Consider the following 56,050-nt stretch of genomic DNA (forward strand, 5'->3'; position numbering starts at 1 on the left):
GACGCCATCCAGCGTGCGGCCCGCGAGGGCGGGGAGGGCGCGCGGGTCAGGCCGCGCTGGCCGATGCTGGTGCTGCGTACGCCCAAGGGCTGGTCGGGGCCGCGGGAGCTGGACGGGGTCCCGGTGGAGGACACCTGGCGTGCGCACCAGGTACCACTGCCCGGGGTGCGGGACGACCCGGAACGGCTGCGGCAGCTGGAGCGGTGGCTCCGCTCCTACCGGCCCGAAGAGCTGTTCGACGAAGCGGGCAGGCCGCGCCCGCGGGTACTGGAGTGGGTGCCCGAGGGCGACCTGCGCCTGGGCGCAGTGCCCGAGGCCAACGGCGGGCGGCTGCTGCGCGAGCTGCCGCTGCCCGGTCTGGAGTCCTGCGCGGTGGCCGTCGAGCGGCCCGGCGCCTCCTCCCACGAGCCGACGCGCGAGCTGGGCTCCTACCTGCGGGAGCTGCTGCGCGACACCGAGGAGCGGCGCGACTTCCGCCTGTTCGGGCCCGACGAGACGGACTCCAACCACCTGAGCGCCGTCTTCGACGCCACCGACCGCGGCTGGCAGGCGGAGCTGCTCCCCACCGACCAGCACCTGGGCCGCCACGGGCGCGTACTGGAGGTCCTGTCCGAACACCTGTGCCAGGGCTGGCTGGAGGGGTACGTCCTCACCGGCAGGAGTGGCATGTTCGCCTCCTACGAGGCGTTCACCAACCTCGTCTCCAGCATGGCCTCGCAGCACGTGAAGTGGGTGCACAGCGCCCGCGAGGTTCCCTGGCGCCGCCCCGTCGCCGCCCTCAACTACCTGCTCACCTCGCACGCCTGGCGCCAGGATCACAACGGCTTCTCCCACCAGGACCCGGGCTTCATCGACCACGTGCTCAACAAGAGCCCCGACGTGGTGCGCGTCTACCTGCCGCCGGACACCAACACCCTGCTGTGCGTCACCGACCACGCGCTGCGCACCCGCGACACCGTCAACGTCATCGTGGCGGGCAAGCACCCCTGCTTCGACTGGCTCGACCTGGACGCGGCCCGCGACCACTGCGCGCGCGGCGTCGGCGTGTGGGAGTGGGCGGGAACCGAGCACGGCGGCAACGGGCCGGACGTCGTGCTCGCGTGCGCCGGTGACATCCCCACGCAGGAGACGCTGGCGGCCGCCTCACTGCTGCGCGAGTGGCTGCCCGAGGTGGCCGTGCGGGTCGTGAACGTGGTGGACATGGCGCGGCTCATGCGCCACCGCGACCATCCGCACGGTATGGCCGACACCGAGTTCGACGCCCTCTTCACACGCGACAGGCCGGTCATCTTCGCCTACCACGGCTACCCCTGGCTGGTGCACCGCCTGGTCTACGGGCGCACCGTCCACCCGAAGCTCGCGGTGCGCGGCTACCGCGAATCGGGGTCGACGACGACGCCGTTCGACATGGTGGTACGCAACGAGATGGACCGCTACCACCTGGTCATGGACGTGATCGACCGGACGGAGGGGCTGGGCGCGCGGGCCGCGACCGTACGGCAGCGCGCGGCCGACCTGCGCGAGCGCCACCACCGCTACATCCTCGAGCACGGCGAGGACATGCCCGAGGTCACCACATGGCGCTGGCCTGGCAGGTGACCCGACACCCCGGCCCCGGGGGCGGCCCACCACGGCGGGCCGCCCCCGGGGCCGGCGTTCGGACCTCGACGTCCTCTCAGACCTCGACGTCCTCCAGGATGCCGAGCGCGTCGGGAACCAGCACGGCGGCGGAGAAGTAGGCGCTGACGAGGTAGGAGATCAGGGCCCGCTCGTCGACGCCCATGAAGCGGACGTTGAGCGAGGGCTGGATCTCGTCAGGCAGCCCCGTCTGATGCAGGCCGATGACCCCCTGGTCCTCCAGCCCCGTGCGCATGGCCAGCACCGAGGTGGTGCCGTCCTCGCGCACCGGGATCTTGTCACAGGGCAGGATCGGGATGCCGCGCCAGGCGCGCGTCTTGACGCCCTCCACCTCGACCTGGTCGGGATAGAGCCCGTGCCTGCTGCACTCGCGGCCGATCGCGGCGATCGCCTTCGGGTGCGCCAGGATGTACCGGGTCTTGCGGCGGCGGGAGATCAGCTCGTCCATGTCGGCGGGCGTCGGCGGACCGCTGCGGGTGTGGATGCGCTGGGTCAGGTCGGCGTTGTGCAGCAGGCCGAACTCCCGGCTGTTGACCAGCTCGTGCTCCTGGCGCTCCCGCAGCGCCTCCACGGTCAGCCGCAGCTGCTCTTGGACCTGGTTCATCGGGTCGTTGTAGACGTCGGCGACCCTGCTGTGCACCCTCAGCACCGTCTGCGCGACCGACAGCTCGTACTCGCGGGGGTTCAGCTCGTAGTCGACGAAGGTGCCGGGAAGCAGCGCCTCGCCCGCGTGGCCCGAGGAGAGGGCGATGTCCGCCTCGCCGCGCCGGTTCTGTGCGGGCACGGCGCGGGAGAGCACGGCGTCGAGGTGGCTGCGCAGCGGCGGTGAGTTGTCCGCGGTCTGCTGGAAGGTGTCGCGGGGCAGCGCGAGCACGATGCAGCGCGTCCTGGCCCGCAGCGTGTGCTCCCAGGTGCCCGGGTCCGAGGTGAGGATCTGGTCGCCCGCGTGGTCACCGTCGGCGAGCACGCCCAGGTCGACCTCGTCGTCGTAGCGCCCCGCCGCGTGCTTGCCGACCCGGCCGTGTGCGATCAGCAGCAGTTCGTCGGCCGGCTCGCCATGGGTGGTGAGCGCGTCGCCCGCCGCGTACTCGCGCTGGGTGAAGCCGTCGGCGAGGGCCCGCAGGGTCGCCTCGTCATCGAGCCCGCGCAGCAGCGGGATCTCCCGCAGCTCCGAGGGGATGACCTGGACGTCGGCGCCGGTGGTCACGAACTCGATCCGGCCGTCGCCCAGGGTGTGGGTGAGGCGCCGGTTGACGCGGTAGCTGCCGCCCGTGGTCTCGGTCCAGGGCAGGACGCGCAACAGCCAGCGCGGGGAGATCCCCTGCATCTGCGGGGGCGTCTTGGTGGTGCTGGCGAGATTGCGCGCCGCCGCCGTGGCGAGGCTGGAGGGGGTCTGCTGCTGGGTCTCTTCGGGGTGCGTGGTCATCTGTCCCCAGTTTCTGGTGCTTCCTGGTGCCTGTTTCCGGATTTCCTGGCGGCTGCGTCAGCCGCCCGCCTCAGTGCCCGATTTCCACGTCCTCCAGCATTCCGAGCGCGTCGGGAACCAGCACGGCGGCGGAGTAGTAGGCGCTCACCAGATAGGACATGACGGCCTTCTCGTTGATACCCATGAAGCGAACCGAAAGGCTCGGGCTGTATTCGTCGGGGATTCCTGTCTGGTGGAGTCCCACGACGCCCTGGGCCTTTTCTCCGGTGCGCATGGCCAGGACGGAAGTGGTGCCCTGCGGGCTGACCGGGATCTTGTTGCAGGGCAGGATCGGCACGCCGCGCCAGGCGGGCACGGAGTGGCCCTCGTAGTCGACGGACCGCGGGTAGACGCCGCGGGCGCTGGCCTCGCGGCCGAAGGCGGCGATCGCCTTCGGGTGCGCCAGGATGACGCTGGGGTCCTTCCAGACGGTGGCCAGCAGCTCGTCGAGGTCGTCGGGGGTGGGCGGGCCCGAGCGGGTGTGGACGCGCTGCTTCATGTCCACGTTGTGCAGGAGCCCGACCCCGCTGTTGTTGATCAGCTCGTGCTCCTGGCGCTCGCGCAGCGCCTCCACGGTCAGCCGCAGCTGCTCCTCGAGCTGGTTCATCGGGTGGTTGTAGAGGTCGGCGACGCGGGTGTGGACCCGCAGCACGGTCTGGGCGACCTCCAGGTCGTACTCGCGGGGCTTGAGCTCGTAGTCGACGAAGGTGCCGGGCAGGGCGTGCTCGCCGACGTGCCCGGAGGCCAGCTCGATGGCGGACTCGCCGTTCTCCGTGCGCTGGGAGGGGATCAGCGACCTGGAGGCGGTCAGGTGGGCGCGGAGCGAGTCGGAGTCGGCGAGGACGGAGTCGAAGGCGCCGCGCTCCAGGGTGAGGACCGTGCCGCTGGTCAGCGACGTCAGGGTGTGGTCCCAGGTGCCCGCCTCGCCGGTCAGCCGGTCGTCGCCGTCGAACTCGCCGTCCGCCAGGACACCCTGGGTGCTCTCCCCGTCGTACCGCCCGCGGGTGGACTTGCGCAGCTTGCCGTGGGCGATCAGCACCAGCCGGTCGGCGGGCTCGCCCTCGCGCACGAGCACTTCGCCCGGGCCGAAGTCGCGCTGCTCGCAGCGGGCGGCGAGGGCTTCGAGGGTCGGCAGGTCGTCGTAGCCGCGCAGCATGGGCAGCTCGGACAGCTCCAGGGGGATCACCCGCACGTCGGACCCGGTGGAGACGAACTCCACGCGCCCGTCACCGAGGGTGTGGCTGAGCCGCCGGTTGACCCGGAAGGTGCCGCCGGTGACCTGGACCCAGGGCAGGACCCGCAGCAGCCACCGGGAGCTGATGCCCTGCATCTGCGGGGGTGTCTTCGTGGTGGTCGCGAGATTCCGTGCCGCCGCCGTGGCAAGGCTCTGCTGCGCCGCTTCCGCGCTCTCGCTTCCGGAATTACGCTCCGCCGCAGTCGTCATCCGACACCGCCTATCTCAGTGATCATCTGGTAATTCACGCGCTGCGGCCATGAAGCTAGGTGAGCCGCGCGAGATGCGGCAATCACTCAAAAGATGCGCGAGCACGTCGAATGTCGCGACAACGACCGGGGTATGGCGGGCCGCCGGCGCGTATCCTCATCCACCGAGCGTGATGAAAGTGCCACTGCGATCACTCTGCGCAACACGCGTGTCGGCGCCCGCCGCCCGCCCCGCCCCGCAAACTCACCAGGACGTGCGGGGGCGCGTGGGGGCGCGCGGACGGCGGATCCGCGCCCGCCCTCCGCCCGCGGCGGATCGCTCAGTAAACTCGGCGGATCACGAGGGGATCCGAGGAGCTCACGGACCCCGGGCGAAGCGCGCCCCGAGCCGTCCCCGTACGGCCGTCTCGACCAGGCGGCTGCGCGGACACGCGGCGCCCCGGGCTACGCGGCCGCCCGGCCGCCGCACCCCGGCGAGCGGGCGCGGACCGGCCGCGCGGAGCGCCGGCGGTTCCTCTCGTGCGGGTACCGCGCCGGTCGAGAGAGCTGACGGACGGCGAGAAGGGGGTGTGCGGCGGTGCTGACGATCGTCGGTCTGTGGCGCTGGCGTGGGAACGCGCTGGCCCGCCGCAGCGACCGCCGCGAAGCCTGGCTGTCCCTGTGGGCGGCGGTGCTGATGGTGGTGGGGGTCCCGCTGGTGGGCTGGGCCGCGCAGGAGGCCACCCACGACGCGATGCTGCGCACGGCGCACGAGCAGCAGCACGACCGCCGGCGCACGTGGGCGACGGCCCAGCACGTCGTCGTCCGCCCCCCGCTGGACTCGGAGACGGAGACGGCGGCGGGCCGGCAGCCGAACCGCAACCAGGTCACCGCCCGCTGGGCGGGGCCCGACGGTTCCTCCCACACGGGCACCCTGGTGCTGCGCAGCCCGGTCAGACCCGGCAGCCGCTTCCTGGTGTGGACGGACCGGCACGGCCGGCTCACCTCCCGCCCGATGAGCCCGCGCGGCGCCGCCTCGCACGCGCTCCTCGCGGGGCTGGGCGCCGCCGCGCTCACCGCTGCCGTACTGGAGGCCGGGCGGCGGGCCGCGATCCGGCTGGCGCTGCGACGCCGGTACGCGCGCTGGGACGAGGAGTGGGGCCGCATCGGCCCCGACTGGGGACGTACCGGCAACAGCAGTTGAGTTCTGTACGGGTCACTCGCCCGTACCCGTCAACCCGGAGCACCGGCGCACGCTACGGTGGTGCGACCAGCACGGACGGCGCACTCCGCGATCCGTGCCAGGGACAACGCATCTTGCATCGCACGAGGTTGGGGCACAGCACTCCATGGCACAGGGCTCGGTCCAGGTGACGCACGGCGGCACGTCGCGTTGGCGGCGGCGCACGGGCGAGTACGCGTCGTTGTCGGCGGCGCTGGAGGCCGCGAGTGACGGTGACGTCCTCACCGTGGCGCCCGGCACCTACCGGGAGAACCTCGTCATCGAGCGCACGGTGACCCTGCGCGGGCCCGAGAGGCCGGGCGGCGGCCCGGTCCGCATCGCGCCCGCCGACGGGGTGGCGCTGACCCTGCGCTCCGCCGCCCTCGTCCAGGACCTCCAGATCGAGGGCCAGGACTCCGCCGTTCCCGCCGTGCTGGTCGAGGACGCGGCGCCCGAGTTGGCCGGGCTGCGGGTGATGACCCGTTCGGCGGCCGGTATCGAGGTGCGCGGCGGTGCCCGTCCCACCGTGCGGCGCTGCACGGTGGACAACCCGGCGGGGCTCGGGCTCAGCATCATGGGCGCGGCGAGCGGCAGTTACGAGGAGTGCGAGGTGGTGGCGGCCGGGCAGTCCGGCGTGCTCGTGCGCGACGGCGCGCGGCCGCGGCTGGCGCACTGCCGGGTGCACCTGGCCTCGGGCGCCGGCATCACGCTCCAGGGCGAGGGCAGCACGCTGGAGGCGGTCGGCTGCGAGGTGTACGAGATCAAGGGCAGTGGTGTGCGGGTGGCGTCGCGCGCCAGTGGCCACTTCACCGACTGCCGGGTGCACCGCACCTCGGCGGACGGCGTCACCCTGGACACCGATGCCGTGGTCACCCTCGCCGACTGCGACATCCACGACATCCCCGAGAACGCCGTCGATCTGCGCTCCCGTTCGGTGCTGACGCTGACGCGTTCCACCGTGCGGCGCTTCGGCCGCAACGGTCTGTCGGTGTGGGATCCGGGCACCCGCGTGGACGCCAACGGCTGCGAGATACACGAGAGCACCGGCGACTATCCGGCGGTGTGGGTCAGCGACGGCGCCACCGCCGTGCTGGACACCTGCCGGGTGCACACGGTGCCCGACGCGCTGTTCGTCCTCGACCGCGGCTCGCGCGCCGACGTGCTCGACAGCGATCTGTCCCAGGTGCGCGGCACCGCCGTCTCGGTCAGCGACGGTGCCGTCGTCCAGCTGGACGACTCGCGCATCAGCAAGGCGGGCACCGGCGCCTGGTTCCGCGACCACGGCAGCGGCGGGGTGCTCAGCGGCTGCACGGTCGACGAGACCGCGACCGGCGTCATCGTCACCAAGGGCGCCGATCCGACGGTGGAGCGCTGCACGGTGAGCGGCGCCGCGGAAGCCGGTTTCTACGTCTCGGCCGAGGGGCGGGGCACCTTCCACAACTGCCGGGTGACCGGCTCGCGCGGCTACGGCTTCCACGTCATCGACGGCTGCCGTACCACGCTGCGGCGCTGCCGCACGGAGCGGTGCGCGCGCGGCGGTTACGAGTTCGCGGAGGAGGGCCCGACCGTCGAGGACTGCACCAGCGACGAGAGCGCGGCGCCCGTGGCACCGCTCGCCGCGCCCGCCCTCGGCACCGCCCCCTCGCCCGCACAGGGCACGCCGGGGTTGCTGACCGCCACGGTCACCGTGCCGCGGCAGCGCACGGCGAGCCCGGGCACCGAAGCCGCACCGGCCGGTGACGAGAGCGCCGCGACTGAGGGAGTCGAACAGGAGGCGCGGGCTCCCAAGGAGGTGCTGGGCGAACTCGACGCGCTGGTCGGCCTGGAGGGCGTCAAGCGCGAGGTCCGCGCGCTGACCGACATGATCGAGGTCGGCCGCAGGCGGCAGGCGGCGGGTCTCAAGGCGGCCTCCGCACGGCGGCATCTGGTCTTCACCGGCTCTCCCGGCACCGGAAAGACGACGGTGGCCCGGCTCTACGGCGAGATCCTGCGCTCCCTCGGGGTGCTGCGGCGCGGCCACCTGAAGGAGGTCTCGCGTGTCGATCTGGTGGGCGAGCACATCGGTTCCACGGCGATCCGCACGCAGGAGGCGTTCGAGAAGGCCAAGGGCGGTGTGCTGTTCATCGACGAGGCGTACGCGCTGGCGCCCCAGGACGCGGGCCGCGACTTCGGCAGGGAGGCCATCGACACGCTCGTGAAGCTGATGGAGGACCACCGGGACGACGTGGTGGTGATCGTCGCGGGCTACACCACCGAGATGGAGCACTTCCTGGCCTCCAACCCGGGTGTGGCCTCCCGCTTCTCGCGCACGATCTCCTTCGGCGACTACGCGCCCGAGGAGCTGCTGCTGATCGTCGAACAGCAGGCGGACGAGCACGAGTACGACCTGAGCGAGGGTGCCCGCCAGGCGCTGCTGCGCTACTTCGCGCGGCTGCCCAAGGGCCCCTCGTTCGGCAACGGGCGCACCGCGCGGCAGACGTTCGAGGCGATGGTCGAGCGGCACGCGGGCCGGGTCGCGCAGCTGCCTGACCCGACCACCGAGGACCTGACCCTGCTCTATCCGGAGGACCTGCCCCGCTCCGCCTGAGCGTGCGCCCGTTCCGGTTCCGGGTCCGCCACGGGGTCGGGCTGGCGCGGTATGCCCGCACCGGGTGCGTGATCGGCACCGTGGCTCGGCGTGCTCTTCGGCTCCTCGGCGGTGTGCGCGGAGCGCTCCTTGAGGCGGGCGAGCAGCCCGGCGCGCTCCTGTTCGAAGGCCGGGTCGGCCTGGTAGTCGCTGTGGGCCAGGATCGGCTCGGGCAGCGGCAGCGCGGGGGTGCGGCCGTAGGCGAGGGGGTCCAGCAGCGGGCCGCGGTCGACGCCCCGGCACGTGGCGGGCGGTCCGGGCTCGGAGGTCTCGGCCCGCTCGGGCCGTACCGGACCGCCGATCGGGTCGGTGAGCCGCCACAGGTTGCGCCAGCACTCCAGGTCGCCGTGGAGCGCGCCGAGCCGCGCGGGCCCGAAGTAGGCGGGGAACCAGCGCCCGTAGAGGCGTTCGAGGGGTGAGCCGTAGGTGAGCAGGGCGATCTGGCGGCGCGTGCCCGGATCGAGTTGCCAGACGGCGGCTGCCGCCAGCACGCTGCCCTGCGAGTGTCCTGAGATCACCAGGCGCCGGGTGGGCTGCCGGTCCGTCCACAGCGCCATCCGCCAGGCGAGGTCGGGCACCGCGCGCTCCGCGTAGCACGGCGGTGCGAACGGGTGGGCGCAGCGCGGCCAGAAGGTGCCCACGTCCCACAGGATGCCGACGGTGCGGCGCGCCGAGGGGTCCTTGTAGGCGCGGCGCCCCCAGGTGAGCAGGAGGACGAAGCCGAAGCCGATCAGCCAGGAGCCGAGGGCCTGCACGGTGTCGGCGAAACCGGCCACGACGGCGGGTGCGCCCTCGGTCGCCTCGCCCGGTACCTGGCCGGTCGTCAGCGTGCCGAGCACGGCGACACCGCCGAGGACGAGCGTGGCCACGGCGACGGTCGCGGCGAGCCAGGCCGCCTCGTCGGTGAGGCCGGCCCGCGCGATGGCAGCGGCAATCCTGCGGGAGCGCGTCGGGTCGGGCACGCAGCCGGGGTAGCCGGCCGTGACGTCGTCGGTGAACCGCCGCGCGTCGCGCCAGACGCGGTAGGCGAACCAGCAGACCAGCAGCAGCACGAGCGTGAGCAGCACGGGGATGACGGAGGCCTGCCAGGTGAGGATCGTGGGCGGGCCGCCGATGTGGCCGTCGCCCTCACCGGGGGTGCCGGGCCCGTCCAGCCAGTCGCCGACCCGCTGGGAGACTCCGCCGGACAGCAGTCCGCCGAGTGCGCAGGCCAGCATGGCGACGGCCGCCGAGGCCAGTCCGGCGAGCGCGGTGCGCGGCAGGCGGGTGGTGCGGTGCAGCCGCAGGCTCAGCGCGCCGAGCGCGATCACGAGCGTGCCCTGGAGCACCGCGAGGACGCTGAAGGTCTCGTCGCCCGGGAGGGAGCCGCCCGAGGTCCAGCCCGGGCGGCTCCAGCCGCTGTGCACGACGGCGAGCACCAGCACGCCGGCGGAGGCGCCGGGCAGTACCCGCACGGTGAGGCTGTCGATACGGTCGTCCGGCTCGCTCTCCTTGCGCCCCCTGCGGCCCACGACGAAGAGCACGCACAGGCCGCCCGCCACCACCAGGCTCTCCAACGCCCAGCCCACCGCGTCCAGTGCCGCGCTGCCCCCCGGCCTGCGGTCCTGCCGGGTGGCGGCGGCGGTCAGCGCGGCGGCGACGGTGAGGAAACCGGCCGCGGTGTGCGCGGCACGCAGCCGGGCGACGAGCCGCTTGCCGTACCAGAATCCGGGCAGGGACAGCGGCGGGCGCCCTTCGGCGGCGGGGTCGTCCTCGGGGACGGGGCGCTCCAGCGGGGGCTGGGACTCGTACGCGCTCCACGTGCGGTGCGAGAGCCACCACAGCAGCACGGTGAGTCCCGCGGGCAGTACCGCGGCGAGAGCGAGCCTGCGTCCCGGCTGGCTCCACCAGCCGCCGTGGCCCGCGGACGCGTCGGGAGCCATGAAGGCGAGCCAGGAGCGGTCGCGGGCGCACGCGCTGCTCCCCGCGCACTGCCAGGCGATCAGATCGAGCGCGACCTCGCAGGCGGCGGCGACCAGCAGCACGGTCAGCGAGAGCGCGGTCAGCCGCACGAGGAGTCCGTGGGCGCGCTCGGTGGTGCGGCGGCCGCGGGAGGCGGGCCTGGTCCAGTGTGCGAGGTTGACGACCATGAAGGGCAGCAGCATCAGCCACAGGGCACGGGCTCCGTTGCCCGAGGTGAGGTTGGACCAGCAGTACGCCTCGCGCACCGGTTCGTCCGCGTAGTCCTCGGGGTGCGCTTCGGCGTCCTCGTCCTCGGTGCGGCGGTACACGGCCGCCGTGCGGTCCCCGGTGACGCGGACGGTGCGTGGGTCGCCGAGCATCTCGGACGGCGTCGTTCCCCCGACACCGTGGACGAGCAGTTCCAGCGAGAGGCCGCCCGCCTGGTCCGCGGGCGGGTCTGTGTGGTGTGACGGCACTGTGCTTCTTCCCCCGGATCCCCCGAACGGTGTGTCAGCTGTGCGGACGTCCGCGCACAGGACAGCATCACCGCCGAGCGGCCCCCGTGCTACCCCCTCAGGGGTGAAGGTGGCGTGCGGAGTGCCGGTTCCCGGCCTGAGCGTGCCTGTTGCGCGCGTGGGAGGATGGCCCCCACCAGGGGCCTCCCCACAGCCTCGACGGTGCCGGTCACACCAGGCGGGAACGGAACGGAGAAGGGCAGTGAGCGACAACCAGAACCTCCTCGCCGAGCAGCGGCGTGCGCTGATCCTGGAGGAGGTACGGCGCAGGGGTGGGGCGCGGGTCAACGAGTTGACCAGGAAGCTGTCGGTCTCCGACATGACGGTGCGGCGGGATCTGGACGCGCTGGCACGGCAGGGCGCTCTGGAGAAGGTGCACGGGGGCGCGGTGCCGGTCGCCGAGGCGAGCACGCACGAGCCGGGGTTCGAGGCCAAGTCCTCGCTGGAGTTGAGCGCGAAGGAGGACATCGCCCGCGCGGCGGCCACCATGGCGCAGCCCGGCAGCGCGATCGCCCTGTCCGGGGGGACGACGACGTTCGCGCTGGCGCGGCATCTGGTGGACGTGCCGAATCTGACGGTCGTGACGAACTCGGTGCGGGTCGCCGATGTCTTCCACGCCGCGCAGCGCTCCGGCGGCGGCCAGGGTTCCGGGAGTCGCCCCGGCGCCGCCACCGTGGTACTGACGGGCGGGGTGCGCACACCGTCCGACTCGCTGGTGGGGTCCGTGGCGGACGCGGCGATCCGCTCGCTCCACTTCGACGCGCTGTTCCTGGGCGTGCACGGGATATCGGCGGAGGCGGGGCTCTCGACGCCGAACCTGGCGGAGGCCGAGACCAACCGGCACTTCGTGGGCTCGGCGCGCCGGGTGATCGTCGTCGCCGACCACACCAAGTGGGGCACGGTGGGCCTGAGTTCGTTCGCCTCGCTGGACCAGGTGGACACACTGGTGACGGACGGCGGGCTGCCGTCCGAGGCGCGCGCTGAGATGCAGGAGAGGCTGCCTGAGCTGGTGGTGGCCGGCGAGCAGGAGGCAGGATCCGAGGAGCCGGACGAGCTCTAGGTGTACTGCCCTGAGAGTGGGGGACGCGGCTCCCGGCTGGTCTCCACGCCCCTGAGTGGCCGCGTCCCGGTGGGCGGGCGGGGGCACGTCGGGGGTGCCGGGGCCGCGGCTACGCTGGGGGCTTTCCTGCACTCGTCCGCTCTCTGGGGGTCGCCCGTATGGCTCGTCAACTGCGCTCGGTCGGACTCGACTTCGCCGACACCGCGCCGCTGCGGCTCTCCTTCGTCGCCGACGTGGCGGCGCCGGCCGAGACGGTGTACGCGGCGCTGGCCGACGACGTGACGGCGTGGCCGTGCTGGTTCACGGCGGTCACCGAGGTGCGGCCGACGCGGGGCGGCTCGGGGCGCGCCGTCCGGTTGAAGGGCGGCGGCTTCTTCGACGAGACGATCGTGGCGGCCCACCCCTCCCAGCGCTACGCCTACCGCATCGACCGCACCAGCGCACCCGGTGTCCGGGCGATGATGGAGGACTGGGAGCTGCGGCTCTCCCCCGCGGGCAGCACGCGGGTGCGCTGGACGATGGCCGTGGACGGTACGCCGGTGCTGCACGCGGCGCTGCGCCTGGGCAGGCCGGGCATCAGGGCCTCGTTCAGGGACGCGATGCGGAAGCTGGAGGGCCGGCTGCGCGCCTGAGGAAGGGATGCGGTGCGGATCGGCCCGGGTGCAGGAGGGACATCGCGGTTCACCTAGAGTGGTGATCATGTCTCGGTCAAAGTTCTTCCCGCACCTCGCTCCCCACCGGCAGTCGGCCCCGATCCCCTCCCCCCGCAGGAAGAGGACCCTGCTCGCGGCCTTCGGCATCGGCACGGTCCTCGCACTGAGCGGGTGCGACGACGACGGCAAGACCGCGGACAAGGACACCGGCGCCGCCGGCTCGAAGGCCCCCTCGGGTGACGCCTCCTCCTCCGCCCCGTCGAGCCCGTCGGCCGACGAGCCGCTGCACTCGGGGTGGCAGACGCAGTCCATGCCCAAGCACCACTTCCGCTACGACGTGCCGGGCAAGGCCGCGAAGTGGAAGGTGCTCGACAAGGGCACGGCCCTCTCCTACACGGGGCAGGACGGCAAGCCGATCGTCGTCATGACCGGAACCGCGAACTACCGCGAGGGCGGCTGCGCGTCGAGCCCCAACCCGGACGCGATCGGTGCGGCGGGCAAGGGACAGCTCGCCACCGTCGGCACCACGGGCGGCGGCAAGGACGGCACCTTGGCGGAGAACGCGCGCAACTGGGCGGGCAACTGGGGCTTCGCCGCGTACGGCGGCGAGGACCACAAGCCGAAGATCAAGGTGAGCAAGGCCGAGCCCTACAAGCACGGCGGCATCGAGGGCTACACCGCGACCGCCGAGGTCACCGTCACCCACCGGCCGAGTTCGTGTGTGCCGCCGAAGGCCGTCGTGCACAGCATCGCCCAGAAGCTCCCCGACGGCACCATGCACGGGTGGGTGATGTACGCGGACCAGGGGGTGCCGCACGCGCTGAAGGACGCCGACATCGAGAAGATCATGGACACCGTCCGGCCCACGAGCGGCTGACGCGCGTTCGGCCGGGCGGGCGCGGCTCACCCCGCTGCCGCACCCCGCTCCCCCACCCTTCCGGGCCGCTCTCCGTCATCAGACCCACTCCCCCGTGGTCAAGAAGCGCTCCAGGGTGCGGGTGTAGGGGGAGATGTCCAGTCCCTGCCCGGCCAGCCAGGCGTCGGAGTAGTACTTGTCGAGGTAGCGCTCGCCCGGATCGCACAACAGGGTGACCACGCTGCCACTTTCGCCGTGGGCCAGCATCTCGGCCACGATGAGCAGGGCGCTCCACAGCCCGGTTCCGGTCGAGCCGCCCGCCTTGCGGCCCAGCGCCCGCTCCAGCATCCGCACGGCGGCCACACTGGCGGCGTCGGGAACCTTCATCATGCGGTCGATGGCGCCGGGCACGAAGCTCGGCTCCATCCGGGGGCGGCCGATGCCCTCGATGCGGGAGCCCGCCTCGGTGGTGACGTCGGGGTCGCGCCGGGTCCAGCCGTCGAAGAAGCAGGAGTTCTCGGGGTCCGGGACGCACACCCGGGTGTCGTACTGCATGTAGCGGATGTAGCGCGCGAAGGTGGCGGAGGTGCCCCCGGTGCCCGCCGTGGTCACGATCCAGGCCGGTTCCGGGTGCCGCTCCGTGCACAGCTGCTGGTAGACGGACATGGCGATGTTGTTGTTGCCGCGCCAGTCGGTGGCCCGTTCGGCGTAGGTGAACTGGTCCATGAAGTGGCCGCCGCTGTCGGCTGCGAGCCGGGCGGAGACCTCGTACACCGTCCGCGGGTCGTCCACCAGATGGCACGTGCCGCCCTGGAACTCGATCAGCCGGGTCTTCTCGCGGCTGGTCGTGCGGGGCATCACCGCGATGAACGGCACCCCGATCAGCTTGGCGAAGTAGGCCTCGCTCACCGCCGTGGAGCCGCTTGAGGCCTCGATGACGGGCCGTCCGGGGCGGATCCAGCCGTTGCAGAGCGCGTAGAGGAACAGCGAGCGTGCCAGCCGGTGTTTGAGGCTGCCCGTGGGGTGGGTCGACTCGTCCTTGAGGTAGAGGTCGATGTCCCACTCCTCGGGGAGCGGGAAGGAGAGCAGGTGCGTGTCGGCGCTGCGGCCGCTCTCGGCCCGCAGCTTGCGCACCGCTTCCTTGAGCCATGCGCGGCGGTCGGCGTCGCTGCGGTCCACGTCCTGGGTGGGGAGGCCGGGGACGGGAGGGGCGGGTTCGGTGGCGCTCACGGAGTCGATCATAGGGGCGGGCTGATAGACGGAGGCGGACCTGGGCATGCTCCTGGCAAGGGGTGGGCCTTCCGGGGGTGTGTGCGCACTGTTCGGGGGTACCTTCGCGGGATGACCCGGTGGGAGGCGGTGTGTCGTGGTGGATCCGGAGTTCGACGCGACCGGCGTGGGGATACGGCGGATGCTTCGCTCACTCACCCGGGCCGGCCACGTGCTGGTGCGGGACGGCGAGCTGGTGCTGATGACCAGCTATGGGAGTGAGATCGACAGCGCGCCGGTGGACGAGGTACGCATCAGCGGCTACGGGCTGCGCGATCAGGCGCTGGCGACACTGCGCGGCAGAAGCTACGTGCTCCGGCTGGGCCTCAGACACCGCGAGGGCCTGCTGTCGGCGGTGCGGACGGCCCGGGCGAAGTCCGCAGCCGAGCGTGGCGTACTCGGCACCTGACGCGGACGGTAGTCACACCGTCGCTCCGCGTTGCGGGCCTGCTCTCCGGGTCGCATGCTGACCGTGTAACGCACGTGCACACACGTCACATGTGGTGGTCCGGCCCCGCCCTCTTGCGGGGCGGTTCCGAAGCAGGCAGGGAGTCGCGTCGTGATCAGTCCATTGAGCAGCACGACCGAGCACACCACCCCGGCCCCGGGGCGGCACTGCGCCGTGGAGTTCCAGGCGTTGCCCTCACGCATCGGCGAGGTGCGCGGCATCGTCTCCGCACAGCTGTGCCACTGGGGCCTGGAGACCCTCGTCGACACCGCGAGCCTCGGCCTGACCGAGTTGCTGACCAACGTCCTCAAGCATGCGGCGGGCGACGAGGCGGTGGGCGAGAACCCCGCCCCGGCCGGCAAACACTGCACGGTCGAGCTCTCGTTCGTCTGGAACCGCCTGACGGTCTCGGTCCGCGACCACGACCCGCGGCTGCCGCACGCCGCCCGCGGTGCCGGGGCGCGGCGGGAAGAGCTGTCCACGCACGGGCGGGGGCTCGCGCTGGTCGCGGCGATCAGCGAGAGCTGGGGCGTGCGTACCCAGCACGACGGCTCGGGCAAGACCGTCTGGTTCGCGCTGCCCGCGCCCCCGCGGAAGGCGGCTCCCCGCCGCCGCTCCAGTACGGGGACGGAGGGGTCGGGCACGTCTTCGGAGTCAGGGCCTCACGCGGCGCGGGCCGCCACCCGGGTGGGGCGGCGGCCGCACACCTCCCCCGCCGCGGCCGTACCGACCCCCGTGGAGGCGGAGACGGCCCCCACGGGGTGAGCCCCCACAGGACCGCGGCCCCGGCCGGCGGCAGCGGCACGCTCATCGCCTGCCGCCTTGTGCTTCACCGTCCCCCTCGCTGAGGCTCGCCCTGAGCACGGAGGTGCGGCGCCAGTACTCGTCCTCGTCGATCTCTCCGCGGGCGAAGCGGCGACCGAGCAGGTCGAGCGGCGTCTCCGTGCCGCGCGGAGTCCGGTGGCCGTGCGCCGTCCGCGGCTGCCAGGGCGCGCGGCGACCGCGCCCCGCGGTGCGGCGCAGCAGGGTGACACCGCCGGCGACGACGACCGCCCAGACCAGCGGGAAGAACAGGATCCAGGGGCCGGGGCCCCCGCCGTCGTGCCAGTGCGCCAGCAGGTCCATCTCTCTCAGCTCCTCGGTAGCGGGCCGTGGTGTGTGCTCGCTATCGAGGGTGCGCGCCGGAGGGCGGCTTGGTCGTCGTACGGCCGGCGGCAACGGAGGTACCTCGCGGGGAGTACGGGCTCCGGGCCGGCGCGGGGCCCACCGGGCGGCTCGTCTCGCGGCGCATGCACAGGCGGGGCCAGCGGTCGAGGCCCGCGGCGGCCTCGTCGGCACGGATCTGCCGCAGCCCGGGGGTGAGGTCGCCCGCGGCGAGGGCCCGGAAGCCCAGGCGCGCGTAGTAGGGCGCGTTCCAGGGCACGTCGGCGAACGTGGTGAGGGTGAGGGCGGGTATCCCGTCGGCGGCCGCCCTGGCCGCCAGCTCGTCGAGGAGGGCGCGGCCGATACCGCGGCGCGCACTGTCGGGGTGCACGGAGATCTGCTCGACGTGCAGGCAGCCGTCGACGGGTTCGGTCAGCGCGTAGGCGACGGGCCGGCTCCCGGGCTCGGGGGTGACGACCCACAGGCCGCCGGAGCGCGCGTAGCTGCCCAGCGACTCCAGCGTGGGCGGCTCGTCGTCGGCGATCTCGTCCATGCCGATGTCGCGGAACCAGCGCCCCGCCGCCCGTTCGATCTCCTGGAGTACGTCGAGTTCGCGGGCGCGTCCCGCTTCGATCCGCATGGGTTCATCCTCCCAGCGCACCGATCGGATCGTCGAGAACGGGCTGCCAGGCCAGTTCGGCGGCGCCGACCAGCGAACTGTGCTCCAGCGCGCTGGGCAGTACCGGCACGCTGCCGCTGCGGCCCCACAGGCTCCGGTCGGCGACGACGCCGCGCAGCCGCTCCCCGTCGGCCTCGACGAGGGCGCGGTGCAGTCCGGCCAGCACGATGCGGTCGGGGTTGAGGATGTTGACCAGCCCCGCGAGTCCGAGGCCGAGCCGGTCGACGAGCCGCCCCGCCGCCGCGCGCACCCGGGCGTCGGTGGCGTACTCGGTGCGGATCAGTTCACCTGCCTGGGCCAGCAGCGAGTCGCGGTCGGACGGGGTGCGTCCGGCTGCGGCGAAGAGGGCGGCCGGGTCGGTCTCCACGTCAAGACAGCCGCGGCTGCCGCAGTGGCACGGGCGGCCGCCCGGGTCCACGGTCAGGTGGCCGACCTCCAGGGCGAGGCCCGAACTGCCGGTGTGCAGACGGCCGTCGAGTACCAGGGCGCCGCCCACGCCCTGGTGTCCTGTGCCGACGACGAGCAGGTGTCCGGCTCCGCGTCCCGCGCCGTGCCGGTACTCGGCGAGGGCCGCCACGTTGAGGTCGTTGGCGGCGAAGCCGGTGACCGGTGGGCCGCCCGCCGCGTGGGTGATGCCGGACTCGGCGAGGCAGGCGCGGAAGGTGTCGCGCACGGGGGCGCCCGCCTGCCAGGCCAGGTGCAGGGGGTTGAGCGCGGTTCCCTCGGGTTCGGCGACGGCGGAGGGCACCGCGAGTCCGGCGCCGACGCACCGCCGCCCGGTGTCGCTCAGCAACTGGGCGCCCGTTCGGACGACTTCGCTGATGACCTGTGCCGGGTCGGCGTCCACGGTGCCGCAGCCGGGCGCGGTGGCCACCAGGTGCCCGCCGAGGCCGACGAGGGCGGCGCGGTAGCCGTCCGCGTGGATCTGGGCGGCCAGCGCCACCGGGCCGCGCGGGTTGACGGCCAGCCGGTGGGAGGGGCGGCCCTGGGTGCCGACCGGTGCCGTGGGGTGGGGGTCGACGGTGATGAGCCCGAGGGTTTCGAGTTCACTCGCGACGGCTCCCGCTGTCGCCCGGGTCACGCCGAGTTCGGCGGTGAGCACCGCGCGGGTGGGCGCCTGCCCGGTGTGGACCAGCTCCAGCGCGGGTCCGAGTGCCGAACGCCCTCGCTCCAGCCTTGTTGTACGCGTCTGGGTCACGCCTCTATTCTCTCTTTGTGCCGACACTGAACAAAATACGGTCGGCGCTCGCCGGTGCAACGGGGCACCGCGGTCGTCCACCCGCCGCCTCCCCTCGCCCGGACCTGCGCCGCTTCCGCATCACCCTGACAGTCTTCTTCGCTCTCGACGGCTTCCTCTTCGCCGGTTGGGTCGTCCGCATCCCCGCCGTCAAGGCGCAGACCGGCGCGTCGTCCAGCGCGCTCGGCCTCGCCCTGCTCGGCGTCTCAGCGGGCGCCGTGGCCACCATGATGCTCACAGGAAGACTCTGCTCGCGCCTGGGCAGCCAACCCGTCGTGCTCGTCTGCGGGCTGCTGCTGCCGCTGAGCGTCGCCCTCCCGCCCCTCACCCGCTCGGCGCTCGCCCTCGGCCTGGTGCTGCTCGTCTTCGGCGCCGCGTACGGAGGCATGAGCGTCGCCCTCAACAGCGCGGCCGTCGACCTGATCGCCGCGCTGCGCCGCCCCGTGATGCCCGGCTTCCACGCCGCGTTCAGCCTCGGCGGGATGCTCGGCGCGGGCCTGGGCGGCCTGGTCGCGGGGCGGCTGAGCCCGACCCGGCACCTGCTGCTGCTCGCCGCCGCTGGGCTGCTGCTCGCGCTCCTGTTCGCCCGGCCGCTGCTGCGCTTCCCGCTCGAGCCCGCGCGGCGCGAGGGGGACGGTGCCGAGGCGACGGGCAACGCCGCACGGGCGCCCGGGCGCGCGCGGTGGCTGGTCGCCGTACTGGGTCTGATCGCCCTGTGCACGGCGTACGGTGAGGGCGCTCTGGCCGACTGGAGCGCCCTGCACCTGGCCGACGACCTGTCAGCGGGCGCCGGGTTGGCCGCCGCCGGGTACTCGGTGTTCGCCGGGGCGATGACGCTGGGGCGGCTGTCGGGGACGACCCTGGTCGAACGGCTGGGCCCCGACCGGGTGTTGATCGCGGGCGGCGCGCTGGGCTGCTGCGGCATGCTGCTGGGCTCCCTGGCGCCCTCGGTGTGGCTCGCCCTGGCCGGGTTCGTGCTCACAGGGCTGGGTCTCGCGAACGTCTTCCCCATCGCCATCGGGCGCGCCGGGGACCTCGCGGGTCCCGGCGGTGTCGCCGCCGCCTCCACCTTCGGCTACGGCGGCATCCTCGTCGGCCCGGTGGCCATCGGCTTCCTGGCGGACTGGTTCTCGCTCCCGACCGCGCTGCTGACGGTGGCCGTGCTCGCCGCGTTCGCCTCCCTCACGGCGTGGGCGACGCGGCGGGCGGTGCTCCCGCACGGCTGACCGGCCACCGCGCCCCCCACAGCCGGCGTGGCCAGATCCTTGCACTTGTCGGCCCTCCGGCCAATGGTGTGCGGGCCCACCGGCCAGCACAGTGGTCCCCATGAACGAGACCTGGACGCTGGATCGCACCTACGACAGCCCCGCGGGCACCGTGCGCTGGACCGCGCTGGGCGACCCCGCCCTGCCGCCCGTCGTCCTGCTGCACGGCACCCCGTGGTCCTCCTTCGTGTGGCGCGACACCGCCCGCGCACTGGCCGAAGACCACCACGTGTTCGTGTGGGACATGCCCGGTTACGGCACCTCGGCCAAGTACGAGGGCCAGGACGTCTCACTGGACGCGCAGGGCCGGCTGTTCGCCGCACTGCTGGAGCACTGGGGGCTGGAGCGGCCCGCCGTGGTGGGGCACGACTTCGGAGGCGCCGTCGCCCTGCGGGCCCACCTGCTGCACGGTGCGCGTTTCGCGCGGCTCGCGCTGGTGGACGTGGTCGCGCTGGCCCCCTGGGGTTCGGGCGCCTACCGGCTGCTGGGCGAGCACGCCGAGGTGTTCGCCCAACTGCCGCCCGCCCTGCACGGCGCGCTGGTACGGGAGTACGTGGCCTCCGTCGGCGGGCCCGGGCTGCGCCGGGAGGTGATCGAGCGGCTGGCCGAGCCCTGGACGGGCGAGGAGGGGCAACCTGCGCTCTACCGGCAGATGGCGCAGAACGGGCAGCGCTGGACCGACGAGATCGAGAAGCGCTACGGCGACCTCGCGCTCCCCGTCCTCGTCTGCTGGGGCACCGAGGACGCCTGGATCCCCGTCGCACGCGGACGGGCGCTGGCGGCGGCGATCCCCGGCGCCACGCTGCACCTGCTGGAGGGCGCCGGGCACCTCGTCCAGGAGGACGCGCCCGCCGAACTGGCGGCGGCGCTGGGCGCCTTCCTGCGGGCGGAGCGCCCGGGGGCAGCCGACGCCGAGAGCGCCATTACTCATGGGTAACGCGCGTGGTAACTTCGCCGCCATGGCAAACGTGCTCCGCACACCCAGCGGCCTGCGGCGGGCCCTGAACTGGTACCCGCCCTACCGGTGCACCGGCGTGCGCGTGCTGGAGGTCGCCGAGGACTGGAGCAGGGCCCGGGTGCGGCTGCGCCTGACCCGGTTCAACCGCAACTACTTCGGCACCCAGTTCGGCGGCTCCCTCTACTCGATGAGCGACCCCTTCTTCTGCCTGCTGGCGGTCAACAGGCTGGGGCGGGACTACGTGGTGTGGGACAAGGCGGCCGAGATCGAGTTCGTCTCCCCCGGGCGGGGCGACGTCTACGCCGACTTCCAGCTGCCCGAGGAGCGCGTGGAGGAGATCCGCGCGGCCACCGCGGACGGCTCCAAGGCGCTGCCGTGGTTTCAGTCCACCGTCACGGCCGCGGACGGCACCGTCGTCGCACGCGTCCGCAAACAGCTCTACGTGCGCCGCAAACGGAACACGTGACCGCTCGCGGGAGACGTGACCGCACGCGGGACGCGTGACCGCCCGTCCGCCGGGTGGGGCTCAGCCCAGCCAGCCCGGGCGCACCAGGCCGGACTCGTAGGCGAGGACGACCAGTTGGGCGCGGTCGCGAGCGCCCAGCTTGACCATCGTGCGGCTCACGTGGGTCTTGGCCGTCAGCGGGGAGACGACCAGCCGGCGGGCGATCTCCTCGTTGGAGAGACCCAGGCCCACCAGCGCCATCACCTCCCGCTCCCGCTCGGTCAGCCGGGCCAGCTCCTCGGCCGCCGCGGGCTGCTTGGAGCGGGCGGCGAACTCCTCGATCAGGCGGCGGGTCACGCCGGGCGAGAGCAGCGCGTCCCCGCCGACGACCGCGCGCACCGCCCGTACCAGCTCCTCGGGTTCGGTGTCCTTGACCAGGAACCCGGAGGCCCCCGAGCGCAGCGCCTCGAAGACGTACTCGTCCAGTTCGAACGTGGTCAGCATGACGACCTTCACCGCCGCGAGCCGCGGGTCGCCGGTCAGGCGGCGGGTCGCAGCCAGGCCGTCGAGCACGGGCATCCGGATGTCCATCAGCACCAGGTCGGGGGAGGTCTCCCGGACCAGCGCGACCGCCTCCTGGCCGTCGGCCGCCTCGCCCGCGACCTCGATGTCGGGCTGCGCGTCCAACAGCGCCCGGAATCCGGCGCGGACGAGGACCTGATCGTCGGCGAGAAGGACGCGGATCACGGTGTCTCCCTGTGGTTCTGCGGTGCGGCAGGGCGGTCACTGTAGCGGCGCGCCGCCCTGCGGGGGCGGCAGCGGGATCGTCGCCAGGACGCGGAAGCCACCACCTGGGCGCGGGCCCGCCTCGAGCGTGCCCCCGAACGCCGCGGCCCGCTCACGCATGCCCACCAGCCCCATGCCGCCGCCGGTCGGTCCACTGCCGGTCGCCGGCCCCTCGTCGTCGACGAGCAGATCCATGGCGGTGCCGCCGTAGTGGAGGCGCACGCGCGCGGTGCGGGAGCCCGAGTGGCGCACGATGTTGGTGAGGGCCTCCTGGACGATGCGGAACGCCGCCAGGTCGGCGCCCGGCGGCAGCGGAACGGGCGCCCCCTCCGTCTCGGTGGCGACCTGGAGCCCGGCGCGCGCGGCCTGCTCTGTCAGCTCGGCCAGCCGGTCGAGCCCGGGCGCGGGGGCGCGGGGCGCCTCCCCCGGCGCACGGAGCGTGTCCAGCACCTGGCGCACCTCGCCCAGCGCCTCCTTGCTCGCGGCCTTGATGGTGGTGAGCGCGGTCCGCGCCTGTTCCGGTTCCGCGTCGAGAAGGGCGAGGCCGACCCCTGCCTGGACGTTGATGACGGAGATGCTGTGGGCCAGCACGTCGTGCAACTCGCGGGCGATGCGCAGCCGCTCCTCGCCGGCCCGCCGCTGCTCGGCCTCCTCCGCCTCGCGCTGCCTGCGCTCCCGCTCGGCACGGCGCACCCGGGCCAGCTCACCCGCCGTGCACAGCGCCACCATCCACACCAGCATGAACAGGTCCGTGCCCCAGGACCTGGGCGCATCTCCACCGGGCGGCAGCAGGTGGTGGAAGGTATGGGCCACCAGCAGGTTGCCCACCCACAGGACCCCCAGGGCGGACCAGGTCACGTACCGGTGCCCCGTCACGAGCGCGGCGAAGCCCGCGACGACGACGCTGATCAGGATCGGACCGTAGGGGTAGCCGGCCGCCAGATACGCCAGCGTCACCGCCGCCGTCCCGCAGACCGCACAGCGCGGGTAGCGGTACCTGACCAGCAGCAGCAGCGGCCCCAGCGTCAGCAGGAGGCGGGCGGCCCCGTCGGGACCGACCACGTCGCCGGCCCGCTGGTTGTGCGCGGCGAAACCCGTGCCGGCCTGCTGGAGGACGAAGACGGCGACCGACGTCGCCCACGGAACGCGCCGCCGCGCCCAGGGCGGCGGAGCCGGAAGCTCTCCCGGCCGGCGCCGCCACCGCGACCGCCGCGCCGGTGACGGGCCCGCCGCCGCGGCGTCGCCGTCACCGGGAACAGGGGCGGTGCCGTGACCGAGGGCAGGGGCGTCGCCGTCACCGGAAGCGGCGGCGGAGGAAGGGGTGCTGACCACGCCTCTCACGCTAGCCGCGCCTCGTACGGTGCGTCGTCAGCCGGGCGCGGTGCTCGCGGCTACTCCCCGGGGAGTACGGGCCCGCGGGCGGCCGCGTGGGGCCGCCACCTCGGTACGACGAGCGGGCCGGGTCAGGCCGAGGGGCGTCGCGCCGACTCGCCACCCGGCTCGTCACGGCCCTGCGAAGGCCGCTCACCGGCGCCGTCCGCGCGGTCGTCCTGCTCGGCGCCCTGCTGAGCGGCGGCGACGGCGCCCTCCCTCACGTCCTCGGCCGCCTCGGAGCCGTCGCGTGCGGCCTCCCTGCGGTCGAACGTGTCCAGAACGCGGCGGGCAACGGGGTGCACCCGGACGACCTCGGCCAGCGAGGTGGCGCCGCGGGTGAAGCGCGCGAAGACGTTCCAGGCGGGCCTGAAGCCGGTGAGAGCAGCGTGGAAGAGGCCGGGCCGACGGGCGAAGATCCGCAGCAGCCGCCGCCCGACGCCCATCTCGACGCCGAGTCCCGCCTTGACGGCGAACGCGTAGTTGAGGGCCTGCCGGCGCGCGTCCACCGCGTCGTGCGCCTCGGCGATGCGTACCGCCCACTCCCCCGCCAGCCGTCCGGAGCGCAGCGCGAAGGAGATGCCCTCGCGGGTCCAGGGCTCCAGAAGACCGGCCGCGTCCCCGGCGACGAGGACCCGGCCGCGGGAGAGCGGTGAGTCGTCGGCGCGGCAGCGGGTCAGGTGTCCCGAGGAGATGCGGGGCTCGAACCCGGCCAGGCCCAGCCGGCCGATGAAGTCGTCCAGGTAGCGCTTGGTGGCCGCGCCGTCGCCACGCGCGGAGATGACGCCGACGGTGAGGGTGTCGCCCTTGGGGAAGACCCAGCCGTAACTGCCGGGGAGCGGGCCCCAGTCCACCAGCGCCCGCCCGGCCCAGTCCTCGGCGACACTGTCGGGGACGGGGATCTCCGCTTCCAGACCGAGGTCGACCTGCTCCATCTTGACGCCGACGTGGGCACCTATCCGGCTCGCGCTGCCGTCCGCGCCGATCACCGCCCTGGCCAGGACCGGCTCGTCCTCGCCCGCCGGCACGACGGCGACCGTGCGGCGGTCGGGCACGGCGGGCCCGTGCTGCTCGACGCGGGAGACGGCGACGCCGGTGCGCACCTCCGCTCCGGCCTTGACGGCCGCCTCCACCAGGGCGTTGTCGAACTCCGGCCGGTTGACCAGGCCGAAGAGCATGCTGCGGGCGCGCCGGGTGCGGGCGAGCTTGCCGTTCAAAGTGAAGGTCACCGCGTGCACGCGGTCGCGCAGCGGGAGGTCGAAGCCGGGCGGGAGCGAGTCCCTGGAGGGGCCGATGATGCCGCCGCCGCACGTCTTGTAGCGCGGCAGCTCGGCTTTCTCCACGAGCAGCACCTTGCGGCCGGCGACGGCCGCCGCGTACGCGGCCGAGGCGCCTGCGGGCCCGGCGCCGACCACGACGACGTCCCAGACGGGGCGGTCCTCCCACCGGTCCCCCGCGGGCTCGACGTCCTCGTTCCCGGCTGCGTTCTCGCTGCTCACGATGTGCTGTGCTCCCGGTTGACCTCTGTTGACTGTATGGCCCACCGCATCCTACGGGGCGGGTCACGTGCGATACACATGTGTCCGTACACGTGTGCCAACGTCGCGCCCACAAGGAGCGTTCCCATGCCGCAGCCCCCGTCAGAACCGACGGCCACGCCCGCAGCAGCCCCCACGTCCACCGCGGCGGGACCGGCCGCCTTGACCGCGGACGTCGCGGCCACCGTCGCCTCGCTGATGCCCCGCGCCAAGTCCGAGCTGAGCGAGCTGGTGGCGTTCCGCTCGGTCGCGGACCCGGAGCAGTTCCCGGTCAGCGAGTGCGAGGGGGCCGCCAGGTGGATCGCCGACGCGCTGCGCGCGGAGGGCTTCCAGGACGTCGCGGCGCTGGACACGCCGGACGGCACCCAGTCGGTCTACGGCTACCTGCCCGGCCCCGCGGGCGCGCCGACGGTGCTGCTGTACGCGCACTACGACGTCCAGCCGCCGCTGGACGAGGCGGCCTGGCGTACCCCGCCGTTCGAGCTGACGGACGGCGCTGACGGCAGGTGGTACGGCAGGGGCGCGGCCGACTGCAAGGGCGGCTTCGTCATGCACCTGCTCGCGCTGCGGGCCGTGCGGGAGAACGGCGGGCTGCCCGTCTCGGTCAAGGTGATCGCGGAGGGCTCCGAGGAGCAGGGCACCGGCGGTCTGGAGCAGTACGCGCGTGCGCACCCCGAGCTGCTGGCCGCTGACGCCGTCGTCATCGGGGACACGGGCAACTTCCGCTGCGGCGTGCCCACCGTCACCGCGACGCTGCGCGGCATGACGCTGCTGCGGGTCCAGGTCGACACGCTCGAAGGAAACCTGCACTCGGGCTTGTTCGGCGGCGCGGCACCGGACGCGCTGGCCGCGCTGCTGCGCACGCTCGACTCCCTGCGGGACGCCGAGGGCAACACCGTCGTCGACGGCCTCGACGCGGACGCGCGATGGGAGGGCATGCCGTATCCGGAGGAGGACTTCCGGCGGGACGCCAAGGTGCTGGACGGGGTCGGTCTGCTCGGCGGCGGCGCGGTCGCCGACCGGCTGTGGGCACGTCCGGCCGTGACCGTACTGGGCATCGACTGCCCACCGGTCGTGGGCGCCACCCCCTCGGTGCACGCCTCGGCGCGCGCCCTGGTCTCGCTGCGGATCCCGCCGGGCACCGACGTCGAGAAGGCCATCGAACTGCTGGTCGCGCACGTCGAGTCGCACGTGCCGTGGCAGGCGCGCGTGACGACCGAGGTGATCGGTCAGGGACAGCCGTTCAGCGCCGACACCTCCAGCCCCGCGTACACCGCGATGGCCACCGCGCTGCGCGAGGCGTACGACGGGCTGGAGATGCAGGTCTCCGGGATGGGCGGCTCGATCCCGCTGTGCAACGCGCTGGACGCCCTCTACCCGGACGCCGAGATCCTCCTCATCGGTCTGAGCGAACCGGAGGCGCAGATCCACGCGGTGAACGAGAGCGTGGACCCGCGCGAACTGGAGCGGATGGCGGTGGCCGAGGCGCTCTTCCTGCACGGATACGCGCAGCAGAAGAACGCCTGACCCCAGCGCCCCCGGGCACCAGGCCCGGGAACGTCAGCGCAGCAGGTGGCCGCAGCCGGTCGGGACACCGCCCTCGAGGTAGAGGGGGTGTCCCGCCCTGCGGGCCCGCAGGGCGCAGCGCAGCCGCTCCAGGCGGTTGGCAGGAAGCAGCCGCGCGGCCTCCTCCTCGGTGACGAAGCGCCAGTCGCGGAGTTCGGCGCCCGGCAGCAGGAGCGCGGCCTCGTCCTCGGCCGCGAGCCGCCCCCCGTCGAAGAGCAGCCGCATCCCGCCGAACGCCGGCGGCTGCGGCGGCTCCCAGTCGACGACCAGCAGCGCCGGCTGCGCCGGCAACCGCAGTCCCAACTCCTCGTAGACCTCGCGGACGCCCGCGGTGCTGGGCGCCTCACCGCGCTCGACCACGCCGCCGGGGAACTCCCAGCCCGGCTTGTAGGTGGGGTCGACGAGGAGCACCCGGTCGCGGTCGTCGAACAGCAGCACCCCCGCGGCGACCGTCTCGGCCGTCGGCTCCGGGGTCTGCACGATGCCGGCGGTGCCCGCCCCCTCACCGATCGCCTCGGCGAGGCGCTCGGCCGTGCGCCGGGGGGTGAGGTGGCTGGTGTCGAGCGTGTGCGCCTCGGCGGTGATCCACGGCAGAGCCGCCCGGTACGAGGACAGGTGTGCCAGGCACCAGGCGCGGGTGGAGCCGCCGTCATCGGCGGCGCGGGTGTCGATGCGCTCGCGCAGTACGGGTTCGTCTGCGTGCAGCAGCAGGTGCTGTACGGGGATGCGGCGGGCGGCGAGCGCGCCGAAGATCTCGTCGCGGTACTCGCGCCGCAGCAGCGTCATCGGGGTGATCAGCGGTCCTTCGACCTCTGTCAGCAAAGCGGCGGCCGTGTCCACCACGAGCCGCCGCCATGAGTGCAGGTCCTGGAAGTCGGCTATCTGTCCGAGGCGTTCCTTGGGCAGCATGCGGCGCAGTGCGGCGCCGATGACTTCGGGGTCGTAGAGCGTGCTGCCGGGAAGCAGGTCGAGCAGTTCGTTCGCCGCGGTGGTCTTGCCCGCGCCGAACGCGCCGTTCAGCCAGACGATCACGGTGTTCCCCCCTCATCCGTCGTCCCCGTTCAGTTGCCCGCATCACCCGGTGGGGGAAACGCGCCGGGGCGGCTCTCCCGGCGCCCGGAGAGGCACGGCGCCCGCGCCCCGGCGCGTACGGCGGGGCGCGCGCGGCCCCGCGCGGGAGGGCTGAAAACGACGGACAGAGGGGAAGGAACGGCCGCCCGAGGCCCGGACGGGGCCGGCAAAGGTCCCGAAGGACGAGGCGGCCCGCCCCCGGAGCCGGGTCAGCTGGGCGACCAGCGCGGGTCGCGGCCGGTGGCGGCGAGCACCTTCTCGAGGGGGGTGGCGTCGGACGGTACGGAAACCTCCTCGCCGTAGACGCCCGCCTTGCGCGCCATGGGCGCCATGTCCTCGACGGCGGGCTGTACCTCGTCCAGTACCGCCTGGTCGGGCCGGTAGTCCTGGCCGGTGGCGCGGGCCAGGTCCCAGCCGTGGACGAGCAGGTCGCCGAGCACCATGTGGGCCACGGTGCGCTGCGGTATGCCCATGCCCTCAGAGACGCCCTCCAGCGCGTCGGGCGCCGCCCACGCGGTGACCAGTTTGCCGGTCTCCTCGCCGAAGCGGGCACGCCAGTCGCCCTGGAGGTAGTCGGGGGTGGTGGAGAAGTCGGCGGCCTCCCGTGCGGCGAGGGCCTGGAAACCGACGACGACGTGGAAGAGGTGGTTGAGCAGCGCCCGTACGTCGTACTCGGCGCAGGGGGTGGGCAGCGTGAGCTGCTCGTCGGTGATGCCGCGCACGACGGGGTCCGCGGCGCCGGCGGCTCCGCCGATGAGAGAGGAGAGTTCGTTGGCCATGCCGTCACGCTAGGTCCGGGCCACGGGCCGGGGCTTGAAGAAACGCGACAGTGCCGGGCATAAGATCGCCGTCATGGCAGGTAAGGGCAGTGCGAAGGCGTCGGACGGCGCGAACCGGACGCCCGCTGCCCGTGAGGCCGCGGCGGAACCGCGCAGCGACACGCGGGGCATCGTGCAGGCGCCGTCGCTGATGGCGCGGGTCCACTTCCGCCGCAGACCGGCGGCCGAGCCGTTGCGCCGCTGGGTGGAGCACTACTGGCTGATCGACTGGGACCTGGAGGAGCCGTACGTCTCGCAGGTCGTCCCGCACCCGTGCGTCAACCTCGTCTTCGAACGGCGCGGCCCCGCGGAGATCGCCGTCGCGAGCGGGCTGGTGGCGGGGGTCGCCACGGACCTGTTCACCACGAAGCTGGCGGACTCCGGACGTGTGTGCGGCGTCCAGTTCCGCCCTGGCGGCTTCCATCCCTTTCTGTCGCCGCCCCGCCCTCTCACAGCCCTGCGAGGAAGGCAGCTGACGCTGCACGAGGCGTTCGGCGACGGAGGAGCGCCCGACGAGGGGGCGGTTGGCGCAGAGGCGCCCGGCGGGGAGGCGTCTGCTGGAAGGGAAGCGGCCGACAGCGAGGCGGCCGGAAGAGAGGCGGCCGGCGCGCGGGAGGTTCTCGCCCGCGTCCGGCCGAGGGACGTGCCCACCCGGGTCCTGCGCCCGGACGCGGAGGAGGGGAGAGTGGCCGCACTCGACGCCTTCCTGCTCTCCCTCTCCCCCCGTACCGATCCCGCCGCCGAGCAGGCCATGGCCCTGGCCGACCGGATCCGCACGGACCGCACCGTCCTGCGCGTCGAGCGCCTGGCCGCGGACGAGGGCGTGTCCGTGCGTACGCTGCAACGGCTCTTCGCCACGTACGTCGGCGTCAGTCCGAAGTGGGCGATCCTGCGCTACCGCGTCCACGAGGCGATGGAGCGCGCCACCGCCTGGCCCCCGACGGACTGGGCCCAGCTGGCCGGCGAGCTGGGCTACAGCGACCAGGCCCACCTGGTCCGTGACTTCACCGCCGCCGTGGGGGTCACGCCGACCGCGTACGCCCGGGCGGTGGAGACCCCGCCGCGCCCGCACTCCGCCGCCGCCGAGGTGTGACGGCACCGGGCCTGCGACAGCGCCGCCGCCCCCGGTGACGGTCTTGACGTGTGCCGGGCGCGCTCGGTGGTTACCCGCCGAGCTGTGGTGCCCGCCGCGTGGCGGGGACACACCGTGAACAGGCGGCGCCCGCTCCTGCGACGAGCGGACGCCCGATCCCGGAATCCGTCGCACCCCAGGAGGCCGGAACCCATGTCAGCACACCAGTCCGACGCTCTGCCGCTGCCCGACTACGATCAGCTGCCGGCGGGGAGCGTGGAGCACAGGATCAGGTCGCTGGGAAGCGACGACGTGCGGCGGCTCGCGGAGTACGAGCAGGCACACGCCGACCGGCCGCAGGTGAAGGAGATCCTGGCGGCGCGCCTGGAGCAGCTCGACGCGGGCGCGGAGCCCTCGCGGGGTGACGCCCGCGCCGGGGGCCCCGACATCCCCGCCGGTAGCTCGGGCGGCTCCCCGGTCTCCCCCGCCGGCGCGGCCGAGCCGGAGGAACCGCTGCGCCACGGCAAGCACGAGAGGTGAGCGCGACGGCTCCCGAAGCACGCTTGCCGGCCTGACCGTGCTCGGCGGCGCCCTGGGGAGGGGCGCCGCCGTGGCGCGACGCCGCGAAAAACATGTGGTGGCCGGGGGCCGCCCACTGCTACGTTTCCGGCAGGCCGTGCGAGAGGACGAGGAGGTGGTACCCGTGAACGCAGTATTGCCATGGGTGCTCCCCTTCGGGGTCACGGTCGGGCGGTAGGCAGGTCGCCCGGGAGCGCCGTTTGATCGAGTGCACTCCCGAAAGGCACGACCATGCAGATCACTTCCGCGCGACGCCTCGACGACGGCGTCCTCGAACGCGCGTTCACTCTCGGTGAGATCCCCGGCTTCCTGTGGACGCCCGAAGACGCGTCCGCTTCCGCGCCAGTGCCACTGATCCTGCTCGGCCACCCCACGCTCGGGCTGCGCAGGATGTACCCCCGGCTGGTGGCCCGCGCCCGGCACTCCGCGGCGGAAGGCTTCGCCACAGCCACCATCGAGCTCCCCGGAAGCGGCGACCGGCCCGGGTGGCCGGCTCTCGACCGGGCCCGCGCCGACCTGCGCCGGGCGATGCAGGCCGGCGAGCCGGTCAGCGACGAGACCGTCGACGCCCTCATCCTCCCCCTGGTCGACAAGGCGGTGCCCGAGTGGCAGGCCGCGCTGGACGCCTTCCTGTCGCTGCCCGAGATCGGCGGTCCTGTCGGGTACTCGGGGGGAGTGATCTCCATCGGGATCCGGCTGGCGGTGGTCGAGCCGCGCGTCGTGGCCGCAGGGCTGTTCGCGGGGAGTCTGGTGCCTCGCGCCATGTTCGAGGAGGCCCGGCAGGTCACTGTTCCCCTGCACGTCCTGCTGCAGTGGGACGACGAGGGCAACGACCGGCAGGCGGCCCTGGACCTGTTCGACGCCTTCGGCTCGAAGGAGAAGTCCCTGCACGCCAATATGGGCGGCCACACCGGGGTCCCGCAGTCCGCGGGGGACGCCGCGGCCCGGTTCTTCACGCGGCACCTGAAGGGAGTACGGGCCCACGCGACGGCAGCAGACGGTAGCTGAGGCCGGGGGCACACCGCCCGTCGGGAAGGCCCCGGCCCTCCTCGGCACGCGTCACCGTGTGTCCGCGCTGTAGCTGTGCCGGCCGAGTCGCACCGCGGCACCCGGCCGGCACAGCTCAGAAGTCGTACGGCTTCTCGGTGTTCCAGTTCAGCACGTCGGCCTCGTTCCAGCTGAACTGCGGCTTCTTGCCCTTGGAGTCGACGGAGTAGAAGGGGCCGACGTCACCGTCCGCACCGCGCAGCCCGATGGCGAACGAGTCCGCCGTGTGGTGCTTCGAGCCGTAGTCGAACAGGTTCACCGCGCTGTACGCCTTGTCTCCGGCCTGGAGCGTGATGCGCTCGTCGCTGCTGGGGTCGTCCTTCTTCGCGTGCGGCAGTGCGGCGCCGTCGACGTCCCCGCCGAGCTTCACGGCCGGGTACGAGGTGACCCAGCACGGCTTGCTGCCCTCGTTCGACGCTGTGACCAGCAGGTGGTCGCCCTCCTGACCCGCGAACCGGTGCACCGCGGTGACCAGCATCTCGTCTCCGCGGCACTGCTGGGCGCCGGAGCCCGTGCCCTGACCCGCGGCCTCGTCCGTTCCACCCGAGGCGGCCGCTGAGCCCTCTCCCTCCTCGGTGTCACCACCGCTCTTGGGCTCCGCGCTGTCCTTGCCGCTGGAGGCGGGCCGGTTGTCCGCCGTATCGGCGGCGCGGTCGGCGCTCGCCGTCTTCGCGTCGTCATCGGCACCGTTGCAGGCGGTCAGGCCCAACGCCAGCGCGGCGGTCACAGCGGCCAGGGTGGCGGAACGGGCGGTACGGCGGGCACGGTGCGTGATCACGATGAAGCTCCCCAAGGTCTGTCAGGACGCGGCGCCTCCGCCTGTTCCGGCGAGGCGAGCGGCCGCATCGGCTGTTTCGCTGTACCCGGTGAGATGGCGCCGGGGCGGACCTTGTTCTCGCGCATCCGTCCGGATTCGGTAACAGGGAAACCGGGGCGCCCGCATCGAGTGTGCACGCGCCGTGCCGGCCGGCGGCGCAGCACGCGGCCGCGGCACAGAAGTGGAGTTCGACGCCCGGGGAAGTGGCGCGGCCCCGCGCCGCGCAGGGCCGGCCGCGCTCAGGCGGCCCCCGCGCCGATCAGTTTCCGCGCCTCGGCGGCCGCGCCCACGAGCCCGGCGTCCGTGCCGGTGGTGGCCGGGGCGATCTCCAGGCCGCGTACGTAGGGCAGGGTCGCGTACCGCTGGAGTTCCTGGCGGAGCGGGGTGAACAGGACGTCGCCCGCGTGGGCGACGCCTCCGCCGATGACCGCGATCTCGATTTCGACGAGGGTGGCGGTGGCGGCGATCGCCGCGGCGAGGGCACGTGCGGCGCGGTCGTAGGCGGCGCGGGCCGCCGCGTCGCCCGCGCGGGCCGCCGCGGCGACTCCGGCGGCGGTGGCGTCCTGGTCGGGTCCCGGCTGCCAGCCCGAGGTCAGCGCGTGGCGTGCGATGTTGGTGCCGCTCGCGATGGTCTCGACACAGCCGTGCGAGCCGCAGGGGCACAGCTCGCCGTTCATGTCGACGCTGATGTGGCCGATGTGCCCGGCGTTGCCGGTGGGCCCGGGGTGGAGGGCGCCGTCGAGGATGAGGCCACCCCCTACGCCGGTGGAGACGACCATGCACAGGGCGTCGGCCCGTCCCCGCGCCGCGCCCTGCCAGTGCTCGGCCGCTGCGATGGCCGGGCCGTCGCCGATCAGGGAGAGCGGGAGCCCGCCGGTGCGTTCGCGGACGTCGGCGACCAGGGGGTGCTCGCGCCAGACGGGGATGTTGACCGGGCTGACGGTGCCCGCCTTCGCGTCCACGGGCCCGGCGCTGCCGATGCCGACGGCACCGACGCGGGCCCACGCGTCGCCGGCGGTCAGCTCGCGCAGGACGTCGTCCACGGCCGCGCTCATCGCCGCGGCGCTCTCCTTGGCGGGGGTGGGCCGCCGCGTGCGCGCCAGCAGTCTGCCGCCGCTGTCCACCAGGGCACCGGCGATCTTGGTGCCGCCGATGTCGAGCGCGGCGACGAGGTCGTTGAGCATGGGCAGCTGACTCCTGCGCGTGCGGGGGACGAGCCCACGGCGAAGCGCGGGCGGACCGCACAAGTCTTGCCACTTCTGACAACGTTGTCCAGTCCCCACCCGCCTCGGGGCTATGCTGCTCGTTACGCGATCACCGCCCCACCCCGCAGGGCGGCACCCCCGACAGGCGACACCCACCCCGACAAGGACAGTCCCACGTGGCCGACGCCCCCAACGCCTCCGGCACCGCCGACCCCGCGCACCCCGCCGGCTCCCCCACCGACGAGACCGGACCGGCCGCCTCCCCCACCGCGTCGACGGCTCCCGGCGCACGGACCGGCGCGCGTGCCGCCGTCCCGCACGCGGCGCGGCACGGCGGACGCCCGCACGCGGGCCGGCCCACCATGAAGGATGTGGCGGCACGCGCCGGTGTCGGCCTCAAGACCGTCTCGCGGGTCGTCAACGGCGAGGCCGGGGTCTCCAGCGACACCGAGCGCCGGGTACAGGAGGCCATCACCGCGCTCGGGTTCCGGCGCAACGACAGCGCCCGTGTGCTGCGCAAGGGCACGACGGCCAGCATCGGCCTCGTCGTCGAGGATTTGGCCGACCCGTTCTACTCACCGCTCAGCCGGGCGGTCGAGGAGGTGGCCCGCGCGCACGGAGCGCTGCTGATCAACGGATCGAGCGCCGAGGACCCGGAGCGGGAGCGCGAGCTGGCACTGGCCCTGTGCGCCCGCCGCGTCGACGGACTGGTGATCGTCCCGGCCAGCGACGACCACCGGTACCTCGCCCCGGAGATCGCCGCCGGCGTCGCCACCGTCTTCCTCGACCGGCCGCCGGGCCGGATCGAGGCCGACATGGTGCTTTCCGACAGCTTCGAGGGCGCCCGCTCGGGGGTGGCCCATCTGATCGCGCACGGACACCGCCGGATCGGCTTCATCGGCGACAGGCCTGGCATCCACACCGCCAAGGAGCGTCTGCGCGGCTACCGGGCGGCGATGGCCGAGGCCGGGCTGCCGGTGAGCGAGTCGTGGGTCGCGCTCGGCCCGACCGGCTCCGGCCGGGTGCGGGCCGACGCGGCCCGGATGCTCGACGGCAGCGGGGGCGCAGCGCCGGTCACGGCCGTCTTCTCGGGGAACAACCGGGTGACGGTCACCCTGGTGCGGGTGCTGGCCGAGCCCGAGCGGCGCGGCCGGCCTGTGGCGCTGGTCGGCTTCGACGACTTCGAGCTGGCCGATCTGCTCTCCCCGCCGGTCACGGTCATCGCGCAGGACCCCGCCGACCTGGGCCGCAGCGCCGCGGAGTTGCTGTTCAGGCGGCTGGACGGCGCCGAAGAACCGCCGCGCACGCTCTCCCGCCCGACGAAGCTGGTCGCCCGCGGCTCGGGCGAGATACCGCCCCCGGACTGACGCGGACGGCAGCGGGGGGACGGCGAACGGCTGCACGCGCCGCCCCGAACCATCCCCGCCCCGCCTACCCGACGGCAGGTGGACCGGGCGGGCCCGGCAGGCGGAGCAGGCGTCCCCGAGCCGGGCCGGGCCGGATCGGTCGGGCCAGCCGGTCTGGGTCACAGTGCCGGTGCCCGCACCGGGCCGACCTTGCTGACCTCGGCCGCCGCGCCGACAGTGACGCGGGCGCCGCGGGGGCAGTCCACGAGCCTGTCCCGCAGGCCTCGGGCCTCCAGCGCGGAGACGAAGTCGTCGAGCGGCGACTTGAACACCGTGTAGTCGTCGTAGTGCACCGGAAGCGTCAGGCGCGGCTGCAACAGCCCAACCAGCTCGGCTCCCTGACCTCCGTCCATCGTGACGACCTTCCCGCCCGGCAGCGTCGTCCCGCCCAGGTGGAGGACCGCCAGGTTGAGGTCGGGGCAGCGGGCTTTGATCTCGCGCAGCCCCTCGAAGACGAGGGTGTCGCCGCTGAGGTAGATCCGCAGCCGCGCGGGCCCGGTGGCGGGCCCGCACTCCAGGACGCTGCCCATCACCGGCGGGAGCAGCTTCTCCAGCGGGCCGAAGGCGTGGCGCCCCGGCACCGCGGTGACCCGGACCCGGCTCTGGCCCCGCACCAGCGTGTGGCTCTCCCAGGTGCGCAGCCCCATGGCGCGGCGGAAGCCCTGGGCGCCCTGGAGGACGCGGGAGGCGTGCGGCGTGGTCAGGATGGGCAGTCCTCGGTCCAGGCCGCGGCGTGCGGTCCGGTCCCAGTGGTCGCCGTGCAGGTGCGAGAGCACGACGGCGTCCAGGTCGGGCGGCAGGTCCTCCAGGCCCACGGCGGGCTCGGTCAGCCGCCGGGAGAGCAGCCCGTAGCCGAGGTGCGCGTGTTGCCCCTGGTGCAAGAAGTTGGGGTCGGTGAGCAGGGTGAGCTCGCCGTAGCGGATGAGCAGCGTGGCGTTGCCGATGAACAGGATCTCGGCGCTGTCGTCGTCCATGGTCCACCTCCGCCCCGCGAGGTACCCACGGTGCGGCCGTGATGCGCACGAGGGGGAAGATCGTCTCCGGGTACGCCCGCTCGTGGTGACCCGCGGTGAGGGTCGGGCACCGAACCGTACACGGGCAGGGGGTCTCCGGTTTCCGGCCCGGGCCCCGGCTGGGGCTCGGCTGGGGCTCGGCTGGGGCTCGACCGGGATTCCGACGCGGCGCCCGGCGGAATGCGACGGTCCGCCCCGCGCTTCCTGACCTGTCCAACTGCCGTGCTTAAGTGGCTCTATGGCTGACAAGACCCCGACTCCTGCGGATTCCGCGGCGGTGGCCGCGCCCGCGTCCCCGCCTGCCGCTCCCGAGCGGCTCACGAGCGCGCCCGGCTATCAGGTCAGGCGCCTGCACCAGGCGTATCTGGCGGCGTGGGTGCGTGCCGTGGACCGGACACTGACCGGACCGCAGTTCGCCGTGCTGACCACGGTGCACGTCTACCCCGGCAGCGACCAGAGCTCCCTGGCCTCGGCCGTGGCGCTGGACACCTCGACCATGGCGGACCTGGCCCAACGCCTGGAGAAGCGCGGCCTGTTGGAGCGCAGGACGACCGCGGCCGACGGCCGCCGCAAGCTGCTGTATCTCACGCCGGAGGGCGAACGCACCCTCGCGGCGGCCGAGGCACGGGTGCGGGAGCTGGACGAGCGCCTGCTCGACACGTACGGCCCGGCCGACCGCGGCCGGCTCCTGCGGGAGCTGACGTCGCTCGCCGACCGGTGGGAGCGGCTGGGGGCCGAAGGCTAACCTCACCGGCGCTCTTGCCGTTCTCCCGCTGCGCCCGGGCGGCGGCCGCGGAAAACCGCTGTGCCGGGCCGCGCTCCGCCTGACAGGGTCGGCCGATGGACGATGCGCGACGTGCCGTGCTGCGCCGGCAGTTCGACCTGAGCTGGTCCCTGTTCGCCTACCACCTGGAGCGGCTGGCACCCGGAGACCTGCTGTGGGAGCCGGCCCGCCACTGCTGGACGGTGCGGCCGGGCGCTGACGGCGCCTGGGTACCGGAATTCGCCGAGACGGAGCCGGAACCGGTGCCCGTGCCCGTGCCCACCATGGCGTGGCTGAGTTGGCATGTGGCCTGGTGGTGGGGCGTGACGCTCGACCACACACGAGGCCGCCCGGCACGGGACCGCACCGACATCGCCTTCCCCGGCGGAGCGCCCGGCACGGCGACCGGGTCGGAGGGGGCGGTCGAGGCGGCCGCCGTCGCGCAACTGCGCGGGCTGCGCGAGGAGTGGTTGGCGGCGCTGGAGGGGCTGACCGACGCCGAGTGGGAGGCGGTCGCGCCGTTCCCCTGGGACAACGACCCCGCGCACACCGTCACGGACATGGTGGCCTGGGTCAACGCCGAACTGATGAAGAACGCCGCCGAGTTCGGCCAGTTGCGCCTGTTGCGGGCGGCCGCGTCGGCATGAGAACGGCCAGGCCGGGCGGCCGCGCGAGACCAGGGCGGCCGCCCGGGGACTGGGCGGGGCTCAGCGCCCCGCGAGGCGGTCGAGCTCGGCCCGGTCGAGACCGGAGACCTCCTTGACCTCCGCGGTGTCGAGCGCGCCGCAGTCCAGGCCACGGAGCAGGTACCCGCTCAACGCGCGGGCACTCGCGGGCTCGTCGGCGACCTCGCCGGCCGTCTGCGCCACGTAGGCCGCCAGGCGTTCACCCGCGCGCCGCATGCCCTCGCGGTAGAAGGCGTAGACGGCGGCGTAGCGGGTGGGCAGGTGGCCCGGGTGCATGTCCCAGCCCTGGTAGTAGGCGCGGGCCAGCGAGCGGCGCACCAGCTGGTGGTGGAGGCGCCAGGCGTCGTGGACCTGGGCGCGGTCGCCCACCGGGAGGACGTTGGTCGAGCCGTCGGAGAGGCGGACGCCGGTGCCGGCGGCGGCGACCTGCATGACGGCCTTGGCGTGGTCGGCGGCCGGGTGGTCCATCGCCTGGTAGGCGGCGGAGACGCCGCACGAGGCGCTGTAGTCGAACGTGCCGTAGTGCAGCGAGGTCGCCCTGCCCTGGGCCGCGTCGATCATCCGGGCCACCGTCGCCCGGCCGTCGGCGCCCAGGATCGACTGGGTCGTCTCGATCTGGATCTCGAACCCGATGCGGCCGTGTTCGAGGCCGCGGGCCTTCTCGAACTCCTCGCACAGCCGGACCATCGCGGTGACCTGCTCGGCGTAGGTCACCTTGGGCAGCGTCAGCACCAGCCCGTCCGGCAGGCCACCGGCCTCCATCAGTCCGGTGAGGAAGAGGTCGAGGGTGCGGATGCCCCGGTCGCGGACGGCGGCTTCCATACACTTCATGCGGATGCCGGCGTAGGACGGTGCGGGCCCTTCGGCTCCGCCGGCGAAGGCGTCGGCGACCAGTTGGGCGGCCCGGACCGCCGCGGCGTCCTCCTCCTCGTCGGACCTGGCCCCGTAGCCGTCCTCGAAGTCGATGCGCAGGTCCTCGACGGGCTCGCGGCGCAGCTTGTCGCGTATGCGGTCGTAGACGGGGCCGGCCAGCGACTCGTCCATGTCCAGAACGCGGGCGAGGGCGCCCGCGTCCGGGGCGTGCGCGTCGAGCAGTGCGAGGGCCGCCTCGCCCCACTCGCCGACCGTGCCGGGCGAGACGGCGTCGGCGGGCACGTACACGGTGTGCACCGGTTGCCGCGTGCCGGGGTCTCCCGGGTACCGCCGTGCGAGCTCGGCGTCCACCGGCGCCAGCGCCTCGGCCACCTCCGCCACGACGCCGGCGCCCAAGCTGGTCCCGGCCGTCCCACCCTGCGACATCTACGCTCCTTCTCGCTGACGACAACACGCTGACGACAACCCGGCCTCAACAAAACGTTGAAGTCGGTGTGCCGCGACGTTATGGCTCGCTGACCAGCCAGTCAAGGGTCCTCAGAGGCCGGCAGGAGCCCCGGGGCGTCTCGCGCACGGCAGGGCCCCTCGCACACGGAACCGGCCCATGGCCCGCAATCCGGCCGATGTGGAGGGGCGGGTTTCAGCCGGCGAGGCTGAACGGGGGGCGAACGGCAGGGTGTTGCCGCAGGCGGGCACGGAGGACACATATCACTTTGCGCCACTGATTCAATGCACAATGTTACCGAAACACATGGTGCCGATGTGCTTTCCGCATCCGGACTCGGCAGACTCAAGCCCGCCGATCCGGCACGACCCTCAGCACACCCCTCAAAGCGGAAGGAAGCACACAATGCGGAAGACCGCGTCCCGGAGCGCCGCCCTCACCCTGGCGGCCGCTGTGACAGGGACCGTCAGCGCGTTCGCCCTCGCGACCGCGCCCGCCCAGGCCGCGCCCGCCGAGGCGACCTCCCTCTACGCCCCCTCGGCTCTGGTCCTCACCGTCACCGACGGAGACAGCGCCGCCGCGGCCGCGAAGCGTGCCGTCACCCTCAACTGCACGCCCACCCCTTCCGGCACTCACCCCGCCGCCGACACGGCGTGCGCCCAGCTTCGCGCGGCCGACGGGGACTTCACCGCACTGGCCGGCGAAGAGGGCCGCCTGTGCACCAGGGAGTGGCAGCCCGTCACGGTCACCGCGCAGGGTGTGTGGGAGGGCGCACGCGTCGACTTCGCCCGCACCTGGGCCAACCCCTGCGTGAAGGGCGTCGAGGGGGCTTCGGTCTTCTCCTTCTGAGGCGGCCCGGCCCTCGCGTGGCCATCGCGCACACCGAAGGGCCCCGCACCGCGATCCGGTGCGGGGCCCTTCGGCCTCGGTGGTCAGCCCTTGCGAGTCTTGACCTCCTCGGTCAGCTGGGGAACGACCTCGAAGAGGTCGCCGACGATGCCGTAGTCGACCAGGTCGAAGATCGGGGCCTCGGAGTCCTTGTTGATGGCCACGATCGTCTTGGAGGTCTGCATGCCGGCGCGGTGCTGGATCGCACCGGAGATGCCGGTGGCCACGTACAGCTGGGGCGAGACGGTCTTGCCGGTCTGGCCGACCTGGTGGGAGTGCGGGTACCAGCCGGCGTCGACGGCGGCGCGCGAGGCACCGACGGCGGCGCCCAGCGCGTCGGCCAGGCCCTCGATCAGCGGGAAGTTCTCCGCACCGTTGACGCCGCGGCCGCCGGAGACGACGATCGCGGCCTCGGTCAGCTCGGGGCGTCCGGTGGACTCGCGCGGGGTGCGCGAGGTGACCTTGGTGCCGGTGGCGGCCTCGCCGAAGCCGACCGACAGCTCCTCCAGAGCACCGGCGGCGGAAGCGGTCTCGGGGCTCGTGGAGTTGGGCTTGACGGTGATGACCGGTGTGCCCTTGGAGACGCGGGACTTGGTGGTGAACGCCGCGGCGAACACCGACTGGGTGGCCACCGGGCCCTCGTCCGAGGCCTCCAGGTCCACGGCGTCGGTGATGATGCCCGAGCCGATGCGCACGGCGAGGCGGGCGGCGATCTCCTTGCCCTCGGCGGAGGAGGGCACCAGCACGGCGGCGGGCGAGACGGCGTCGTAGGCGGCCTGCAGCGCGTCCACCTTCGGTACGACGAGGTAGTCGGCGAACTCGGCGGCGTCCGCGGCCAGTACGCGGGTGGCGCCGTACTCGCCGAGCGTCTTGGCGGCCTCCTCGGCGTTCGGGCCCAGGTGCACGGCCACCGGGTCGCCCAGCTTCCTTGCCAGGGTCAGCAGTTCGAGGGTGGGCTTGCGGACGGCGCCGTCCACGTGGTCGACGTAGACAAGGACTTCAGCCATGGGATTGCTCTCCTGCGCGGGATCGGGAAGGGGGTCGAGCGAGGTCGGGGAAGGCGGGGAGGGGTCGGCCGCTCAGATGAACTTCTGACCCGCCAGGTACTCGGCCAGCTGCTTGCCGCCCTCGCCCTCGTCCTTGACGACGGTGCCGGCGGAGCGCGGCGGGCGTTCGGCCGCGTCCTCGACCTTGGTCCAGGCGCCGTCCAGGCCGACCTCGTCGGCGTCGATGTCCAGGTCGTCGAGGTCCAGCGACTCGACGGGCTTCTTCTTGGCGGCCATGATCCCCTTGAAGGAGGGGTAACGCGCCTCGCCCGACTGGTCGGTGACCGAGACGACGGCGGGGAGCCGGGCCGACAGCTGCTCGGTGGCGGCGTCGCCGTCGCGGCGTCCTGTGACCGTCCCGTCCTCGACCGAGACCTCGGACAGCAGCGTCGCCTGCGGCACACCGAGCCGCTCGGCGAGCATCGCGGGCAGCACGCCCATCGTGCCGTCGGTGGAGGCCATACCGCACACCACCAGGTCGTAACCGGTCTTCTCGATGGCCTTGGCCAGCACGTAGGAGGTGCCCAGCGCGTCGGTGCCGTGCAGGTCGTCGTCCTCGACGTGGACGGCCTTGTCGGCACCCATGGACAGCGCCTTGCGGAGCGCGTCCTTGGCGTCCTCGGGGCCCACGGTCAGCACGGTGATCTCCGCCCCGTCCCCGGAGTCCGCCGCGTCGGCGATCTGCAGCGCCTGCTCGACGGCGTACTCGTCCAGCTCGGAGAGCAGGCCGTCGACCGACTCGCGATCGGTGGTCAGGTCCTCCGCGAAGTGCCGGTCACCGGTGGCGTCGGGCACGTACTTCACACAGACAACGATCCTCAAGCTCACGCCGGCTCTCCTACTGCTTCGACTTACGGGTCCGGCCCCTGCGGGACCGGCGGTCCGTCCACAATATTACTCGTCAGTACATCCAGCACGTTCCCCGTTCTCAAGACCGCCGAACTGTGACGTTGCCAACGGGGAGAGTGATGAGCCAACTCCATCACGCGGGGCGGCACGAAGCGAGTGCCACTGAACGGGATCTCGATCACGCCGGCGCACCCGGACCGCGCGCCGGCGGTGAGCGGCTCACCTCGTCGGATTCAGGCAAGGGCGGCGCCCAGCGCGGCGATCACGTCGGCCTTGCGCGGCTGGCCCGCCGCCCGTTTGACGACCCGCCCGTCCGCGTCGAGGACGAGCACCGTGGGTGTGGCCTCGATCCCGAGCGCGCGCACCAGCGAGAGGTGCTCCTCGGCGTCGATCTCGATGTGCGCGACGCCCTGCACCATGGCGGTCACGTCCGCGAGGACGCGGCGCGTCGCGTGGCAGGGCCGGCAGAAGGCGCTGGAGAACTGCAGGAGCGTCGCCCGCTCCCCCAGGTCCCGCTCGCCGAGCAGCTCGGCGCTCACGCGCTGCGTCACGAAAGCCTCCATTCCCTGGCCGAGTACGGGATACCCGCGTGCTTGGGGACAAGTCTGCCGCGAGGGTAGCCAGGAGGAATGCTTTGGGGAACGATCTGCCGGAGCCGGAAGTTACGCACCCGTAAGTACGGACCGTAGGTTCCCGATGCACGGAACCACCCGTTCCGTCACCGTACGGCCTGCTGGAGACCGCTTGCAGGCACCCCGACGAAAGGGTCCCCCGACATGGCCGATCTCCTCTACCCGCCCGTGATCGGCGCGGCGCGCGCCTGGTTCAAGGCGCTCGACCTGCGCTTCGACGTACGCGGCAGCGAGCACGTGCCAGCCCACGGGGGCGCCGTACTGGTGAGCAACCACATCAGCTACCTGGACTTCATCTTCACCGGCCTGGCCGCCCGGCCCGCCAAACGGCTGGTGCGGTTCATGGCCAAGGACTCGGTCTTCCGGCACAAGGTCTCCGGTCCGCTGATGCGCGCCATGAAACACATACCGGTCGACCGCTCGCGCGGCGAACACGCCTACACGCACGCGCTGGGCGCACTGCGCGCCGGCGAGGTCATCGGGGTGTTCCCCGAGGCGACGATCTCCCGCTCCTTCACCCTCAAGGACTTCAAGTCCGGCGCCGCCCGGCTCGCCCAGGAGGCGCGGGTGCCGCTCGTCCCGATGGCACTGTGGGGCACGCAGCGCCTGTGGACCAAGGGGCACAAGCGGGACTTCGGGCGCAACCACCTGCCCATCACCATCCGCGTCGGCCCGCCCGTCAGCCCCGACCCCGACGAGACGGCCGTGAGCCTCACCGACCGGCTCCGCGAACGCGTGCACGACCTGCTGGAGACCGCCCAGCGGGCGTACCCGGCCTCTCCCGGTGGCGCCGCCGACTCCTGGTGGCAGCCGGCCCACCTGGGCGGCACCGCACCGACACCGGCACAGGCCCGCGCCCTGTAGCCCGGCGCGACCCCGGCAGGCCCGCTGCCGGTGCACGGACGGCGCCCGGCTGCGGGCGATCCGGCCTCCTCCGCGCCGCTGCCCGGTGCTGTGCCCCAGTACCGTGACCCAGTGCCGCGCTTCAGCGCCCTGCCTCGGCGAGCCGCCGCAGCAGCGGCGCCGCCGCCAGGACCCGGGCCGCCTCGTCGTCGGACAGCGAGCCGAGGCGCCGCAACAGCTCCTCGGCCTCGCCGTGCGCCACGCCCCGCAGTGCGCCGGTCCCCTCCTCGGTGACGGCCACGCGGGTGGCGCGGCCGTCCGTCGGATCGGGTTCCCGGCGCACCAGGCCGAGCGTCTCCAGTTCCGCCACGACGGCGGTGGCGGTCGGCTGGGAGCAGGGGACCCGCTCCGCGATCATGCCGACCCGGCTGGGTCCTGCCTCGGTCAGCATGGACAGGACGATCAGCTGGGTGGGCTGCAGCCCGCCCGTCGGGCTCGTCCTGCGCAGTGAGCGCAACAGCCGGTGCAGGGCGATCACCGTGTCGAATGCCGCGTCCCGGGTCCCCATCGCTCCCCCCACGGGCTCGTCCTGATCAGGTCAGGCGAGTGTAAGCGTGGGGGCGTACATGTCCATCCACAGCGCCAGGTCGAGGACGCGTTCGAGGCCGCGCCGGGAGGCCTGGGTGATCTGCGGGGTCTCGACCTTGACGGCTGACTCCAGCCAGTCCCTGCTGACCAGGTCGAAGACCTGGTGGGAAGGCTTGGCGAGCAGGTCCTTGACGTTCTCCTGCAGCGCCGTGTGGTACTTGGGGTCCTGCGTGGAGGGGTAGGGGCTCTTGACCCGGTCGTAGACCGAGCGCGGCAGCACGTCCGCGGTCGCCTCGCGCAGCAGGCTCTTCTCGCGCCCGTCGAACGACTTGAGGGACCAGGGCGTGTTGTAGACGTACTCGACCAGCCGGTGGTCGCAGAACGGGACGCGCACCTCCAGGCCGACGGCCATGCTGGCGCGGTCCTTGCGGTCCAGCAGGACGCGCACGAACCGGGTGAGGTGGAGGTAGCAGATCACCCGCATCCGGTACTCGAAATCGCTCTCCCCCTCCAGACGCTGGATGCCGGAGGTGGCCGTGGCGTAGCTGTCCCGGGTGTAGCCGGGCAGATCCAGGGCGCGGCTCACCGAGCCGTTGAGGACGTTGTCGTCCTCGCCCATGGTCTGGGCGAACTGCACCAGCCACGGGAAGGTCTGCCCCTTGCGTGCGTCCTCGTCGAAGAAGTGCTTGTAGCCGCCGAAGACCTCGTCGGCCGACTCCCCGGACAGGGCCACCGTCGAATGCCGGCGGATGGCCTTGAAGAGCAGGTAGAGGGAGGCGTCCATGTCACCGAGTCCCGCGGGGAGGTCGCGGGCCCTGATGACGCGCGAGCGCACCTCGGGGTCGGCCAGGTCGTCGGAGCTGAGGACGATGTCCTGGTGGTCGGTGGCGGAGGCGCGGGCCACGTCGTGCACGAACGGGGTGTCCGGGGTGCCGCGCAGTTCGTCGGCGACGAAGTTCTCGGCCTGGCCGACGAAGTCGACGGCGAAGCTGCGGACGGTCTCTCCGGTGCCTTCCCGCAGCTGGTTGGCCGCCAGCGCCGTCATGGCGGACGAGTCGAGCCCGCCGGACAGCAGGGTGCAGCGCGGCACGTCGGAGACGAGCTGGCGGCGCACGATGTCGTCCATCAGCTCGCGCACGTGCGCGATGGTCTCGTCCTTGCTGTCGGTGTGCGCCCGGGTCTCCAGCGTCCAGTAGACGTGGGTGCGTATCCCGTTGGTGTCCACCGTCACGACGGTGCCGGGCTCGACCTCGCGCATCCCCTCCCACACCGCGTGCCCTGGGGTCTTGACGAAGGCGAACAGCTCGCGGAGCCCGTCGAGGGTGACCTCGCGGCGCGCCAGCGGGTTGGCCAGGATCGCCTTGGGTTCGGAGCCGAACAGGACGCCGTCGGCGGTCTCGGCGTAGTAGAAGGGCTTGATGCCCATGCGGTCGCGCACCATGACGAGCTGCTTGGTGCGGCTGTCCCAGATGGCGAAGGCGTACATGCCGTTGAGACGCTCGGCCAGCGCCGGGCCCCACTCCAGGTAGGCGTGGAGGACGACCTCGGTGTCCGAGTCGGTGGTGAACCTGTGGCCGCGGCCGCTCAGTTCACGGCGCAGCTCAGTGTAGTTGTAGGTCTCCCCCGAGTAGACCATCGCGACGCTGCCCTCGGGCGTCTCGACCGTCATCGGCTGCGTGCCGCCCGGCAGGTCGATGATCGCGAGCCTGCGGTGACCGAGCGCGGCGGGTCCTTCCGCCCAGATGCCGGTGTCGTCCGGGCCGCGGCAGGACATGGTCTCCGTCATCGCGTCGACGGTGGCCCGCTCGGAGACCAGGTTCCTGTCGTAGGACACCCACCCGGTGATTCCGCACATGTGTTTCCTCCGGCTTCCGACCTTCGGTGTGCGGCCGATGTACGTGAACCCCCCGTAGTAAAGGTTTCACCAAAGGTCATGTGTATCGGCCACCTATGTATCTGGCACTCTTTCACACAACCGCTGCCCTCAAACAGGGTGAGCTGATCGGCACACATGAATCACGCCACATCCACAAGCGTCACCCGCCGGGGTGGGCTCGCCGCACGTCGCCAACGGCCCTTCGCGAAGAGCGGGCACGTCGCCAACGGCCCTTCGCGAAGAGCGGAATGGCCCCGTGAGCACGCACGCGCCTTGGCTAATCTGCACGGGTGACCACCGACCTGACCCTGCTGCCGCGCGTCGCCTACCGCAGGCAGGAGATCACCGCGCCCCGGCTCCGCGGCCTGCTCGCCCTCCTCGCGGGCGACCTGCGCGCGGGGTGCAGCACCGAGCGGCTGGTGGCCGGACTGTGGCCCGAGGCACTACCGGAGCGGCCGGGAAAGGCGGTACAGGTCCTGGTGTCCAGGGCGCGGGCCCAGCTGGGCGCCGGCGTCCTCCTCAGCACGCCGACGGGATACCGCCTCGCACTGGCTGAGGACCAGGTCGACAGCTGTGCGCTGTTGTCGCACGCCGCCGCGAGCGCGGAGCGGGCCTCAGCGGGGAACCACGCGGGCTCGCTGGCCGCGGCCGAGGCCGGACTCGCGCTGTGGGAGGGCACCGAGGCCGGCGCGGGACCCACGGACGACCCGGTGGCCGCGCTGCGCGGGGAGCTGGCCCGGGCGCACGGCGCACTCCTGCGTGCCAGGGCGCTCGCGCTCGCCGGGCTGGGCCGCCACGCCGAGGCCACCGGGCCGCTGGCCGCGGCCGCCGCGGCGCACCCGCACGACGAGGAGGTGCTCGCCGCGCTGCTGCGCGCCGAGGCGCGGACAGCGGGCCCGTCCGCGGCGCTGACACGGTACGAGGCCTACCGCCGCCGACTGCGCGAGCGCCTGGGCACGGACCCCGGGACCGGGCTCAGAGCCGTACAGCAGGAACTCCTGCGCGGCGAGACGCCCGTGGCCAGGCACGGCGTGCCGCACGAACCGAACCCGCTCCTCGGCCGGGAGGCGGACATCGCGGCGGTGGAAGCGCTCTCGCGCGCCTCCCGTGCCGTCACCGTCGTCGGCCCCGGCGGCCTCGGCAAGACCCGGCTCGCACACGCCGTCAGCCGCCGGGCCGCACAGGCCGTGGTGTACTTCGTGCCGCTCGCCGGCGTGACCGTCGACGAGGACGTGGCCGCGGAGGTGGCCTCCGCGCTGGGCGCGGGAGAGGGGCGGCACGGCGCCATGAGCGGCCACCTGACGGCCGACCCGGTCACCGGCATCCTCGGCGTACTGGGCCCAGGGCCGGCGCTGCTCGTGCTCGACAACTGCGAGCAGGTCGTGCGGGGCGCCGCAGCGCTCGTGCGGGCCCTGGTCTCCTCCTCGAAGGAGCTGCGGGTGCTCGCCACCAGCCGGGCCCCGCTGGACCTCACCTCCGAAGCGGTGTACACACTGCCGGAGCTCGGCCTGGACACCTGCGTCGAGCTGTTCACGCAGCGGGCCAGGGCGGCGCGGCCCGGCGTGCAGCTGCCGCCTGACACGGTGGCCGAGCTCTGCCGCCACCTCGACGGGCTGCCGCTCGCCGTGGAGCTGGCGGCGGCCCGGGTGCGGGTGCTGTCCGTGCCGCAGATCGCCCGCCGCCTCGGTGACCGGTTCGCGCTGCTGCGCGGCGGGGCACGGGACGCGCCGGAGCGCCACCGCACGCTGCACGCGGTCGTGGAGTGGAGCTGGAACCTGCTCGCGCACGACGCCCGGGCGGCGCTGCGCACGCTCTCCGTCTTCCCCGGCGGGTTCCTCGGCGAAGCGGCGGAAGCGGTCCTCGGCGAGGACGCGTTTCCCCTGCTGGAGCAGTTGGCCGGCCAGTCGCTGCTGACCGTCGTCGACACCCCGGCCGGTGCGCGGTTCGGCATGCTGGAGACCGTACGGGAGTTCAGCGCGGCCAGGCGCGCGGCGGCGGGGGAGGACGAGGAGGCCGTCGACCGGTTCCTGGCCTGGGCGCGGGACTTCGGGGTCGCCCACCACGACGTACTCTTCGGCTCGGGACCCGTTCCGCTCTCCGGGCTCCCCCTCGGCGTTGCGAGGGGAAGGAGCCCTCATCGTGGACAGGATCCGATCGCCGCCTGGGAGCGGATCAAGGCCGAGCAGGACAACCTCGTGGCGGCCCTACGACACGCCCTGGCCCGCACGGACGGCCCGGCCCTCGCCGCGCTCACCGCCGTCCTCGCCAGTCTGTGGTCCACCGACACCAACTTCCCCCGCCTCGCCGCGCTCGCCTCGGACACCGGACCGCCGCTGTCGCACTACAGGCCCGCTGCCGAGTACGTCGAAGTCGCCCGTGCGGCCGCGGTGTTGTGCACGGCGGGCCTGTTCATGGGGTACGGGCCGCCACCCGCACGCCAGCTCGTCGCACTGCGGCGGCTGCCCCCGGCGGCGCCCGACACGCTGCTGCGGGCGGCCGCGGCAGTGCTGGGCGCGGTCCCCGAGATGCTCCCTCCCGACTACGAGGTGCTGCGGGAACTGTGCGGCAGCGAGCAGCCCCTGGTCGCCGGCGTCGCCGAGTGCATCGCCTCCTACGCCTGGGAGTTCGAGCACCAGATCGACCGCGCGCTCGCCTCGGCCCGCCGGATGATCACCACACTGGCTCCGTACGACAACCCCTCCGTGCTGCTCACCGGGCACGCCAGGCTGAGCGAGCTGTGCCTGCGCACCGGGCAGGGCGACGCGGCGTACGCACACCTCACCGCGGTGCTCGAGGTGCTGCCGCGGCTCAACGACGGGCGCGACTACCTCTTCATCCGCTCGTCCCTCGTCCTGGCCTGCCTCCAGCGCGGCGACCCCGACGAGGCCGAGTACTGGCTGCGCCAGGCGGCCGGCGACGCTCCCGCGCAGCAGGACGCCTTCTACATGCCCGACTTCGGCGGGCGCGCCGAGATCGCGCTGGCCCGCGGGCAGACGGAGGCGGGACTCGGCATGTGGCGCGGCGCGGTGGAACGGCTGTGCGCGGCGGGCCCGACGCAGGGCGGTGACTTCTGGCTCGACCCGTGGGCGTTCCAGGTCCAGTCGGCGGCGGTGGCGGCGCACGCGTACGCCGGCCGCCTCGAACTGGTCGCCGAGCCCGTCGACCGGCTGTGGCGGGGGCTGCGGACCCTGCTCTCCCGCCCCTGCGGCTCGCCCATGGAACTCCTCGTGTGGGGGACGGTGCTGCACGCCCTCGGCCTGGCGGAACTCGCCCCCGGCGGCGCGCGGGGAGGCACGGGGGCGGGGGCCGACGCCGGCCCCGACGCCGTACGGATGATCGCGCTGGCCGAACGGATCGGGGTGGCACGCGAGTTCCAGCCGACGATGTCGGCGGACCGCGCCCGGAAGGCGGCCGAGGACGCCGACAGGGCGGCGTACGCCGACGCGGTGTCGGAGTACGCCGCCCTGGAGCGGGACGCACTGCGGGAGGCGGTCCGCGCGCTCATCCCCGTTCGCGGTTGAACAGCGCCGTCGACCAGAAGTAGCCGAGCACGGCGAGCGCCAGGCACCACGAGACCGCGAGCCAGCCGTCGTTGCCGATCCCGGTGCCGAGCAGCAGCCCGCGCAGCGTCTCGATGGCGGGCGTGAAGGGCTGGTACTCGGCGATCGGCCGGAACCAGCCCGGCATCGTCTCAGCCGGGATGAACGCACTCGAGATGAGCGGGAGGAGGATCAGCGGCATGGCCATGTTGCCGGCGGCCTCGGCGTTCGGACTGGCCAGCCCCATGCCGACGGCGATCCAGGTGAGCGCCGTGGCGAAGAGCACCAACAGCCCCGCCGCGGCCAGCCACTCCAGGGCCGAGGCGTCCGTGGAGCGGAACCCGATGGCCACGGCGAGTGCGGCGACGAGGACGACGCTCATGACCGACTGGAGCACACTGCCGACGACGTGCCCGATGAGCACCGAGCCGCGGTGGATCGCCAGCGTACGGAAACGGGCCACGATGCCCTCGGTCATGTCGGTCGCGACGGACACCGCGGCCCCGACGACGGTGCCGCCAATGGTCATCAGCAGGATGCCCGGAACGATGTAGGCGAGGTAGGCGGAGCGGTCCGCTCCCCCGCCACCGATGCCCGCGCTCATCACGTCGCCGAAGACGTAGACGAACAGCAGGAGCAGCATGATCGGTGTGAGGAGGAGGTTGAGGGTGAGGGAGGGGTAGCGGCGGGCGTGGAGCAGATTGCGGCGCAGCATCGTGTTCGCGTCGCGTGCGGCCAGGGAGAGGGCGCTCATCGGGCTGCCTCCGGGTGCGGGTTCCGGCGAGTGGGCTGCTCCGGTTGGGCGGACGGGGTGGATGGCGCGGAGCGGGTCTCGCCGTTGGTGAGGGCGAAGAAGACGTCGTCGAGGTCGGGGGTGTGCACGGCCAGCTCGTCCGCCTCGATACCGGCCGCGTCCAACCGCTCCAGCACGGAGCGCAGCGCGCGCTGGCTGCCGTCACTGGGAATCCGCAGCGACAGGCCCTCGCCGTCGGCAGCGGCCCCGCCCAGGACTGCGGCGGCCTCTTGGTAGGCGACCGGATCGGTGAACCGCAGCCGCACGTGCCCACCCGGGACGAGCCGTTTGAGCTCCTCGGCGCTTCCCTCGGCTGTGATCCGTCCGTCGTCGAGGACCGCGATGCGGTCGGCGAGGTCGTCGGCCTCGTCCAGATACTGGGTGGTGAGGAAGACGGTGACGCCCTCGCCCAGCAGGTCGCGGACGAGGCCCCACACGGCGTGGCGGGAGCGCGGGTCCAGGCCGGTGGTCGGCTCGTCGAGGAAGATGATCCGGGGCCTGCCGACCAGCGTCATCGCCAGATCCAGGCGCCGCTTCATGCCCCCCGAGTAGGTGGCCGCGGGCTTGCGTGCGGCCTCGGTCAGCGCGAACCGCTCCAGCAGCTCGGCGGCCGCCCGCCGCCCCTCACGCCGGGGCAGGTGGTGCAGGTCCGCCATGAGCAGCATGTTCTCCTCCCCCGTGAGCAACCCGTCCACGGCCGAGAACTGCCCCGTCACCCCGATCGCGGCGCGCACCGCCTGCGCGTCCGCCGCGACGTCGTGTCCCGCCACGCTGGCCCGGCCGCCGTCCGCGGCGACGAGCGTGGAGAGGATCTTCACGGCGGTGGTCTTGCCCGCGCCGTTCGGGCCGAGCAGGGAGAAGACCGTACCCTGTGGCACCCTCAGGTCGATGCCGTCGAGAACCTTCTTCTCGCCGAAGGACTTGCGCAGCCCGCTGGCTGCGATGGCGCATTGATGCGCTGCGGTTGTCATGCGGCACAGCCTGCGACGAGACGGGTTCAGCGCGGTTTCAACCCGGTTTCAGCGCCTTGCGCCCTGCGGCCGTCGGCCGCAGGGCGACCCCTCAGCGGCCCATCTCCTCGCGCAGCGCGGCGACGAAGCCGTCCACGTCCTGCTCGCTGGTGTCGAAGGAGCACATCCAGCGCACGTCGCCCGCCGCCTCGTCCCAGAAGTAGAAGCGGTAGCGCTTTTGGAGGCGTTCGCTCACGTCGTGCGGAAGGCGGGCGAAGACGGCGTTGGCCTGCACGGGGTAGAGGATCTCCACACCCGCCACGCCCCTGACACCCTCGGCCAGCCGCTGCGCCATCGCGTTGGAGTGGCGCGCGTTGCGCAGCCACAGGTCTCCCGCCAGCAGCGCCTCCAACTGCACCGAGATGAAGCGCATCTTGGAGGCGAGCTGCATCGACAGCTTGCGCAGGTGCTTCATGTGGCGCACGGCGTCGGGGTTGAGGACGACGACGGCCTCGCCGAAGAGCATGCCGTTCTTGGTGCCCCCGCAGGAGAGGATGTCCACCCCTGCCGCGTTGGTGAAGGCGCGCATGGGCACGTCCAGCGCGGCCGCCGCGTTGGCGATGCGGGCGCCGTCCAGATGGACGAGCATGCCGCGCTCGTGCGCGTGGTCGCACAGCGCGCGTATCTCCTCCACCGTGTAGAGCGTGCCCAGCTCGGTGTTCTGGGCGAGCGAGACGACCTGCGGCATGGCCCGGTGCTCGTCGTCCCAGCCGAACGCCTCCCGGTCGATCAGCTCGGGGGTGAGCTTGCCGTCCGGGGTGGGGACGGTCAGCAGCTTCAGCCCGCCGACCCGCTCGGGGGCGCCGCACTCGTCGACGTGGATGTGCGCGGTGTCGGCGCAGATCACCGCGCCCCAGCGGTCGGTCAGCGCCTGGAGCGCGACGACGTTGGCTCCGGTCCCGTTGAAGACCGGGAACGCCTCGGCGCGGCGCCCGAAGTGGCTGCGGACGACGTCTTGCAGGTGCGCGGTGTAGTCGTCCGCTCCGTAGGCGGACTGGTGGCCGCCGTTGGCGAGCGCCAGTGCCGCCAGGATCTCCGGGTGCACGCCCGCGTAGTTGTCGCTGGCGAAACCGCGGACCTCCGGGTCGTGGCGGCGTCTGGCGTCGGTGGCCGGCTGCGCCGGGGACCGGTCGGGGCGGTTCAGGTGTGGGGCGTCAGCCACAGGCGGGTTCCGTTCAGCTCTTCGGCGGGCTTGGTCCAGGTGTCGGCGACGGCCTTGGCGAGGTCGCCCACGTCCGTGAAACCCGCGAACTTCGCGTTCGGCCGGTCGGCCCGCATCTGGTCGTTCACCAGCGCCTTCACCACCAGGATGGCAGCGGCCGCCGGCGGCGGGCTCTCGCCCCCCGCCTTCCGGAAGGCGTCACCGAGCGCGAGCGTCCACGCCTCGGCTGCCGCCTTGGACGCGGCGTAGGCGGCGTTGCCCGCCGTGGGCTTGCTGGCACCGAGCGCGCTGACCAGCAGGAACCGGCCGTCGCCCGCACGCTTGAGCGGGGCCTCGAAGGCGAGCGAGGTGTGCTGGAGGGTGCGGATGAGGAGGCTGTGCAGGGTGTCCCAGTCGGCCAGGTCCGTCTCCGCGAACGAGGACGAGCCGCGCCAGCCGCCGACCAGGTGCACGAGACCGTCGACGCGCCCGTACTCCTTCTCCGTCTTCGCGGCCCAGGCGCGGGTCTCCTCCAGGTCGAGCAGGTCCACGGTGTCCCCCGTGACCGTCGCTCCCCCGTGTGCGAACCTGGCGGCGTCCACGGCCTGCGCCAGGCGCCCGGCGTCCGCGTCGCACCCCACGACCGTCGCGCCCTCTTCCGCGAGCCGCGACAGCGTGGCCTGCCCCGCGGGCCCCGCCGCCCCGGCGACCGCGATCACCCGGCCCTGGAGCCCGCCCTCCCCGTTGCCCTCGTAGCCGCGCCGTGTCGTCTCGTCCGTCATCTCCGTCGCCTCCTCGCGTTCCCGACCTGCCGCCGCTCCGCCCGGTCCACCGCTCACGCCGCGGTGGCCTGGATCCGACTGCCGGCGGTGATGCCCTGAGTCGATGCGATCACACTCCGCAGCTTCTTCGCGAGGGCCTCGTAGAACATGCTGAGCGGAAACTCGTCGGGCAGCACCTCGTCCACCAGCTTGCGCGGGGGCAGGCTCAGGTCGAGGGCGTCGGGTCCCTTGGCCCAGGTGGACCCCGGGTGCGGGGCGAGGTAGCGGGAGACCAGCTCGTACGCCTTGAACCAGTGCACCAGCTTGGGGCGGTCGATCCCCGCGCGGTAGAGCGTCTCGATCTCCTCGCGGAGGGCGACGGTGACCCGGCGGGCGCGGTCCCAGTCGATGGCGAGCTTGTTGTCCGTCCAGCGCAGCGCGTCGTGCTGGTGGAGGTAGGCGAAGAGCAGCTGGCCGCCGAGCCCGTCGTAGTTGCGCTTGCGCTCACCGGTGACGGGGAAGCGGAAGAGCCGCTCCAAGAGCATGGCGTACTGCACGTCACGGCCCTGCGGCAGGCCTTCGGCCTCCAGTTTCACGCCCTCGTGGAAGGCGGTCAGGTCGCAGCGCAGCTCTTCGAGGCCGTACATCCAAAACGGCTGCCGCTGCTTGATCATGAAGGGGTCGAACGGGAGGTCGCCGTGGCTGTGGGTGCGGTCGTGGACCATGTCCCACAGCACGAACGTCTGCTGGCAGCGCTCCTGGTCGGCCAGGAGTGCGCGGGCCTCCTCGGGGAGTTCGAGGCTGGTGACGTCGCAGGCGGCCTGGACGACGCGGCGGAAGCGCGCGGCCTCGCGGTCGCAGAAGATGCCGCCCCAGCTGAAGCGCTCCGGGGCCTCGCGCACGGCGATGGTCTCCGGGAAGAGCACCGCGGAGTGGGTGTCGTAGCCGGAGGTGAAGTCCTCGAAGGTGATGCCGCAGAAGAGGGGGTTGTCGTAGCGGGTGCGCTCCAGCTCGGCCAGCCAGTCGGGCCACACCATGCGCAGGACGACCGCCTCCAGGTTGCGGTCCGGGTTGCCGTTCTGCGTGTACATCGGGAAGACGACCAGGTGCTGGAGGCCGTCGGCGCGGCCCTGCGCGGGCTGGAAGGCGAGCAGCGAGTCGAGGAAGTCGGGCACCCCGAAACCGCCGTCGGCCCAGCGGCGCAGGTCGGTGACCAGGGCACGGTGGTAGTCGGCGTCGTGCGGCAGTAGCGGCGAGAGTTCCTCGACGGCGCTCACGACGCGCTCCAGCTCCTCGCGCACCGCCTCGGGCGCCGGGGCGTCCTCGGCGTCGAAGTCGATCGAGCCGTCCTTGGACTGTGCGGGTCGTACCGCCTCGACGGCCGCCTTCAGTACGGCCCAGGCGGGGTGCGCGGCCACACTCTCGGCAACGGCACTTCCGGACGGCGAAACGCCACCGTCGGGCAGTCCGGGCGAAAGGATTTCCGTCATGTTGACCCCTCCACAGGAGAAACTCGCGTAGGGAAACCGTATACGCGCCGCCTTCTCTCCTCAAGGGGAGGGCGCAGGAGATTATCCTGCGTTACCTGGGGTACCGCCGTCATTCTTCCGGCCAATGACGGCGCGAGCGATCGCCTTTCCCAGCAGCCGGTAGGGCCTCGGGCGGCCTCCGGCAGGGCACCGGCAGAGCCCCGGAGGCCTGGGGGCGAAAGATCCTCGGCGGCGCCTCCGGCAAAGCTGAGCGACCGCCCCGCGGAGGACGCGACCAGGGCCGGTCACCCGGACATCCGGTGCGTGGCCACCGGGCGGCGGGGCGACCGCTACTCTGGCCGCGCCACCGCCTTGACACCGCACGAAAGCGAGACCGCACCGTGCCACTGCTCACCGTCGGACACCGCGGAGTGATGGGCGTCGAGCCCGAGAACACCCTGCGCTCCTTCGTCCGCGCCGAACGCGAGGGGCTCGACGTCATCGAGCTGGACCTGCACCTGAGCAAGGACGGCGCGCTGGTGGTGATGCACGACGCCGACGTGGCCCGCACGACGGACGGCGCGGGGCCCATCGGCGAGCTCACCCTCGCCCAGCTGCGCGCGCTGGACGCGGGGCAGGGCGAGCGGGTGCCGGTCTTCGAGGAGGTCGTGGACGCGGTCCGCAGCCCGCTCCAGGCCGAGATCAAGGACCGAGCCGCGGCACGCGTGCTGGCCGACACCATCAAGCGGCGCGCGCTGCACGACCGCGTGACGGTGATCTCCTTCCACGCCGAAGCGCTCCGCGAGACCCGCGAACACCTGCCCGACATCCCGCTCGTACTGGTGGCGGGCCGCTCCTCCCCCACCGCGCCCGAGCGCGCCAGGGAGCTGGGCGCCGGAATGATCTCACTGGAGCTGCGGCACCTCGACGCGGACATCGTCGGCCGCGCCCACGCCGCCGGGATCAAGGTCATCAGCTGGACCGTCAACACCGACGAGGACCTGGCGCGCGTCCGCGAGCTGGGCCTGGACGGCGTCGTCACGGACATGCCCGGCATCCGGGCCGCGGCCGGCGCACCGGCCTGAGACGGGAGGGCGGCCGGCAGGCCCTCCCCCGTGGCTCACCCCAGCGGCTTGACCAGGTACTCGAAGGCGAGGTCGGGCCGCTGCGGGATGCCGAAGCGCTCGTCGCCGTAGGGGAAGGGGGCGCACTCACCTGTGCGGGTGTAGCCGCGCCGCTCGTACCAGGCGATCAGGCTCTCCCGCTGCCTGATGACCTGCATCCGCATCCGGGTGGCTGCCCACAGGACGCGCGCCGTCCGCTCGGCCTCCGCGAGCACGGCCCGGCCGACACCGCCGCCCTGCAAGCTCGGGCTGACCGCGAACATGCCGAAGTACGCCTCTTCGCCCCGGTGCTCGAGCTGGCAGCAGGCGACGACGGCGTCCTCGCGCTCGACGACCAGCATGAGGCTCTTCGGGTCGCGGACGACGGCGCCGACACCCTCGGGGTCGGTGCGCCGGCCCTCCAGCAGGTCGGCCTCGGTGGTCCAGCCCGCGCGGCTGGCGTCTCCGCGGTAGGCCGACTCCACGAGCGCGGTGAGCACGGGGATGTCGGCCTGGTCGGCATGGCGGAAGGTCAGGGGCAGTCCGCCCCGCTGCGCGGTGTCGCTCATGTCGACCGACCTTATCGGGCATACCGCGTGGGACGTGGCGCCGGCCCGGGTCGGCCCGGAGACGCCCGGTGCGGGCACGCGGCACGGACGTGTGGCGCCGGACGGCGCCCGGCGCGTCACCACTACAGTGCCGAGGCATGGTGCATGTACTGAGCAGCCGCGTCCTGCTGCGGCCCACGGACCCCGACAGGTCGCGGGCCTTCTACGGCGAGACGCTGGGCCTGGAGATCTCCCGCGAGTTCGGCACGGGCCCCGAGCGGGGCACCGTCTACTTCCTGGGCGGCGGTTTCCTGGAGGTCTCCGGGCGCAGTGAGGGGCCCGCCGGCGAGACGCTCCAGCTCTGGCTCCAGGTGGCCGACGTGGCGAGCGCGCACGAGGAGCTCACCCGGGCCGGGGCCGAGGTGCTGCGACCCCCGCTGCGAGAGCCCTGGGGGCTGGTCGAGATGTGGATCGCCGATCCCGACGGGCACCGCATCGTGCTGGTCCAGGTCCCCGACGACCATCCGCTGCGCTACCGGCCGGGCATCTGAGCGGCCCTGCCCCCTCGGATCCCCGGTGTACGGGGTCGGGCCGCCTCACGCCTGTGCCGCCCGCCTGGCCTCCCTCCGACCTCGGGACGGTTCCACCGGGCGCCGGCCGGCGCCCGGTGCGGCCCCGGCGCCCGGTCCGGCCAGCCCTCAGCGGATCGGCATACCCGACAGGGTGCGGGCGATGACCAGGCGCTGGATCTCGCTCGTGCCCTCGAAGATGGAGTAGATCGCGGCGTCGCGGTGCATCCGCTCCACCGGGTACTCGCGGGTGTAGCCGTTGCCGCCGAGGATCTGGATGGCCTGTGCGGTGACCTTCTTGGCCGTCTCACTGGCGAACAGCTTGGACATGGAGCCCTCCGCCGACTCGAACTTGCGCCCGCTCACGCCCATCCAGGAGGCGCGCCACACCAGCAGGCGGGCGGCGTCGACGCTCGTGCGCATGTCGGCGAGCTGGAAGGCGACGCCCTGGTTGTCGATGATCGGGCGGCCGAACTGCTCCCGCGTCTTGGCGTAGT

51 protein-coding genes (2 of these 51 only partly in view) are annotated in these 56,050 nt (G+C 73.2%); 23 read left to right on the forward strand and 28 right to left on the reverse strand.

Annotation, left to right across the window (positions count from 1 at the left end; all coding sequences use genetic code 11):
• Positions 1-1,599: the 3' portion of a phosphoketolase family protein gene (locus MMF93_RS03145; protein ID WP_242749338.1), read on the forward strand. Its footprint begins 789 nt before the window's first position; the window shows 1,599 of its 2,388 coding nt (coding positions 790-2,388); its start codon lies off the left edge, out of view; the stop codon is at positions 1,597-1,599.
• 76 nt (positions 1,600-1,675) lie between these two features.
• Here the strand turns inward: MMF93_RS03145 and MMF93_RS03150 are convergent, their stop codons facing one another.
• Positions 1,676-3,064, reverse strand: a complete 1,389-nt coding sequence (locus tag MMF93_RS03150; RefSeq protein ID WP_242749339.1) for a family 2B encapsulin nanocompartment shell protein — start codon at positions 3,062-3,064, stop codon at positions 1,676-1,678.
• A gap of 70 nt (positions 3,065-3,134) precedes the next feature.
• Positions 3,135-4,547: a family 2B encapsulin nanocompartment shell protein gene (locus tag MMF93_RS03155; RefSeq protein ID WP_242749340.1), complete on the reverse strand. Its 1,413-nt coding sequence runs from the start codon at positions 4,545-4,547 to the stop codon at positions 3,135-3,137.
• 576 nt (positions 4,548-5,123) lie between these two features.
• On the opposite strand from MMF93_RS03155, the gene MMF93_RS03160 reads away from it, so the two are divergent.
• Positions 5,124-5,729, forward strand: a complete 606-nt coding sequence (locus tag MMF93_RS03160; protein ID WP_242749341.1) for an Rv1733c family protein — start codon at positions 5,124-5,126, stop codon at positions 5,727-5,729.
• Positions 5,730-5,874: 145 nt separating this feature from the next.
• Positions 5,875-8,334 (forward strand): right-handed parallel beta-helix repeat-containing protein, encoded by a 2,460-nt coding sequence (locus tag MMF93_RS03165; protein WP_242749342.1) that lies wholly within the window; start codon positions 5,875-5,877, stop codon positions 8,332-8,334.
• On the opposite strand, the gene MMF93_RS03170 is transcribed toward MMF93_RS03165, so the two are convergent.
• Entirely contained in the window at positions 8,304-10,790 is a 2,487-nt protein-coding gene (locus MMF93_RS03170) for a hypothetical protein (protein WP_242749343.1), read from the reverse strand. The genes MMF93_RS03165 and MMF93_RS03170 overlap by 31 nt on opposite strands.
• Positions 10,791-11,031: 241 nt before the next feature.
• Between MMF93_RS03170 and MMF93_RS03175 the strand changes: the two genes are divergently transcribed.
• From MMF93_RS03175 to MMF93_RS03185, 3 genes are all read left to right on the forward strand, one after another.
• Entirely contained in the window at positions 11,032-11,889 is an 858-nt protein-coding gene (locus MMF93_RS03175; RefSeq protein WP_242749345.1) for a DeoR/GlpR family DNA-binding transcription regulator, read from the forward strand.
• 158 nt (positions 11,890-12,047) lie between these two features.
• Positions 12,048-12,521, forward strand: coding sequence for an SRPBCC family protein (locus MMF93_RS03180; protein WP_242749347.1), 474 nt, complete (start codon positions 12,048-12,050; stop codon positions 12,519-12,521).
• 67 nt (positions 12,522-12,588) lie between these two features.
• Positions 12,589-13,419 (forward strand): DUF8017 domain-containing protein, encoded by an 831-nt coding sequence (locus tag MMF93_RS03185; protein ID WP_242749348.1) that lies wholly within the window; start codon positions 12,589-12,591, stop codon positions 13,417-13,419.
• Positions 13,420-13,497: 78 nt separating this feature from the next.
• Here MMF93_RS03185 and MMF93_RS03190 read toward each other — a convergent pair whose 3' ends face one another.
• Positions 13,498-14,640, reverse strand: coding sequence for a PLP-dependent cysteine synthase family protein (locus MMF93_RS03190; RefSeq protein ID WP_242749349.1), 1,143 nt, complete (start codon positions 14,638-14,640; stop codon positions 13,498-13,500).
• A 124-nt stretch (positions 14,641-14,764) separates the two neighbouring features.
• Between MMF93_RS03190 and MMF93_RS03195 the strand changes: the two genes are divergently transcribed.
• Both MMF93_RS03195 and MMF93_RS03200 read left to right on the forward strand, forming a co-directional pair.
• Positions 14,765-15,076 (forward strand): hypothetical protein, encoded by a 312-nt coding sequence (locus tag MMF93_RS03195; protein ID WP_242749350.1) that lies wholly within the window; start codon positions 14,765-14,767, stop codon positions 15,074-15,076.
• 150 nt (positions 15,077-15,226) lie between these two features.
• On the forward strand, positions 15,227-15,880 hold the full coding sequence (locus MMF93_RS03200) for an ATP-binding protein (RefSeq protein ID WP_242749351.1): 654 nt from the start codon (positions 15,227-15,229) through the stop codon (positions 15,878-15,880).
• Positions 15,881-15,922: 42 nt separating this feature from the next.
• Here MMF93_RS03200 and MMF93_RS03205 read toward each other — a convergent pair whose 3' ends face one another.
• The 3 genes from MMF93_RS03205 to MMF93_RS03215 are packed head-to-tail and all read right to left on the reverse strand — an operon-like array spanning position 15,923 to position 18,135.
• A complete protein-coding gene (locus tag MMF93_RS03205; RefSeq protein WP_242749352.1) occupies positions 15,923-16,240 on the reverse strand; it encodes an SHOCT domain-containing protein in 318 nt (105 codons plus the stop codon).
• A gap of 40 nt (positions 16,241-16,280) precedes the next feature.
• Positions 16,281-16,898, reverse strand: coding sequence for a GNAT family N-acetyltransferase (locus MMF93_RS03210; protein WP_341483226.1), 618 nt, complete (start codon positions 16,896-16,898; stop codon positions 16,281-16,283).
• Between the two features lie 4 nt (positions 16,899-16,902).
• The gene (locus MMF93_RS03215) at positions 16,903-18,135 is read right to left on the reverse strand and encodes an ROK family protein (protein WP_242749354.1); all 1,233 of its coding nucleotides are present in this window, start codon (positions 18,133-18,135) and stop codon (positions 16,903-16,905) included.
• Between the two features lie 17 nt (positions 18,136-18,152).
• Here MMF93_RS03215 and MMF93_RS03220 point away from each other — a divergent pair, with 17 nt between their 5' ends.
• The 3 genes from MMF93_RS03220 (at position 18,153) to MMF93_RS03230 (ending at position 20,863) form a co-directional block, all read left to right on the forward strand.
• Positions 18,153-19,400 carry an MFS transporter gene (locus MMF93_RS03220; protein WP_242749356.1) on the forward strand — a complete coding sequence of 416 codons (1,248 nt, stop codon included), beginning with the start codon at positions 18,153-18,155 and terminating at the stop codon, positions 19,398-19,400.
• Positions 19,401-19,500: 100 nt separating this feature from the next.
• Positions 19,501-20,376: an alpha/beta fold hydrolase gene (locus MMF93_RS03225; protein ID WP_242749358.1), complete on the forward strand. Its 876-nt coding sequence runs from the start codon at positions 19,501-19,503 to the stop codon at positions 20,374-20,376.
• A gap of 22 nt (positions 20,377-20,398) precedes the next feature.
• Positions 20,399-20,863, forward strand: a complete 465-nt coding sequence (locus tag MMF93_RS03230; protein WP_242749359.1) for a DUF4442 domain-containing protein — start codon at positions 20,399-20,401, stop codon at positions 20,861-20,863.
• 60 nt (positions 20,864-20,923) lie between these two features.
• Here MMF93_RS03230 and MMF93_RS03235 read toward each other — a convergent pair whose 3' ends face one another.
• The 3 genes from MMF93_RS03235 to MMF93_RS03245 all read right to left on the reverse strand — a co-directional run bounded on the left by MMF93_RS03235 (position 20,924) and on the right by MMF93_RS03245 (position 24,498).
• Positions 20,924-21,589, reverse strand: coding sequence for a response regulator transcription factor (locus MMF93_RS03235; protein WP_242749360.1), 666 nt, complete (start codon positions 21,587-21,589; stop codon positions 20,924-20,926).
• Between the two features lie 36 nt (positions 21,590-21,625).
• The gene (locus MMF93_RS03240) at positions 21,626-22,960 is read right to left on the reverse strand and encodes a sensor histidine kinase (RefSeq protein WP_242749361.1); all 1,335 of its coding nucleotides are present in this window, start codon (positions 22,958-22,960) and stop codon (positions 21,626-21,628) included.
• A gap of 131 nt (positions 22,961-23,091) precedes the next feature.
• Complete coding sequence (locus tag MMF93_RS03245; RefSeq protein ID WP_242749362.1) at positions 23,092-24,498, reverse strand: geranylgeranyl reductase family protein; 1,407 nt, start codon at positions 24,496-24,498, stop codon at positions 23,092-23,094.
• A gap of 126 nt (positions 24,499-24,624) precedes the next feature.
• On the opposite strand from MMF93_RS03245, the gene MMF93_RS03250 reads away from it, so the two are divergent.
• Positions 24,625-26,064 carry a dipeptidase gene (locus MMF93_RS03250; RefSeq protein WP_423835340.1) on the forward strand — a complete coding sequence of 480 codons (1,440 nt, stop codon included), beginning with the start codon at positions 24,625-24,627 and terminating at the stop codon, positions 26,062-26,064.
• A gap of 33 nt (positions 26,065-26,097) precedes the next feature.
• Here MMF93_RS03250 and MMF93_RS03255 read toward each other — a convergent pair whose 3' ends face one another.
• The gene (locus MMF93_RS03255) at positions 26,098-27,135 is read right to left on the reverse strand and encodes an NUDIX hydrolase (protein WP_242749363.1); all 1,038 of its coding nucleotides are present in this window, start codon (positions 27,133-27,135) and stop codon (positions 26,098-26,100) included.
• 248 nt (positions 27,136-27,383) lie between these two features.
• Entirely contained in the window at positions 27,384-27,953 is a 570-nt protein-coding gene (locus tag MMF93_RS03260) for a TIGR03086 family metal-binding protein (RefSeq protein ID WP_242749364.1), read from the reverse strand.
• A gap of 190 nt (positions 27,954-28,143) precedes the next feature.
• Between MMF93_RS03260 and MMF93_RS03265 the strand changes: the two genes are divergently transcribed.
• The 3 genes from MMF93_RS03265 (at position 28,144) to MMF93_RS03275 (ending at position 30,651) form a co-directional block, all read left to right on the forward strand.
• Complete coding sequence (locus MMF93_RS03265) at positions 28,144-29,085, forward strand: helix-turn-helix domain-containing protein (protein ID WP_242757226.1); 942 nt, start codon at positions 28,144-28,146, stop codon at positions 29,083-29,085.
• Positions 29,086-29,277: 192 nt separating this feature from the next.
• A complete protein-coding gene (locus tag MMF93_RS03270) occupies positions 29,278-29,604 on the forward strand; it encodes a DUF8129 domain-containing protein (RefSeq protein ID WP_242749365.1) in 327 nt (108 codons plus the stop codon).
• Positions 29,605-29,874: 270 nt separating this feature from the next.
• Positions 29,875-30,651, forward strand: a complete 777-nt coding sequence (locus MMF93_RS03275) for an alpha/beta hydrolase (RefSeq protein WP_242749366.1) — start codon at positions 29,875-29,877, stop codon at positions 30,649-30,651.
• 115 nt (positions 30,652-30,766) lie between these two features.
• Here the strand turns inward: MMF93_RS03275 and MMF93_RS03280 are convergent, their stop codons facing one another.
• Entirely contained in the window at positions 30,767-31,468 is a 702-nt protein-coding gene (locus MMF93_RS03280) for a DUF4232 domain-containing protein (RefSeq protein ID WP_242749367.1), read from the reverse strand.
• Positions 31,469-31,746: 278 nt separating this feature from the next.
• Positions 31,747-32,691 carry an ROK family protein gene (locus MMF93_RS03285; RefSeq protein ID WP_242749368.1) on the reverse strand — a complete coding sequence of 315 codons (945 nt, stop codon included), beginning with the start codon at positions 32,689-32,691 and terminating at the stop codon, positions 31,747-31,749.
• A gap of 383 nt (positions 32,692-33,074) precedes the next feature.
• Here MMF93_RS03285 and MMF93_RS03290 point away from each other — a divergent pair, with 383 nt between their 5' ends.
• Positions 33,075-34,079 carry a LacI family DNA-binding transcriptional regulator gene (locus tag MMF93_RS03290; protein ID WP_242757228.1) on the forward strand — a complete coding sequence of 335 codons (1,005 nt, stop codon included), beginning with the start codon at positions 33,075-33,077 and terminating at the stop codon, positions 34,077-34,079.
• Positions 34,080-34,237: 158 nt separating this feature from the next.
• On the opposite strand, the gene MMF93_RS03295 is transcribed toward MMF93_RS03290, so the two are convergent.
• The gene (locus MMF93_RS03295; protein WP_242749369.1) at positions 34,238-35,092 is read right to left on the reverse strand and encodes an MBL fold metallo-hydrolase; all 855 of its coding nucleotides are present in this window, start codon (positions 35,090-35,092) and stop codon (positions 34,238-34,240) included.
• 277 nt (positions 35,093-35,369) lie between these two features.
• Here MMF93_RS03295 and MMF93_RS03300 point away from each other — a divergent pair, with 277 nt between their 5' ends.
• Positions 35,370-35,876, forward strand: a complete 507-nt coding sequence (locus tag MMF93_RS03300) for a MarR family winged helix-turn-helix transcriptional regulator (protein WP_242749370.1) — start codon at positions 35,370-35,372, stop codon at positions 35,874-35,876.
• Between the two features lie 95 nt (positions 35,877-35,971).
• Positions 35,972-36,541, forward strand: a complete 570-nt coding sequence (locus tag MMF93_RS03305; protein ID WP_242749371.1) for a DinB family protein — start codon at positions 35,972-35,974, stop codon at positions 36,539-36,541.
• Between the two features lie 60 nt (positions 36,542-36,601).
• Here MMF93_RS03305 and MMF93_RS03310 read toward each other — a convergent pair whose 3' ends face one another.
• A complete protein-coding gene (locus MMF93_RS03310; protein ID WP_242749373.1) occupies positions 36,602-37,879 on the reverse strand; it encodes a DUF6986 family protein in 1,278 nt (425 codons plus the stop codon).
• Between the two features lie 424 nt (positions 37,880-38,303).
• Between MMF93_RS03310 and MMF93_RS03315 the strand changes: the two genes are divergently transcribed.
• The gene (locus MMF93_RS03315; protein WP_242749374.1) at positions 38,304-38,747 is read left to right on the forward strand and encodes a subtilase-type protease inhibitor; all 444 of its coding nucleotides are present in this window, start codon (positions 38,304-38,306) and stop codon (positions 38,745-38,747) included.
• A gap of 83 nt (positions 38,748-38,830) precedes the next feature.
• On the opposite strand, the gene MMF93_RS03320 is transcribed toward MMF93_RS03315, so the two are convergent.
• The 3 genes from MMF93_RS03320 to MMF93_RS03330 all read right to left on the reverse strand — a co-directional run bounded on the left by MMF93_RS03320 (position 38,831) and on the right by MMF93_RS03330 (position 41,244).
• Positions 38,831-39,793: an electron transfer flavoprotein subunit alpha/FixB family protein gene (locus tag MMF93_RS03320; protein ID WP_242749376.1), complete on the reverse strand. Its 963-nt coding sequence runs from the start codon at positions 39,791-39,793 to the stop codon at positions 38,831-38,833.
• 72 nt (positions 39,794-39,865) lie between these two features.
• On the reverse strand, positions 39,866-40,660 hold the full coding sequence (locus MMF93_RS03325; protein WP_242749378.1) for an electron transfer flavoprotein subunit beta/FixA family protein: 795 nt from the start codon (positions 40,658-40,660) through the stop codon (positions 39,866-39,868).
• 254 nt (positions 40,661-40,914) lie between these two features.
• Complete coding sequence (locus MMF93_RS03330) at positions 40,915-41,244, reverse strand: TlpA family protein disulfide reductase (RefSeq protein ID WP_242749380.1); 330 nt, start codon at positions 41,242-41,244, stop codon at positions 40,915-40,917.
• A 213-nt stretch (positions 41,245-41,457) separates the two neighbouring features.
• Here MMF93_RS03330 and MMF93_RS03335 point away from each other — a divergent pair, with 213 nt between their 5' ends.
• Positions 41,458-42,177 carry a lysophospholipid acyltransferase family protein gene (locus MMF93_RS03335; protein ID WP_242749382.1) on the forward strand — a complete coding sequence of 240 codons (720 nt, stop codon included), beginning with the start codon at positions 41,458-41,460 and terminating at the stop codon, positions 42,175-42,177.
• A gap of 121 nt (positions 42,178-42,298) precedes the next feature.
• Here MMF93_RS03335 and MMF93_RS03340 read toward each other — a convergent pair whose 3' ends face one another.
• Both MMF93_RS03340 and asnB read right to left on the reverse strand, forming a co-directional pair.
• Entirely contained in the window at positions 42,299-42,724 is a 426-nt protein-coding gene (locus tag MMF93_RS03340) for a MarR family winged helix-turn-helix transcriptional regulator (RefSeq protein ID WP_242749384.1), read from the reverse strand.
• A 30-nt stretch (positions 42,725-42,754) separates the two neighbouring features.
• Complete coding sequence (gene asnB, locus MMF93_RS03345; protein WP_242749386.1) at positions 42,755-44,599, reverse strand: asparagine synthase (glutamine-hydrolyzing); 1,845 nt, start codon at positions 44,597-44,599, stop codon at positions 42,755-42,757.
• A 311-nt stretch (positions 44,600-44,910) separates the two neighbouring features.
• Here asnB and MMF93_RS03350 point away from each other — a divergent pair, with 311 nt between their 5' ends.
• Complete coding sequence (locus MMF93_RS03350; RefSeq protein ID WP_242749388.1) at positions 44,911-48,141, forward strand: ATP-binding protein; 3,231 nt, start codon at positions 44,911-44,913, stop codon at positions 48,139-48,141.
• Here MMF93_RS03350 and MMF93_RS03355 read toward each other — a convergent pair.
• From MMF93_RS03355 to MMF93_RS03375, 5 genes are all read right to left on the reverse strand, one after another.
• Positions 48,122-48,913: an ABC transporter permease gene (locus MMF93_RS03355; RefSeq protein ID WP_242749390.1), complete on the reverse strand. Its 792-nt coding sequence runs from the start codon at positions 48,911-48,913 to the stop codon at positions 48,122-48,124. The genes MMF93_RS03350 and MMF93_RS03355 overlap by 20 nt on opposite strands.
• Positions 48,910-49,923, reverse strand: coding sequence for an ATP-binding cassette domain-containing protein (locus MMF93_RS03360; RefSeq protein ID WP_242749392.1), 1,014 nt, complete (start codon positions 49,921-49,923; stop codon positions 48,910-48,912). Before MMF93_RS03360 ends, MMF93_RS03355 begins: the two co-directional genes overlap by 4 nt.
• 91 nt (positions 49,924-50,014) lie before the next feature.
• Entirely contained in the window at positions 50,015-51,124 is a 1,110-nt protein-coding gene (locus tag MMF93_RS03365) for a threonine aldolase family protein (protein ID WP_242749394.1), read from the reverse strand.
• Positions 51,103-51,885 (reverse strand): SDR family NAD(P)-dependent oxidoreductase, encoded by a 783-nt coding sequence (locus MMF93_RS03370; RefSeq protein ID WP_242749396.1) that lies wholly within the window; start codon positions 51,883-51,885, stop codon positions 51,103-51,105. Before MMF93_RS03370 ends, MMF93_RS03365 begins: the two co-directional genes overlap by 22 nt.
• Before the next feature lie 53 nt (positions 51,886-51,938).
• Positions 51,939-53,354: a DUF6421 family protein gene (locus MMF93_RS03375; RefSeq protein WP_242749399.1), complete on the reverse strand. Its 1,416-nt coding sequence runs from the start codon at positions 53,352-53,354 to the stop codon at positions 51,939-51,941.
• A 380-nt stretch (positions 53,355-53,734) separates the two neighbouring features.
• Here MMF93_RS03375 and MMF93_RS03380 point away from each other — a divergent pair, with 380 nt between their 5' ends.
• Positions 53,735-54,418 carry a glycerophosphodiester phosphodiesterase gene (locus MMF93_RS03380; protein WP_242749401.1) on the forward strand — a complete coding sequence of 228 codons (684 nt, stop codon included), beginning with the start codon at positions 53,735-53,737 and terminating at the stop codon, positions 54,416-54,418.
• A 35-nt stretch (positions 54,419-54,453) separates the two neighbouring features.
• Here the strand turns inward: MMF93_RS03380 and MMF93_RS03385 are convergent, their stop codons facing one another.
• Positions 54,454-55,005, reverse strand: a complete 552-nt coding sequence (locus MMF93_RS03385) for a GNAT family N-acetyltransferase (RefSeq protein ID WP_242749403.1) — start codon at positions 55,003-55,005, stop codon at positions 54,454-54,456.
• A gap of 137 nt (positions 55,006-55,142) precedes the next feature.
• Here MMF93_RS03385 and MMF93_RS03390 point away from each other — a divergent pair, with 137 nt between their 5' ends.
• A complete protein-coding gene (locus MMF93_RS03390; protein WP_242749405.1) occupies positions 55,143-55,535 on the forward strand; it encodes a VOC family protein in 393 nt (130 codons plus the stop codon).
• A gap of 147 nt (positions 55,536-55,682) precedes the next feature.
• Here MMF93_RS03390 and MMF93_RS03395 read toward each other — a convergent pair whose 3' ends face one another.
• Positions 55,683-56,050: the 3' end of an acyl-CoA dehydrogenase family protein gene (locus tag MMF93_RS03395; protein ID WP_242749407.1), read on the reverse strand. It continues 865 nt past the right edge of the window; 368 of the gene's 1,233 nt are visible here — the last part of the coding sequence; its start codon lies off the right edge, out of view — the gene reads right to left on this strand; it ends in the stop codon at positions 55,683-55,685.

It is taken from the genome of Streptomyces tubbatahanensis (assembly GCF_022699385.1).
In the GTDB taxonomy this organism is placed as follows: Bacteria; Actinomycetota; Actinomycetes; order Streptomycetales; family Streptomycetaceae; genus Streptomyces; species Streptomyces diacarni.

Coding starts and splice junctions, on each gene's coding strand:
- MMF93_RS03150 (WP_242749339.1), bottom strand. CDS start 3,064: ATGACCACGCACCCCGAAGAGACCCAGCAGCAGACCCCCTCCAGCCTC.
- MMF93_RS03155 (WP_242749340.1), bottom strand. CDS start 4,547: ATGACGACTGCGGCGGAGCGTAATTCCGGAAGCGAGAGCGCGGAAGCG.
- MMF93_RS03165 (WP_242749342.1), top strand. CDS start 5,875: ATGGCACAGGGCTCGGTCCAGGTGACGCACGGCGGCACGTCGCGTTGG.
- MMF93_RS03180 (WP_242749347.1), top strand. CDS start 12,048: ATGGCTCGTCAACTGCGCTCGGTCGGACTCGACTTCGCCGACACCGCG.
- MMF93_RS03185 (WP_242749348.1), top strand. CDS start 12,589: ATGTCTCGGTCAAAGTTCTTCCCGCACCTCGCTCCCCACCGGCAGTCG.
- MMF93_RS03190 (WP_242749349.1), bottom strand. CDS start 14,640: ATGATCGACTCCGTGAGCGCCACCGAACCCGCCCCTCCCGTCCCCGGC.
- MMF93_RS03205 (WP_242749352.1), bottom strand. CDS start 16,240: ATGGACCTGCTGGCGCACTGGCACGACGGCGGGGGCCCCGGCCCCTGG.
- MMF93_RS03210 (WP_341483226.1), bottom strand. CDS start 16,898: ATGCGGATCGAAGCGGGACGCGCCCGCGAACTCGACGTACTCCAGGAG.
- MMF93_RS03225 (WP_242749358.1), top strand. CDS start 19,501: ATGAACGAGACCTGGACGCTGGATCGCACCTACGACAGCCCCGCGGGC.
- MMF93_RS03230 (WP_242749359.1), top strand. CDS start 20,399: ATGGCAAACGTGCTCCGCACACCCAGCGGCCTGCGGCGGGCCCTGAAC.
- MMF93_RS03250 (WP_423835340.1), top strand. CDS start 24,625: ATGCCGCAGCCCCCGTCAGAACCGACGGCCACGCCCGCAGCAGCCCCC.
- MMF93_RS03260 (WP_242749364.1), bottom strand. CDS start 27,953: ATGGCCAACGAACTCTCCTCTCTCATCGGCGGAGCCGCCGGCGCCGCG.
- MMF93_RS03265 (WP_242757226.1), top strand. CDS start 28,144: ATGGCGCGGGTCCACTTCCGCCGCAGACCGGCGGCCGAGCCGTTGCGC.
- MMF93_RS03270 (WP_242749365.1), top strand. CDS start 29,278: ATGTCAGCACACCAGTCCGACGCTCTGCCGCTGCCCGACTACGATCAG.
- MMF93_RS03275 (WP_242749366.1), top strand. CDS start 29,875: ATGCAGATCACTTCCGCGCGACGCCTCGACGACGGCGTCCTCGAACGC.
- MMF93_RS03285 (WP_242749368.1), bottom strand. CDS start 32,691: ATGCTCAACGACCTCGTCGCCGCGCTCGACATCGGCGGCACCAAGATC.
- MMF93_RS03290 (WP_242757228.1), top strand. CDS start 33,075: ATGAAGGATGTGGCGGCACGCGCCGGTGTCGGCCTCAAGACCGTCTCG.
- MMF93_RS03295 (WP_242749369.1), bottom strand. CDS start 35,092: ATGGACGACGACAGCGCCGAGATCCTGTTCATCGGCAACGCCACGCTG.
- MMF93_RS03300 (WP_242749370.1), top strand. CDS start 35,370: ATGGCTGACAAGACCCCGACTCCTGCGGATTCCGCGGCGGTGGCCGCG.
- MMF93_RS03305 (WP_242749371.1), top strand. CDS start 35,972: ATGGACGATGCGCGACGTGCCGTGCTGCGCCGGCAGTTCGACCTGAGC.
- MMF93_RS03310 (WP_242749373.1), bottom strand. CDS start 37,879: ATGTCGCAGGGTGGGACGGCCGGGACCAGCTTGGGCGCCGGCGTCGTG.
- MMF93_RS03315 (WP_242749374.1), top strand. CDS start 38,304: ATGCGGAAGACCGCGTCCCGGAGCGCCGCCCTCACCCTGGCGGCCGCT.
- MMF93_RS03320 (WP_242749376.1), bottom strand. CDS start 39,793: ATGGCTGAAGTCCTTGTCTACGTCGACCACGTGGACGGCGCCGTCCGC.
- MMF93_RS03330 (WP_242749380.1), bottom strand. CDS start 41,244: ATGGAGGCTTTCGTGACGCAGCGCGTGAGCGCCGAGCTGCTCGGCGAG.
- MMF93_RS03335 (WP_242749382.1), top strand. CDS start 41,458: ATGGCCGATCTCCTCTACCCGCCCGTGATCGGCGCGGCGCGCGCCTGG.
- MMF93_RS03340 (WP_242749384.1), bottom strand. CDS start 42,724: ATGGGGACCCGGGACGCGGCATTCGACACGGTGATCGCCCTGCACCGG.
- asnB (WP_242749386.1), bottom strand. CDS start 44,599: ATGTGCGGAATCACCGGGTGGGTGTCCTACGACAGGAACCTGGTCTCC.
- MMF93_RS03355 (WP_242749390.1), bottom strand. CDS start 48,913: ATGAGCGCCCTCTCCCTGGCCGCACGCGACGCGAACACGATGCTGCGC.
- MMF93_RS03360 (WP_242749392.1), bottom strand. CDS start 49,923: ATGACAACCGCAGCGCATCAATGCGCCATCGCAGCCAGCGGGCTGCGC.
- MMF93_RS03370 (WP_242749396.1), bottom strand. CDS start 51,885: ATGACGGACGAGACGACACGGCGCGGCTACGAGGGCAACGGGGAGGGC.
- MMF93_RS03375 (WP_242749399.1), bottom strand. CDS start 53,354: ATGACGGAAATCCTTTCGCCCGGACTGCCCGACGGTGGCGTTTCGCCG.
- MMF93_RS03385 (WP_242749403.1), bottom strand. CDS start 55,005: ATGAGCGACACCGCGCAGCGGGGCGGACTGCCCCTGACCTTCCGCCAT.
- MMF93_RS03390 (WP_242749405.1), top strand. CDS start 55,143: ATGGTGCATGTACTGAGCAGCCGCGTCCTGCTGCGGCCCACGGACCCC.